Below are 57671 nucleotides of genomic sequence, written 5' to 3' on the forward strand. Positions count from 1 at the left end.
GCATGTATTAGGCACGCCGCCAGCGTTCGTCCTGAGCCAGGATCAAACTCTCCAAAAAGTGTTTGATTTGCTCATTTAAAATACTAGCATGTTTAACGCTTTGTCTTGTTCAGTTTTCAAGGTTCAATTTTTAGCGACTTAATTATAATAACAAATAATTGTTATGAAGTCAACTATTTTTTATAAATTATTTTTTGCTCTGTCGTAATGACAAAATATATATTAACAAAGATTTATAGAAAATGCAAATGGTATTTTTATACAGCATCAATATTTTTTAATTGCAATAAACATACTACTACCCTTTAGTAATTTTGTAAAGTTAATAATTGAAGACAATTGACATCATACGTATTCTTTGTAATTTATTCTATTTACACTAATCACTTTACTTTGTTTTGCTACATTTCTTTAACTAATGCATAGCCCGTAAGTTAAATATTCATTTGAATTAGCACAAAGTGGAAAATAATATTTGTTTTTAGTTTTAGTAGTGTCCATTTACTGTTTCAAACAAACTTAATGCAACATTAACAACACTTGGATTTAATAGTGGAAATAATTAAAGGGATTAGGCAGCAATAAGCAGTCTAATCCCCAAAACTATAATCTATACCAACACCCAAAGTTGAATAGTTGTTAACGCTAATACACCTGGAATTCCTAATATTCCTGAGATGGTAGCTGTGATTAAATTTATTGGTACATGAATGCCAAATTGGTTGCCGAATGCATTGAGGAAAAATAATAATAACGCTCCAATTAATATTTTTACGAAGGTTTGTCCAATAATTTTTATCGGCTTAAACGAGGTTCCAAAAAACAGGACTGTTATAATTAATATACTTAAACCACTTATTATAATTGCAGTTTTCATTTAATCCCCCACTTATTAATTAGTTTTAAAAAGCTTGTACTAATTAATAAATATGCTCGTAAAAGAAAAAAATACCGAATAATAAAGGGCTATCCAAAATGTTCATTTTTTTGACATCTGGTGCCCTCCCTTGTAGATTCTTGCTTATTATACTTTTGGAGTTTTCCGCTTTTGGGACAGTCCGACTACAACAACGATTTAACTTTTATCTTCCTTGTTTTTGCCTCTTTAAAAAGATAGAAGTATTTTATTTCTGCCATTTTCAGTTGTTGTCTTAAATCTTCTGTTACATTAATACTTCGTTCCGTTATATTTTGTTCGTTTTGCCACTGTTTTTTGAATTGCTCCATCTGTAAGAGTAACTTTAAATCATATTCTTTTTTTAACGACTTTCTTTTTCGGAAGAACATCGTTATCCCCCTTTATTATATTTCTCTTCTTCCTTCCAAAGCTTTTGATAAAGTTACTTCATCTGCATATTCTAAATCACCACCAACAGGTAATCCGTGGGCTATTCTAGTTACTTTTATACCTGAAGGCTTTACGAGTCGGGAGATGTACATCGCTGTTGCTTCTCCTTCGATATTAGGATTTGTAGCAAGAATTAATTCATTCACCGTTTCATCTTGTAATCTTTTTAGCAAACTGGGAATATTTATATCCTCTGGTCCGATTCCATCCATCGGGGATATGGAGCCGTGTAATACGTGATATAGACCATTATAATCTTTCATCTTTTCCATAGCTATGACATCTTTAGGGTCTTGAACAACACAAATAATACCACGATTTCGGTGTTCGTCTTCACAAATGAAACACGGATCTCTATCTGTTATATGGCCACATACGGAACAATATGTTAAATCCCTTTTTGCATTTACAAGGGCTTTTGCGAAATCTAACACCGTATCTTCTTGCATTGTAAGAACAAAAAAAGCCAGACGTGCAGCTGTTTTTGGGCCGATACCTGGCAATTTCATAAAGCTATCAATTAATTTAGTTATTGGCTCTGGGTAATACATGAGCAAATGCCTCCTAATTAGAACAATCCAGGGATATTCATTCCTTTTGTAAATTGTCCTAATCTTTGTTCTGTTAATTTGTCTACTTTCTCTAAAGCATCATTTATAGCGATAACGAGTAAGTCTTGAAGTGTCTCGACATCTTCAGGATCAACAACATCTTCATCCAACTTAACTTCTAATACTTCCTTATGTCCTGAAACAACTACTGATACCATTCCTCCACCAGCAGTTCCCTCGATTTTTTCCTCACCTAGTTGTTCTTGAGCCTCTTGCATTTTCTTTTGCATTTTTTGCATTTGTTTCATCATTTGTTGCATATTTCCCATTCCACGCATTATAAATTTCCTCCTATTATCACTAATCTTTTATTTCTAACAACTCTTCCCCAACAAGTCTTTTTGCTTCCTCAATTAGTGGGTCATTAGGTTGTTTGTCTTCTTCTTTTATTTGTTGGCGATGTTGACTTATAAATGAACTTCTTATCTCCATCCATTGCTCTTCTGGAACACCAATAACCTCTAGCTGTTTTCCAGTAATAGTTGCCAATACATTTTTCATTATACTAATAAACTCTTGATTTTGCATTGCCATCTGACAATGAATTTCATATTTAAATTTGATTATTAATCCGCTATCCGAAGCTGCGACAGGTTCCGCATCATTTAATAAAGCGGAATGTGAACGTTTTAGTTGAGTTAATACATTCGCCCAGTTCGTTTTGATAATTTGAAGATTTTGTTTCGTCGCATCTGATAATGTTCGTTCTATCTTTCCAGTAGGAACTTTAAAGGAATTTCCTTGTCTTGCAGGAGAACGCTGACTTTTTGGCGCCTGTTCTTGAGTTGAGGTATTAACAGGTCCTGCTTCCTTAAGTTGCTGCAGTTCTGTTTCCAACTGCGACAGTTTTTCTAATAAATGATTTATTTTATTTGAGTCCTCTTGATTATTAACCTTTTCTGTTTCACATAATTGAATAAGACTAACCTCTAAAAAGATTCGTGGATGATTTGTCCATTTCATTTCTTGCTGTGTTTTATTTAATTGGTCAATAATTTGATATACCCTATCGTCTGTATATCCTTCAACATTTTCGATGAAATCATCATCAACAATGACTTTTTCTAAATATTCCACTAAATCTGGTGAACTTTTGTATAATAACAAATCCCGATAATATAGTAATAAATCCTCTACTAGTCGCGCTACATCTTTTCCTTCCGCAATTAGTTTATGTAACCATTTTAACGCTTCTTGAGAGTTGTGATGCAATATTGCTTTCACAATAGTAGACAAAACTTGTTGGGAGACAGAACCGGTAATCATTAAGGCATCTTCCAAAGTAATCTTTTCAGAACTATAGGAAAGGGTCTGGTCTAATAAACTTAGTGCATCCCGCATACCGCCTTCTGCTGTGCGTGCAATAACTTGGATTGCTTCTTCGTCATAAGCTTGACCCGATTGATGCAAGATTAGACGTAGTCGCTCCACGATTGTACTAGATGTTATCCTTTTAAAATCAAATCGTTGACATCTTGAAATAATAGTTAATGGAATTTTATGCGGTTCTGTTGTCGCTAGTACAAAAATCACATGTTTTGGAGGTTCTTCTAATGTTTTTAAAAGAGCATTAAACGCACTAATTGAAAGCATATGTACTTCGTCTATTATATATACTTTATATTTAGTTGCACTTGGTGCGAATTTCACTTTATCAAGAACATCACGCATTTCCTCTACTCTACTATTAGATGCAGCATCAAATTCAATCACATCTGGAATGGATCCGTCCGTAATGCCTTTACAAGAAGGACATTCATTACATGGCTCCCCATCTACTGAATTTGGGCAATTAACTGCTTTCGCTAAAATTTTTGCCGCACTTGTTTTCCCTGTACCTCTTGGGCCGCTAAATAAATATGCATGTGAGATTTTTTCTTGAATGAGGGCATTTTGCAATGTTTTCGTTACATGTGATTGACCAACAACATCTGCAAAAATTTGTGGCCGCCATACACGATATAATGCTTGATAACTCATTTATCTCGCCCTCCCGAAAACGAATAAAACTTAATCCTTTATATTATAGCTTATTCAAATAGATAATTCCTAGAAAAACAATTAAAAAACATTTAAAGTATATGAAAAAACACCCTAACTAAATTATAAGGGTGTTAAAGTGCAACAATTATTATGTATGCCGTGCACCTTTTGTCGACTGCTCACCATAGGCGTTGCTTCCGCAGTTAGCTCGGTCCAGGCGACCCTACGGCACATGAGAGATTCCACTTAATGCTGCTTCCTTCCGGACCTGACATAGTTCATGGATTCTCATTGCGTAGGACCCAGACGTCAACACCACTTACGAAAGACAGACCCTACAGTGAGTCAGCCTCGAAAAGGGATTCAGTCTCGCTAGAGCGGATTGCGAGTACAGGGCTCCGCTAACTCCCCACCTAGCACGGCATAACTAAGTATACTAGTATTTCGTATAAAATGCAATTATTATTAGCTGTTAAATATTACCTTATTGACAACTTCATCGAAAAAAATAATTTTCTTACTCCTCTCTTTGTTGCTTGGCTGCTTTTTTCCTTTTACGAATATCTTGAAAAAAACTTGTTAACAACTGTCCACATTCCTCTTCTAAAACGCCGGATTTCACTTCGCATTGGTGGTTAAACCTATTATCTTGTAAAAGATTATGTAAGGACCCCACACAACCTGCTTTTGGATCATTTGCACCAAAAACTACTCTTTTTACTCTAGACATAATAATCGCACCCGCGCACATTGGGCATGGTTCTAATGTAACATATAGTGTTGCCTCTTCTAAACGCCAGCTCTTTAATTGCTTACAAGCATTATTAATAGCCATCATTTCTGCATGAACTAAGGAATTTTGTAGCTGCTCCCGCAAATTATAGCCTCTTCCAATTATTTCATCATTTAATACTATAATACAGCCAATTGGTACTTCATTTAATTGCTGGGCCTTTTTTGCTTCTTCAATGGCTAATTTCATATACATCTCGTCTCTATTCATATTTTCCCCCTTTTTTTCAGTTGAACCCATTCTTTTTACATATATTTTTATTCAGATGAATCCGTTCTTTTTTCTTTATTATAAACATAAATTATTTATAGCGCTAAAAATAGTATGCCAATAGTATTTAAGGGGGAATGGATTTGCAAATTCATGTTGTAGGACCGAATCAATCACTATTCGGGATTGCACAGGCGTATAACACAACGGTAAATGACTTAGTGGAAGCAAATGACATACCAAATCCGAACCAATTAGTCGTAGGACAAACGATTGTTATCCCGATTGTTGGTTCTTTTTATTGGGTACAGGCAGGCGATAGCCTTTGGTCAATTGCACAAAGATTTAACATTTCCTATGATCAATTAGCTTCTATCAATCGAATTCCACTTAATCGCCCATTACAAGTAGGAACAAGACTTTATATACCTCCACGACCAAAAACTACCGCAGAATTCAATGCTTATATCGAACCTCGAGGAACAGTAACACAAGCCCTTGAAAGTAGTGCAAGAGAAGCCGCACCATATTTAACCTATTTAGCTCCATTTAGTTTTAACGCAAACCGTGACGGGACACTGACGGAACCACCACTAAATCAGTTTCCAGCTATTGCTACTGCAAATCGAAATATTTTAATGATGGTTATTACGAATAAAGAAAATGACCAATTTAGTGATGAGTTAGGAAGGATATTATTAAATGACCAAGCAATTCAAGGTAGGTTTTTAAATAATATTGTAAATACAGCTAAAAGATATGGGTTTAGAGATATTCATTTTGACTTTGAATATTTACGACCAGAAGACAGAGAAGCATATAACACATTTTTAAGAAGAGCAAAGGCTAGGTTTAATCAAGAAGGATGGTTATTGTCTACCGCTCTAGCTCCAAAGACAAGTGCGACGCAAAAAGGACGTTGGTATGAAGCACATGATTATCGGGCTCATGGGGAGATTGTGGACTTCGTTGTAATAATGACGTACGAATGGGGTTATAGTGGTGGACCACCTATGGCTGTATCTCCTATTAATCCGGTCAGAAGAGTGCTTGAATACGCTATAACAGAAATGCCTTCACAAAAAATTATGATGGGGCAAAACTTATACGGATATGATTGGACACTTCCTTATCAGCAAGGAACTATTGCCCGAGCTGTTAGTCCGCAACAAGCAATTCAATTAGCGGCAACTCATAACGTACCAATACAGTATGATATGACTGCACAAGCACCGTTTTTCAACTACACAGATAATCAAGGAAGAAACCATATTGTGTGGTTTGAAGATGCCAGAAGCATTCAAGCAAAATTCAATTTAATAAAGGAATTAAATTTACGAGGAATGAGCTACTGGAAATTAGGTCTTTCCTTCCCGCAAAATTGGTTATTAATAACAGAAAACTTTAATATTACAAAAAGGTAATAGTTACTTCTCTTGGGGCTGTCTAGAAAGTCATATATTGACTTTTGGACAGTCCTTATTTATGTTGGAATATTGCTATTCTTGCTTATTAAATCTCGGAAGTTTTCCACTTTTAGGATATCCCTTTTTTATTGCAAGTAGTTTCTTCTAATATTTATATATATATAAAATCACCATGCTATGCTAAAATTAATTTTGAATCTGAAAGAATGAGGATATATCTTTGAATAGAAGCTGTTTTCTCCATGAAAACTTTTTATTCCTCAAGGAAATATGGAGGGAAACTATGAATACGACTTTTATTGCTGTTGAAGGACCAATAGGAGTTGGAAAATCATCATTAGCAAAAGTTTTATCTGATCACTTTCAATTTCATTTACTTAATGAAATTGTTAACGAAAACCCTTTTTTAAGTAATTTTTATAAAAATATCGAGGAATGGAGTTTTCAAACGGAAATGTTTTTCCTTTGTAATAGATTTAAACAATTAGAAGATATTAGAAATCATTACTTAAAGAGGAATTTACCAGTTGTATCAGATTACCATATGTTTAAAAATTTAATTTTTGCTAAACGTACTTTAAGTGAGTCACACTTTCAAAAGTATGAACAAATATTTCATATATTAAATAAAGATCTTCCAACACCTAATCTAATTATTTACATTCACGCCGATTTGCAAACATTATTTACTAGAATTGCTAAGAGGGATCGCGATTTTGAAAGAAATATTTCTCCAATCTATTTGGAAAACTTATGTATTGATTACGACCAATATATTACACACTATCAAAAACAACATCCAGAAATACCTATTTTAAAAATCGACGGAAACAAGATAGATTTTATTGAGAATAAGCAACATCTTAAGGATATTATTAACGATATAGAGTCTTTATTGATAAGGAGTTAAGTTCAATGAATTTGCGAGAGAAGTATCACATACCGAGTAGTACAGTCATTACAATAGCGGGAACCGTTGGTGTAGGTAAATCGACCTTAACTACAGCTTTAGCGAAAGCACTAAATTTTCGTACGTCGTTTGAAAAGGTGGATCAAAATCCATATTTAGAAAAATTTTATGATGACTTTCAGAAATGGAGTTTTCATTTACAAATTTACTTTCTAGCAGAACGCTTTAAAGAGCATAAAAGAATCTTCGAATATGGTGGAGGTTTTGTTCAAGATCGTTCAATCTATGAAGATACGGGCATTTTTGCTCGGATGCATTACGAAAATGGGACAATGTCAGAAATTGATTATCAAACCTATTCGAATTTATTTGATTCTATGGTAATGACCCCGTTTTTCCACCACCCCGATATACTAATTTATTTAGAAGGATCTTTTGATCATATACTAGAGCGAATAAAAAAACGTGGAAGGCCAATGGAGCAAGAAACCCCAATTACATATTGGGAGGAAATGTATAATCGTTATACAAATTGGATTGATTCTTTTTCAGCATGTCCAATATTGCGATTAAATATAGAAGATTACGACTTACACGATAAAGACGAAGCGTGTTTAGAAGATATTATTAGGAAAATTAGCCTCATTATTAACGAAGCACATACGTATAAGAAATAGATGTTTTAGTCGATTATAGTGACGGAAATGCAATTTGAACAAACTTATTAAATAATAAAAGCTACCATAATTACGGCTGTCTTGAAGTAATTTCCTCTTAAGGACTTTCATCTTCAAGATAGCCCATTTTTTACGGCATTTTTATAAAAAAAAAGCTGACCATTGTATTCATGGCAGCTTTTTAATTATCTCCAATATTATGCGCTGTAGTTGTGATATGGTGGAGGAAGAGGGATTCGAACCCCCGCGCGGTTTAACCCGCCTGTCGGTTTTCAAGACCGATCCCTTCAGCCGGACTTGGGTATTCCTCCCCGAGACACAAAAATTATAATATCATGTTAAAAAACAAAAGTCAACAAAATTACTGCATTTAATCACTTCACTTTAATATTTACATATAGAATAGGATGGGACAAGTTAGTGTAGCAGAAGGAACTCCGGCGTCACTTGCCCCCCTTTATAATAAATTACTTAATAAATTCTTTTCCACCTAAATATGGACGAAGTGCTTCTGGAATGCGCACGGAACCATCTTCTTGTTGATAATTTTCCAATATCGCAGCAACCGTTCTCCCAATTGCCAGTCCTGAACCATTTAAAGTATGGACATGTTCTGGTTTAGCCTTAACATCTCTTCTAAATTTAATATTTGCCCTTCTTGCCTGGAAATCTTCAAAATTACTGCAAGATGAAATTTCTCGATACGTATTATAACTTGGCAACCAAACTTCTAAATCGTATTTTTTCGCTGCTGTAAAGCCTAAATCGCCAGTACACATACTCATGACACGGTATGGTAGTTCTAACAATTGCAACACTTTTTCTGCATTATTTGTTAATTTCTCTAATTCTTCATAAGAATCCTCTGGCTTTACGAACTTAACTAACTCCACTTTATTAAATTGATGTTGCCTAATTAATCCTCTTGTATCACGACCCGCTGAACCTGCCTCTGACCGAAAACAAGCACTGTATGCAACATATTTCTTCGGTAGCTCATTCACAGATAAAATTTCGTCACGGTGATAATTTGTCACAGGTACTTCGGCAGTCGGGATTAAAAAATAATCCTCTTTTTCCACTAAAAATGCATCTTCCTCAAATTTAGGTAATTGACCTGTTCCAGTCAAGCTAGTTCGATTTACTAAATAAGGTGGTAATATTTCTTCATATCCATGTTCTTCTGTATGGAGATCTAACATAAAATTGATTAACGCACGCTCTAATTTTGCCCCTAATCCTTTATAAAATGCAAAGCGGCTTCCAGCAACTTTTGCTGCTCTTTCAAAATCAATAATTCCTAAATTCGTTGCAATATCCCAATGTGGTTTCGGTTCAAAATTAAAATTAGGAATATCTCCCCATTTTCGAATTTCCACATTATCATCCTCTGTTTCGCCAACAGGAACTGACTCGTGGGGAAGGTTAGGTATCGTTAATAATAAGTGATTTAATTCTGCTTCAATAACTGTTAATTGTTCATCATATTTTTTAATTTCCTCGCCAACTTTACGCATTTCAGTAATTAATTCACTCGCATCTTGTTTCTCCCGCTTCAAGATAGCAATTTGCGCAGAAACATCATTGCGGCGGTTTTTTAAAGCTTCACTTTCGATAATTAATTTTCTACGAGTTTGGTCTAACTCTTCGAATTTTCCTAAGTCTGTTAAGTCTTCTCCTCTAAATTTTAACTTTTCCTTTACTTCTTCCAAATTATTTCTCAACAGTTTAATGTCAAACATTATAAAAAACCTCCTAATTATTTTTTATTTTTTGTAATACAAAAAGCTCCCGTCCCCATAAATAAGGGACGAGAGCTTCTCCCGCGTTGCCACCCTAGTTGAAAGTATAAAATACTCTCCACTCAAAAGATAACGGATTATCCGGTCAAACTTACATCTTTCATGATTTTCGTATGACACTCAAGGATGGATTCACCATATGCCTATACTAGTTTCCACCTACCACTAGCTCTCTAAAATAGCCATATTGGTTACTATTTCCTATCAACGTTTTAATATATAGTTTATTTTATATATTATATAAAAATTAATGTAAATATTCAACAGTTAATAAATAATTACAAACATACTCTACTAGGTCATAAATAATTTAATTAAAACCAGCCACCTACTGTAGTCGTAATACCATTCCAAAGACTTGCAAAGAAGTTGCCGATTCCTCTCATCATTAAAACGAACCAGTTTGCTTTTTCAACAGATTCTGTAGCAACAACATCTACTTTTACTGTACTTTCTTTATCAGTAATAAAGCCGAGATCATCACCATCATACTCATAAGTTAAATACCCAACAACATCTCCTTCTTTAACTGGAGCAGTAAGTTGGCCATCTTCATTTAGCTTTTTCTTATTCAACACTAACTTCGCTTTATATTTATCCTTTTCTCCATTTTTTATAATTAAACTTAATGGATCTTTCGTTGCAATTTTAACAGAATCATCTTTACCTTTAGTTACAGGTAAAGTTTTTTTACTTTCAGGAACAAACCCTTTTTCAAATAATGTGTCTTCGCCAAAATTTGCAAATGCATAGTCTAATAATTTTGCAGTTTCATTAAACCGTTCGATTTGTGATTTCGTATTCATAATTACAGTTATAAAGCGTTGGTTGCTTTTCACTGCTGTAGCCGTAAAACAATACCCTGCAAAATTAGTAGAACCTGTTTTTAACCCATCGACACCTTCATATTCAAAAGTTAATTCTGGAAGCATCCAGTTAAAATTATTATAAGTTCTTCCATCCCGAAATTTTAATCGAGATATTTTTGCTGTATCTAATACTTCTGGAAAATCATTTAACAAATGATATGCTAATTTAGCTGTTGCACGGGCAGACATTTTATTTTCATCGTTTATATCTGTACCTTCAGGATGATTATCTAACATATCAGAGTTGTTTAGACCCGTTGAGTTAACAAAGTGAAAATCACCTAATTCAAGTTCTGCTGCTTTTTCATTCATGAGTTTTACAAAATTACCTTCTGTTCCTGCAATTACTTCTGCAAGAGCAACTGTTGCAGCATTTGCAGAATGAATAGCCATCGCTTGATATAATTCTTTTACAGTATATGCTTCCCCTTGAGTTAGTCCGACATTAGAAAGACCTAAATAAGGGCTAGATAACTTATGAACAAATTCATTGATTGTCACCTTTTGGTCCCATGAAATTCTCCCTTCATGGATTGCCTCTAACACAAGGTATTCAGTAAGCATTTTTGACATACTAGCAACACCTAGTAATTCGTCCGCATTATCTTCATAAAGAACTTTTCCTGTCTTAGCATCGATAATTATTGCAGCTTTTGCTTTAATATCTAACTTCGTTGCAGCTTCAATATTTGGTACATTATATATAAAGTTTGATAGAACAAAAAACGCTATTATAACAAGTAATAATGGTTGCTTTCTTTTCACTAATTAATCCCTCCATCAAAACAATTCTCGCTTCATACTTACATTAGTTTAACATATCTTTTTTTAAAAAAATAGACACTTTTACACCGGAAAAAAATAACATAATAGTTTTATATATTTATAAAAACTATGTTTCATTCACATGAAAGAAGGCTGTCTAGAAGGATAATACCTTTCCTTTGACAGCCTCCTCAATAATTATTAACTAAGGGAATAGTTAGGTGCCTCTTTCGTTATTTGTACATCATGCGGATGGCTTTCTCGAAGTCCTGCACCAGTCATTCGAATAAATTGAGCCTTTTCTCTTAAAATTTGTAAGTCTTTTGCACCACAATAACCCATACCTGATTTAATACCACCAACTAATTGGTAAATAGTTTCTGATAGTGGGCCCTTATATGGAATTCTCCCTTCAATTCCTTCTGGCACAAACTTTTTATTATCTTCTTGGAAATAACGGTCTTTTGAACCTTTTTCCATTGCAGCAACAGACCCCATACCACGATACACTTTAAAACGTCGTCCTTGATAAATTTCCGTTTCTCCTGGACTTTCTGTCGTACCTGCTAACAAACTACCTAACATTACAGCATGTCCACCAGCGGCTAACGCTTTAACTATATCTCCAGAATACTTAATACCACCGTCAGCAATGATTGCTTTGCCATGCTTCCTTGCTTCTGTAGCACAATCATAAATTGCTGTAATTTGCGGGACACCAACACCTGCTACAACCCTTGTCGTACATATAGATCCAGGACCAATTCCAACTTTAACAATATCAGCACCAGCCTCAAATAACATCTTCGTAGCTTCAGCAGTTGCTACATTACCTGCAATAATATTTAAAGTTGGATATAGCTCGCGAATGGTTTTTACAATATCTATTACCCCTTGGGAATGTCCATGTGCTGTATCAACTACAATTACATCCACTTTCGCTTCATACAATTTTTCTACACGTTTCAATGTATCTTTAGCAATACCGACTGCTGCTCCTACTAACAGGCGTCCTTGATCATCTTTGGCAGCATTAGGGAATTCAATAACCTTCTCTAAATCTTTAATAGTGATTAGCCCTTTTAAAACGCCTGAGCTATCAACTAATGGAAGTTTTTCTATTTTATATTTTTGTAATATTTTTCCGGCTTCTTCAACCGTTGTACCGACAGGAGCAGTAATTAAATTTTCCTTCGTCATTACATCATCAATTAAAATAGAATAATCTTCAATGAAGCGCAAATCACGATTTGTTATAATGCCAACTAGTTTTTGCTCCACTTCATTGTTCACAATAGGAACACCAGAAATTCGATATTTACCCATTAAATGTTCTGCATCAAAAACTTGATGTTGTGGAGTCAAATAAAATGGATCCGTAATCACACCATTTTCCGAACGTTTTACTTTGTCCACTTGTTCTGCTTGCTCTTCTATCGACATATTTTTGTGGATTATTCCAAGTCCACCTTGTCTTGCCATTGCAATCGCCATTTCTGCTTCAGTTACAGTGTCCATACCTGCACTAATAATAGGAATATTTAACTTTAACGTTTTCGTTAATGCTGTTTCTAAATTTACATCTTTCGGTAATACATCTGATTTTGCTGGTATTAATAACACATCATCAAAAGTTAAACCTTCTTTAGCAAACTTATTTTCCCACATGTAAAATATGCGCCTCCTGAAAAAATATTATTAGTAGGTTATCAATTGGAAACAATACTGTCAAGAGATAAATTGTTAATTCCTACTTTTGACATTTGGGGGTGGAATATTGAATTACATCAACAGCGATAAATTTAGTAACGATTTACTAGTAATTTCCTCGGCTGAAACGGCACGTAATTTTTTAACAGAGCGATACATCAATTACCGTTTTGAAAATACAACAGAAAAAAGCTTTAACAATTGTTATCCATTTATATACTATATTGAACATGGAAAGGACTTTTTTGAACAAGCAAAACGGTCTCCACTTACTATGAAACCAATTTTACTATTTTATGGATTTGTATTTTTTATTAAAGCATGCTTGTTAACGGTAGACCCTTACTATCCCGAAACAACTTCTGTTTTAGCACATGGAGTAACAACAAGGAAAAAGAAAAAGCAGCAATATGATTTTTTAAAGGATGAGGTAAAAATACAAAAATCTGGACTATTTCCTCATTTTTCTAAAAAAATGTTTCATATGGAACAGTTAGAAGGAAAAAAAATTACTGTAGGGGACTTACTTCAACAAGTTCCAGAACTAATGGATTTCTTTAAACATTATGAAAGAATTGCATCCTTTTCTATCGTAGAACAAAAAGGGAATACCATCATATTGCCAGATAAAATTTTAGATATTTTCAAAATGACGAAAAATCGCTTTGCACAATTTTTAGCAAATAAGTCAAATATAAAAATTGATATACAATTGGATAATAATATAACGGAGATTAATTTAAAGCTAAATAAAAGTAATACAAATTATCCTATAGAAATACTCCCGTTACGATATTATTTAGAAAAGGATACTTATTTATTTGCTAATTTCCATAAAGAATTTTGTTTTTTTCATGAACTTATGATTCATTATTTAATACTTTATCATTTGAGCATGATTGCCCGATACGAAATAGAGTGGTGGGCAGAGTTAATTCATCATAAATCGACATTTGACTATTCAATCATTAGTTTATATTTGAACATCGCAATGGATAAATGCCTATTTTTAATTAACCAGTTTTTATTTAATGAACAAGATTTAAGTATAATTTTGAATTAATGTAAAAGGCAAATAAAAAGGGTCAGTTCTTACACATTTATTCGTGCAAAAACTGACCCTTTTCTCATATGGAGCCTAGCGGGATCGAACCGCTGACCTCCTGCGTGCAAAGCAGGCGCTCTCCCAGCTGAGCTAAGGCCCCAAAGTTTGTAATCTCCCTAAAGATAAATGGGCCTGAATGGACTTGAACCATCGACCTCACGCTTATCAGGCGTGCGCTCTAACCAGCTGAGCTACAGGCCCTATCTCATAGACTTTCATAATATATCATTAATTATTATGAAAGTCAACTTCTAATGGTAACAACCCTTTTAATCTAACTCGTAAAGAAGTTGCTTTATATATATACCGTCGGTTGGTATGGACAGTATCTTTTCTGTATTTACCACTTTTATAAATGGATTTGTTAAGTTCATTGGGTTTAAGTAAATGATTTCACCAATTTGTTCATTTGATAGCAATACGTTTAAATTTACGGTGAAACTTAAAAATATTTCAGTGAATTTGTTTAATAATGAAATATCTAAGCTGCCAAATTTTTCGTGTCGTAATTGATCTATTACGTGGAAGATGTTATTTTTACTTTCAGATTTAAAGTTATAGCTAAACTGAATATATTCATCGACAATAGCAATGATTTTTGCATAGGGATGGATTTTATTTTCTTTTTCTCCTGTAGGATAGCCGCTCCCATCCAATCGTTCATGGTGCTGAAATATTGCTACCTTGACTCCGTGATTTAAAGACGGTATATTTTGGAGCATTTTATAACTATTAATCGGATGCATTTTCAGCTCTAGTTCCTGTTCCTTAGACATATTAAATATACTTACTCTTTTTAAATCACTCTTTGCTAAACCACAATTGCACAAAATTCCAGCTAATGCAATTTGAAAACAGTCCGCTTTTGGCATATTTAATTTATAAGCAAAATAAGCAGAAATCAATCCTAATGATACAGAATGATGATATAAATAATCTTCTTCCGAAAAAAATTGTTGGATAAAAAGTAACCGAGTTGGTGTTTTTTTTGTTAGTTCTAATAAAGGGATAATAATATTTCTTATTGTATTTACATTAACGGTTGAACCAGCTTGCCAATGATGAAATTCTTTTTTAAATTGCTGAACAGCATGTAAATATTTCTTTTCAAATACACTATGTTTTATTTTACTATTTTTTTGTTTTTTTTCTGTTGATTTTAATAATTTTTTTCCTTTAACCAGTGGCTCTTCCACATTTACTGTTTCTACTAAAAAGGCCCTTAAGACGCTTACTATTTCCTTCGTTACAATTGTACCTTTTGGAACGATTGGGTTCTTCGTAAGGCTATATATATCCTCTTTGATACGGACACCTTCTTGTAATTGATTTACATTTACTAACACTTTATTCTCACCTTTTTGTTAGTTAATTAGAAAAAAGTTTATAAAACAGGCTTCCCTATAAAAGGGGAAGATTCCCTTAGGAAAGCCTGTTAATATTAATTTTCTTCCGTAATTTCAGCAGTCACATCACTATTTTGATTTTCCTCGTCCGTTACATCAATTTCTTCCTCTTTCGGTACTTTTGCAATCGCACTTACATTGGAGTTTTCATCTAAACGAATTAACTTAACTCCTATCGTATTTCTTCCCGTTTTAGATATATCCGTAACACTCATACGAATAATAACGCCGCTATCAGAAATAATCATAATATCTTCATCTTCCGTTACTGATTTCATCCCAACAAGCGAACCATTTTTATCTTCCACGATATTGCATGTGCGAATACCTTTCCCGCCACGATTTTGAAGACGGTATTTATCTGCAGCAGTTCTTTTGCCATAACCGTATTGCGTAACAATTAATACATCTTCATGTTCTTCCAAAATTTCCATTCCGATTACTTCATCTTCTTTACCTAGTGTAATCCCTTTTACACCAGCCGCAGTACGGCCCATTGAGCGTACATCGGTTTCATGGAATCGGATGAGCATTCCATTTTTCGTTCCGATAATAATATGTTTATTACCATCCGTTAAACGAACGGACATTAACTCATCACCATCTCTTAAAGACAATGCTATTAACCCGTTATTTCTTATGTTCGCAAAGGAAGATAGCGGACTTCGTTTGGAGATACCGTGTTTCGTAGTGAAAAATAAATAGTTTTTCTCCAAGTCTATATTACGGACTGGAATAATGGCATTAATCCATTCGTCTTTATCGATTTCAACGACATTAATAACTGGTATTCCTTTAGCTGTTCGGGAAAACTCTGGAATTTTAAACCCTTTTGTCCGATAAACTTTCCCCTTATTCGTAAAGAATAAAAGATAGTCATGGGTGGATGTCGTAATCAAGTGTTCCACAAAGTCATCTTCATTCGTGTTCATTCCTTGAATACCTCGTCCACCACGTTTTTGTGTACGATACGTTGATAATGGAAGTCGTTTAATATACCCTTTTCTAGTTAAGGTAATAATAATTTGTTCTTCAGGAATTAGATCCTCGTCTTCTAAATCTTCAATTGACTCTTGTGTAATTTCTGTTAATCGTTCATCATTAAATCGTTCTTTGATTTCCGTTAACTCTTCCCGAATGATTGTTAAGATTTTTTCCTCATCTGCCAAAATTGCTTTTAACTCACTAATTAATTTTTGAAGTTCTGCATATTCTTCTTCAATTTTTTCTCTCTCTAAGCCTGTTAATCTTTGCAGACGCATGTCTAAAATAGCCTGGGCTTGCTTATCAGATAGGCTAAAACGAGTCATTAATCCAGTTTTTGCGATTTCTGTTGTTTTTGAACTGCGAATTAGAGATATAACTTCATCAATGTGATCTAGTGCAATCCGCAACCCTTCTAAAATATGTGCTCTCGCTTCTGCCTTCCGTAATTCAAACTCAGTTCTTCTTGTAATGATAACCTTTTGATGTTCTAAATAATAATATAACATCTGTTTGAGATTTAACACTTTTGGTTGTCCATCCACCAGAGCCAGAATGTTTATCCCAAAAGTAGTTTGCATTGCAGTATGTTTAAATAAATTATTTAAGACAACATTTGCATTGGCATCTTTGCGTAATTCCATAATAATTCGCAAACCATTTCTATCTGATTCATCCCGTAGTGCTGAGATGCCTTCAATTCGCTTTTCCCTTGCTAGTTCTGCAATTCTTTCCACTAGTCTAGCTTTATTCACTTGATATGGAATCTCTGTTACTACAATTACTTGTTTTCCGTTAGCATGTTCCTCAATTTCTGTTTTAGCCCGTAATGTAATGGAACCTTTTCCAGTTTCATATGCTCTACGAATACCACTTCTACCCATAATTAACCCAGCAGTTGGAAAATCCGGCCCTGGAATATATTGCATTAATTCTGTTATGGTAATTTCTGGGTTGTAACTTAATGCTAAAATTCCATCAATGACCTCTCCAAGTTGATGTGGGGGAATATTAGTTGCCATACCTACTGCAATACCAGTTGTCCCATTTACTAATAAATTTGGAAATCGAGCTGGTAATACAACAGGTTCTTTTTCTTGCCCATCATAGTTATCTTGGTAGTCAATTGTATCTTTATTTATATCTCTTAAAAGTTCCATAGAGATTTTTGACATTCTTGCTTCCGTATAACGCATCGCTGCAGCAGAATCTCCATCAATGGAGCCGAAATTCCCATGTCCATCTACTAATGGATAGCGATAACTGAAGTTTTGCGCCATTCTTACCATTGTTTCATACACTGCAGAATCACCGTGGGGATGATATTTACCAATAACATCTCCGACAATACGAGCAGACTTTTTATGCGGTTTTTCTGCAACAATTCCTAAGTCATTCATTGCATATAATATTCTTCTTTGTACTGGTTTCAAGCCGTCACGCACATCTGGCAAAGCCCGGGATACAATAACACTCATAGCATAGTCTAAAAACGATGTACGCATTTCATTACTTATATTAATTTCTTTTATATTTGATCTTGATGATTCATTCATCAACGGTACCTCCCTTTCCTCGTCTCTCATGCAGTTTTTCACCCTTTACGGTTTGCTCCTTAAGCAAATAAAAATAAAAAATTTTAAAAGGAGAGCATTTGAAGATATGTAACAACTAGTTAAATATCTAGATTTTTTACATAAACTGCATTTTCCTCAATAAATTGACGACGAGGTTCCACTCGATCACCCATTAACATTTCAAATGTTTCATCCGCATCAATAGCGTCATTTAAGTTAACTTGTAATAATGTCCGATTTTCAGGATTCATTGTCGTTTCCCATAATTGCTCTGGATTCATTTCCCCTAAGCCTTTATAACGCTGAATAGAAGGTTTAGGTTGTGATGGAATTGATTTTAATGTTTCCTCTAATTGCTTATCATTGTATGCATATAAAACCCTTTTTCCTTGTTGAACTTTATACAATGGAGGCTGAGCAATATAGACGTAACCAGCATCAATAATTGGACGCATATATCGATAAAAGAATGTCAATAATAATGTTCTAATATGTGCTCCATCAACATCAGCATCCGTCATAATAACAATTTTATGATAACGCGCTTTAGAAATATCAAATTCTTCGCTTATTCCTGTACCAATTGCTGTAATCATCGCTCTTACTTCATTATTGGATAAAATTCTATCTAACCGTGCCTTTTCAACGTTTAGGATTTTTCCGCGTAATGGTAGGATTGCTTGGAAATTCCGATCCCGTCCTTGTTTAGCTGAACCACCAGCAGAGTCACCTTCAACAATGTATAATTCACAAATAGATGGGTCATTGGAGGAACAGTCTGCTAATTTACCAGGTAAGCTAGAAACTTCCAAAACATTTTTCTTTCTAGTTAATTCACGTGCTTTTCTCGCAGCTACACGTGCTCTTGCTGCCATTAACGCTTTTTCAATAATTTTTCTTGCAACTGTAGGATTCTCCAGTAGGAACTTTTCGAAATGGTCAGAGAAAATAGAATCAGTAATCGTCCTTGCCTCTGAATTTCCTAGTTTCGTTTTTGTTTGTCCTTCAAATTGTGGATCAGGATGTTTGATGGAAATAATGGCAACAATACCTTCCCGAACATCTTCACCCGTTAAATTTTCATCCTTTTCTTTAAAAATATTACTTTTTCGTGCATAATCATTAATTACTCGTGTTAAGGCAGATTTAAAACCGGATTCATGTGTTCCACCTTCATAAGTGTGGATATTATTCGCAAAAGAGTAAATAATACTTGTGTAGCTATCATTATATTGAATGGCCACCTCTACAGATATGCCATCACGTTCTCCCTCAATGTAAATTGGTTCTTCATGAATTAAACCTTTTGATTTATTTAAATGAGTGACATATGACTTAATACCGCCTTCATAGTGGTACTCATCTTTCCTCTCTTGATTTTCACGTTTATCTTCAATGGTTATTTTTAAATTTTTGTTCAAAAAGGCTAATTCACGAATACGATTCGCTAATGTTTCATATTCATATTCTAATGTTTCTGTAAAAATCTCTGGATCCGGAGTAAAATGGGTGATTGTACCTGTCATATCGGTCTCACCAATTATTTTTAAATCGAAACAAGGTACCCCACGTTCATATTTTTGATAGTGAATTTTTCCATCACGATGAACAAATACTTCAAATTCTTTTGAAAGTGCATTAACAACAGATGCACCGACACCGTGAAGTCCACCTGAAACTTTGTAACCGCCTCCGCCAAATTTACCCCCAGCATGTAATACTGTATGAATAACTTCTACAGCAGGACGACCTGTTTTCTCATGTGTGTCTACTGGTATTCCCCGACCATTATCTTTGACAGTAATACTATTATCAGCCTCAATAATTACATTTATTTCAGAACAATACCCTGCTAAAGCTTCATCTATACTATTGTCAACAATTTCCCATACTAAATGAATTAATCCTTTTACACTAGTAGAACCAATATACATACCTGGTCTTTTTCTAACCGCTTCTAATCCTTCTAAAACTTGAATTTGGTTAGCATCATATGACGTTTGTAACAAATCTTTTTCTTCCATTGCCATGAAACTCACCTACACTTTCTAATAACTAGGCTGTGTTAAAGTATCGTGTTAACCTTTAGAAAAATGCTTATTTGCCTACCGCTTCATGCGAGTTGTGTCGTGGTGCAATTTTTCAGTCATGTAAAATTAACAACAATATTTAACAGAGCTAATAACAAAAAGGTCTAAAAATTAATTACTCTTCAAAATCAATTGCTTTCAGAAGTAATTAATTTACCATTTACCACATGAAAAGTTTCCGCTTCTCTTAATGTTTGATGGTCAATTCCTTCTACACTTGTTGTAGTAACGAATGTTTGTACTTTTCCTTGAATAGTACTTAATAAATGTGATTGGCGATAATCATCCAATTCTGATAATACATCATCTAATAACAACACAGGATATTCATTGACTTCTTTATGAATTAATTCAATTTCTGCTAATTTAACTGATAACGCTGTAGTGCGTTGCTGTCCTTGTGAACCATATGTTTGAACATCTCGATTATTTACAAAAAAATGCAAATCATCTCTTTGTGGGCCAAATAACGTAACCCCTCTAATCATTTCTTTTTCTTTAACTTTTTGATACGTATCTAAATATACATTAACCATTTTCGACAAATCATCGTCTTCTGATACGTTAACGGAAGGTTTATAATAAATCGCCAGTTTTTCTAACCCGCGAGAAATGTTTTCATGAATTTCCATTGCCCAATTTTCAAGCTGATGAATAAATTCATATCTTTTTTGTATTATTTTTACCGCTAATTGAACTAGTTGCTCTGTATATACATCTAAAATCGTTTCATCTTTCGACTGTTTTGATTGCATAAGTTTTAAATAGCGGTTACGCTGTTGTAATATTTTATTGTATTGGCTAATTTCGTGCAGGTAAATTGGGGAAACTTGGCCAATTTCCATATCTATAAAGCGTCTTCTAATGGACGGGCTGCCTTTTACGATATTTAGATCTTCTGGTGCAAACATTACTATATTAAAATTTCCAACGTATTGGCTAAGGCGAGGCTGTTCTAGGTGATTGTATTTTGCTTTTTTCCCTTTTTTGGAAATAGTTAATTCAAGCGGTATTGAGTTGTTTCGTTTTTCAATCCGTCCTTCTATTTTAGCATATTCTTTGTCCCATTGGATAAGCTCTTTATCATTTGTTGTTCGATGTGATTTTGCCATTGATAAACAATAGATGGCTTCCATCATATTCGTTTTACCTTGTGCGTTTTCTCCTAAAATAACGTTAACCTTGTTTTGGAAAGAAGCTGATAAACGATCATAATTCCTATAATTAGTTAATTCTAACTCCTTTATATACATAATATGGACATCCTTATTTATAACTCAACTTTAATTATAAAAGTACCATGTTCCTGAATCTCAATCTTATCTCCGTCTCTTAATTTCTTTCCTCGACGGTCCTCTAATTCACCGTTTACTTTTATTGGATATTCTGATAAAAACCACTTTGCCATTCCACCCGTTTGAATGACATCCGCAACTTTTAAAAATTGGCCCAAAGTTATATATTCCGTATCAATAGCTATCTCTCTCATTATACACGAATCCTTTCTACTTCTCCTTCTTTCTATTTTACTAAATTTTTATAAAAAGAACAAAGTCCATAACAAAATTTAGCTGCCAGTACTTACTGACAGCTTTTACTTTTTTCCCGAATTGTATCACCTGAGATACTAAAATGTTCTAACAGGTAATAATAATTGTAAGATTGTTTCGTCCCCATTGGATTTAATGATGAACGGACGCATTGGTCCAGTGAAATAAATACTAATTTCTGTACCATCAATAGCTTTTAATGCATCTATCATATATTTTGCACTAAAAGAAATTTTTATTTCTTCCCCTTCAATATTTAAGCTTTTTACTTTTTCTACTACTTTCCCAATTTCTGGAGTATAAGAGGACACTTCAATAAACTGTTCGTCAATGGTAGTAAATTTAATGACATTGTTTTTTCCGTCTCTTGCAAGTAATGAAGCACGGTCTACCGCTTCTAAATATTCTTTTGAATTTAACTTAATAATCGTTTTACTATCAGTAGGAATTAACCTTGAAGTATCAGGATATTTTCCTTCTAATAGTCTGGAGAAAAATAAAACATGTTTCGCTTTAAATAATATTTGATTGTCAGTAATGATTATTTGCACATCATCATTTGTATCATCTAAAATTTTCATCAATTCACTTAAACTTTTACCTGGAATAACAATATTGTGAATTTCATTATTAGTTAAAGCAGAATGGATAGATAATTTTTTTAACGCTAATCGATGACTATCTGTTGCAACGGATAGGAGTTCGTTATTTTCTATCGTCCAGTTTACTCCAGTTAAAATTGGACGTGCTTCCGATGTAGAAACAGCAAATACGGTTTGTTTAATTAATGTTTTTAATAAGTCATTGGAAATAGTAAACGTTGGTTCTTCCGTAATTTTAGGTAAACGAGGATATTCCTCTGCATCTAATCCATGTAAATCAAATTCTGCATTTCCAGAGCGAATAATTGTTTTTAAATGATCCTCTACTGTAATTTCCACAATATTTTCCGGCAGCTTTCTAACAATTTCACTAAAGAAACGTGCTGGTAATACGATAGCTCCATGTTCTATTATTTCTACAATTTCCATATCCTCTTCTTCATTAGGAATAAAAGATTCAATAGAAATATCTGAATCGCTACCTGTTAAAGTAACACCATTTTCTTTTGTTTCAATTTTTATTCCAGTAAGTATAGGAATTGTTGTACGAGATGCTACTGCTTTTAAAACATCTTGGACACTTTTAATTAATCGCTCCTTTTGGATAAAAAACTTCATTTTCGGTCCTCCAATATATTATTTATATATATATAAAAATAATAATAATAGTAATAGGTCGTGTGAATATGTGGATAACCCTGTGAAATAGAGTAAAAGACAGTCTATCCACATGTGGACAGACTGTGTATAATCCTGGTTGATTTATTAACAGTAAAAAAAATAGTTGTTAATAACATTTCAGACGAATTACTGGATATGGGATTTAAGTTTTGACTCAATATCTTTTAATTCCTTTTGAAATTGAGTATCTGATTGAATTAAATTAGAAATTTTTTCATGGGCATGAATAACAGTTGTATGGTCTCTGCCGCCAAATTCTTCGCCAATTTTCGGAAGTGAAAAGTCTGTTAATTCTCGTGACAAATACATAGCTATTTGTCTTGGGAAGGCAATGGATTTTGTCCGTTTTTTTGCTTTAAAGTCTTCTAATTTCACTCCGTAATATTCACCGACCGTTTTTTGAATATCTAGTATGGTAATAACTTTAGGTTTAGAACTTGGAATAATATCTTTTAGTGCATCAGCAGCAAGGTCAGCTGTAATATCGCGGTTCTCTAAAGAAGAAAAGGCAACAACACGAATTAATGCACCTTCAAGTTCTCGAATATTGGAATCAATTTGATTAGCAATATACAACATCACTTCGTTTGGAATATCGAGTCCTTCTGCCTTTGCTTTTTTTCGCAAAATAGCAATTCTAGTTTCTAAATCAGGTGGTGTGATATCTGTAATTAATCCCCATTCAAATCGGGAACGGAGTCGGTCTTCTAAAGTTGGAATTTCTTTTGGTGGCCGATCACTTGAAATAACGATTTGTTTTCGCTCATCATGTAATGCATTAAATGTATGGAAGAACTCTTCTTGAGTTGATTCTTTACCTGCAAGAAACTGAATATCATCAATAAGTAAAACATCTACTTTACGATATTTATTACGAAACTCAGTAGCTTTATTATCCCTAATCGCATTAATGAACTCATTTGTAAATTTTTCAGAAGATAAATATACTACTTTTGCCATTGGATTTTGATCTTGTACAAAGTGACCAATTGCTTGCATTAAATGAGTTTTTCCAAGACCAACTCCACCGTAAATAAACAGAGGGTTATATGCTTTTGCTGGAGCCTCTGCCACAGCTAAAGAAGCAGCATGGGCAAACCGGTTACCAGAGCCAATTACAAATGTATCAAATGTATATTTAGGGTTTAGCATACTATTATTATGTTCATTTTGTTGGGTGTTTTGATTATTTAGTTCTTTCGGCGGCTGCATGTCTTTAATATTTACTTCATTTGTGTCTGGGATGGTAAATTTAATCTCTATTTCTTCTCCAATTAAGTCTAATAAAACGGAGGAAATTAGAGATGTATAGTTTCCTTGTAACCATTCTTTAGCGAATTCATTAGGAGCTTCAATATATAATGTATTTCCTTGAAGAGAAGATGCTTTAGTAGCTTTTAACCAAGTTTCAAAGCTTGGTTTACTAACCTTTTTCTCAACTAAAGCTAATGTCTTCTGCCAAAGGTCATCTATGTTTTCCAATGATTTCCCTCCTTGACCATGCTCCCTTATTAAAGGAAAAAATAGCTAGCAATATACGTGTTCTATATAAAGAAAAAACAAACACGAAGAAATATTCTTTATTCAGAACAAAAAAATAGGAAAGTAGTAATAATATTATATTATAAATGCATATAATTTAGTGGGAAAGTAAAAAGAAAGTTTAAATAGCATTTTTCGACAAAATCCACATATTGTGGACAAAAAACTACACAAAGTATGAATAACTTATTAACATGTTATTAACAATTTGTGGATAACTTTTCTGCAAGAAGTAATTATTCACTACTAAAACACATATCATCATAACAAAAAAAAGCATATGAGGCAATGCTTTTAATAAAATATCCACAGGGGAGTAAGCTTGTTAATAAAAAATATCCACAACTGGATTAATTGTGCAAAAAATGTCGATATGTTGTTAATAAATGTAGAACGGTGTCGAAATACTATCCACAAGTTAGTAACGAATACCGTATTTTACATGTGGAAAATGGACAAGCTTCTAACTGGAGAAAAATTTTGTAAGGAATATTTTTCAAGGTTGACATTCGCTACGTTAACTTTATATAATTATAAGGACTTTCTTGAACTGTTTTCCTCGAATAGGGAGGTGTCATAAATGAAAAGAACGTATCAACCAAAAAAACGTCAAAGAAGTAAAGTACATGGTTTTCGTGAAAGAATGAGTACAAAAAACGGACGCAAAGTAATTGCAAGACGTCGACGTAAAGGTAGAAAAGTATTATCTGCATAAGTCACTGGCTAATCAGTGGCTTTTTTTATAGCTTATGTTTGTTACATTAAACATAAATAGTAGGTGTAAAGATGAGAAAGAAATTCCGATTAAAAAAGGATCAAGACTTTCAGTTAGTATTTAAAAAAGGGAAATCTTTTGCTAATAGACAGTTTATTATTTATAAAAATGAAAAAGAGAAGCAAGCATTTTTTCGAATTGGTTTATCAGTAAGTAAGAAAATAGGCAATGCCGTTACTAGAAACAGAATTAAAAGATACATACGCCAAACATTTCATGAACTAAATGACCAAATTGCAAAAAACTATGATTATGTCGTGATTGCTCGAAAGCCAGCAGCAGAAATGAGTTTTAAAGAAGTGAAAAACAGTCTCATCCATGTTTTAAAAATTGCTAGAGTACTGAACCAAAATAAAGAAGGAAGTAAGTAAGTGAATAATGGTTAAAAAATAGTTGAAAATTTGTTTATTCTCTATGAAAATAGGTAAGAAAGATGATAATATATTATTAAAAAGGCAGGGGGAGCTTTTTTAGTGAAGAAATCGTTAACAATCATTAGTTTAATTTTTCTCGTATTATTATTATCCGGTTGTACAGAGGTAAACGAACCTATTAGTCCGGATAGTACTGGAATATGGAATCAATTTTTTGTTTATCCGCTTTCATGGTTAATTATAAAAATTGCCCATTTATTCGGAGGTACATGGGGTTATGGACTTTCTATTATTATCGTAACAATCATTATACGCACAGCGATATTGCCATTAATGATTCACCAAATGAAAAGTATGAAAATGATGCAACAAATGCAGCCGGAAATTGAAAAGTTAAAGCAAAAATATACTTCAAAAGATGCTGTAACCCAAAGAAAATTGCAAGAAGAACAAATGTTATTAATGCAAAAACTTGGTGTGAATCCTTTAGCTGGATGCTTACCAATATTAATTCAAATGCCAATATTAATTGCTTTCTACCATGCGATTGTACGGACAAAGGAAATACAGGCTCACTCTTTTTTATGGTTTGAGTTAGCAAGTCCAGATCCATTTTTTATTTTACCAATTATTGCAGCTTCGACAACATTTTTACAACAAAGGATAACAATGGCAGGTAATCCAAATCAAAATCCGCAAACAGCGATGCTTATGTGGATGATGCCATTTATGATTCTAGCATTTTCTTTATTTGTACCTGCTGCGCTGCCATTGTATTGGATTGTTGGAAACATTTTTTCTATCGTACAAGCTAAGTTTATTAAAACACCAGAAATTAATGTCCAAACTGCTTCTGGTCGTCCGGGAGGAAAGAAAAAGTGAAACAAGTAACGGCTACTGGCCCATCTATTGAAGAAGCGGTGCAAAATGCTTTACTAGAATTAAATACAACGGAAGATCGTGTGGAAGTAAAAATTATTGACGAAGGGAAAAAAGGGATTTTTGGAGTTTTCGGTTCACGTCCTGCAGTAGTGAAAGTAACAGTTGTCATTAATCCAATTGCGGAAGCAGAAAAATTTTTGAAAGCTGTTTGTTCAGAGATGGATATTGATGTGCAGATTAATATTGAACAAGAAGATAGAAATGTACGGTTTGAATTAACAGCTGATAAGGCCGCTTTATTAATTGGTAAAAGAGGACAAACATTAAATGCTTTACAAAGCTTGACACAGCTATTGTTAAATCGGTACTCAGAACAATTTATGATTGTACAGTTGGATGCGGAAAATTACCGTAAAAAGCGCGAAGAGAGTTTAACTATTTTAGCAAATAGGCTTGCAAGTAAAGTAGTCCGAGAAAAAAAGGAAGTAAAATTAGAGCCAATGCCTTCGTATGAAAGGAAAATTATTCATGCGGCATTATCTGGTAATAAGGAAGTTACTACATATTCAGTAGGTTCTGATCCGAATCGTCATTTAGTAATAGCACCAAATAGTAGTGTTAATAAGTAATTATTAATTTATGAACCTGTCAAAACTTAACTGATTTTCATACGAATAATCAGTATAGGGGATAGGTTCTTTTTTTGTCTACTTGTCGCTTTTAGAATTTCTACAGTAAATTTCTTATACAAGATTAATTAACATGGGGATAATTATTGAATAAAAAAGAAAGATTAATTTATTCACATGTGAATAAGTTTATTTTCCATAACTTTCGTTTTAAAATATAGTATGATATTCTATTTCAAGATATCCACAAAGAAAAAAATAGCGTATTTTATTAATAGATTTTTTTGACAACACATTGGAGGTGACTAATGAATGGATTATGATACAATTGCTGCTATTTCTACCCCGTTAGGTGAAGGTGCAATCGGAATAGTAAGGATAACAGGAAATAATGCTATTGCAATAGCAGACAAAATATATGTAAGCCCAACTGGGAAAAACTTAAAAAACGCAAAATCACATACCATTCATTATGGATATATAGTAGATCCAAAAACAGCAGAAAAGATGGAAGAAGTAATGGTATCGGTAATGAGAGGACCGAAAACATTCACAAGAGAAGATGTAATAGAAATAAACTGTCATGGTGGCATATTGTCAGTTAATCGTATTCTTGAATTGGTGCTTACTAACGGTGCAAGGTTGGCAGACCCAGGGGAATTTACGAAACGGGCATTTTTAAATGGACGGATTGACTTATCCCAGGCGGAAGCAATTATGGATCTAATTCGTGCAAAAACAGATCGAGCGATGAATGTTGCACTAGGGCAAATGGAAGGTCGGCTTTCCAAACTAATTCAAAAGTTACGACAAGAAATATTAGAAGTATTAGCACATATTGAAGTAAATATTGATTACCCGGAATATGATGATGTAGAAGAAATGACTAACAAAATGCTATTGGAAAAAGCAACATATATTAAATCTGAACTTGCACTATTATTAGAAACGGCAAAACAGGGAAAAATATTAAGAGAAGGACTAAAGACAGTTATTATTGGCAGACCAAATGTCGGAAAATCCTCTTTGTTAAATAGTTTTGTTCATGAAAATAAAGCAATAGTAACGGATATACCCGGTACAACGAGAGATGTTATCGAAGAGTATGTAAATATTCGTGGGATTCCACTAAAATTAGTTGACACTGCTGGTATTAGGGAAACAGAAGACTTAGTTGAAAAAATTGGTGTAGAACGTTCTAGACAAGTAATAAAACAAGCGGATTTAGTACTATTAGTTTTAAATAATAATGAAGAACTAACACCTGAAGATGAACAATTATTTTCTTTAATAGAAAATTTAGATGCTGTAATCATTATTAATAAAATAGATTTACCAAAAAGAATGGATGAAGAAAAAGTTAAACAATTAGCAGCAGGGCGTAAAATTATAACTACATCCATAAAAGAAAGTAAAGGAATCGATGAATTAGAGAAAACGATCGCAAATATGTTTTTTGCTGGTGAAATAGGTAGTGATGACTTAACGTATGTAACAAATGCAAGACATATTGCATTAATAAACGAAGCATTACAATCTATTAATGATGTGCTATTTGGTATAGAATCGGATGTCCCAATTGATATTCTACAAATTGATATGACGAAAACATGGGAATTACTTGGAGAAATTATTGGCGAAAATGTTCATGATGAACTAATTAATCAATTATTTTCTCAGTTTTGCCTTGGAAAATAGTTTTTATGTTAGGGGGTTTGTCCATGTTCACATATGAAGCTGGACAATTTGATGTTATAGTAGTAGGTGCTGGTCATGCGGGCTGTGAAGCAGGTCTAGCCGCAGCTAGAATTGGCTGTAAAACATTAATGTTAACCATTAACTTAGATATGGTTGCTTTTATGCCATGCAATCCATCAATAGGTGGTCCCGCAAAAGGAGTTGTAGTACGGGAAATAGACGCTTTAGGTGGGCAAATGGCAAAAGTTATTGATAAAACACATATTCAAATGCGGATGCTTAATACTGGAAAAGGACCGGCAGTTCGTGCATTACGTGCACAAGCGGATAAAGTGTTATATCAACAAGTAATGAAACAAACGATAGAAAATGAACCGAATTTACAACTTGTACAAGGAATGGTGGATCGTCTATTAGTTGAAAATGGAATTTGTAAAGGTGTAATTACGAAGACGGGAGCAATCTTCCGTTCTAAAACGGTTGTATTAACGACTGGAACGTTTCTTCGTGGAGAAATAATTATCGGTGAATTAAAATATTCAAGTGGTCCAAACAACCAACAACCATCCATAAAACTATCAGAACACCTAGAAGAATTAGGTTTTGACATTGTTCGTTTTAAAACTGGTACACCACCAAGAGTAAATAGTAAAACAATTGACTACTCAAAAACGGAAATTCAACCTGGAGATAAAGAACCGAGAGCATTCTCTTATGAAACAACAGAATATATTACAGATCAGCTACCTTGTTGGTTAACTTACACAACAGAGAAAACTCATCAGATTATTGATGCAAACTTACATCGATCTCCAATGTTTTCTGGTATGATTAAAGGGTCTGGACCAAAATATTGTCCGTCGATAGAGGATAAAGTTGTTCGTTTTCATGACAAACCTAGACATCAAGTATTCCTTGAGCCTGAGGGTCGTCATACAGAAGAAGTATATGTGCAAGGGTTATCGACAAGTTTGCCTGAAGATGTACAACATCAATTAATCGCAAGTGTACCTGGGCTTGAAAATGCACAAATGATGCGTCCTGGATATGCAATCGAATATGACTCGATTATTCCTACCCAACTTTGGCCAACACTAGAAACGAAAAAGATAGAAAATTTATATACAGCTGGACAAATAAATGGGACAAGTGGCTATGAAGAAGCTGCGGCCCAAGGGATTATGGCAGGAATTAATGCTGCACATAAAGCTTTAGGAAAAAATAAAGAAGTAATCTTAAAACGTTCAGATGGCTATATTGGTGTGTTAATTGATGACCTTGTAACAAAAGGTGCCGCGGAACCGTACCGATTGTTAACGTCAAGAGCGGAGTATCGATTATTATTAAGACATGATAATGCTGATTTACGATTAACCGAAATTGGCTATGAGGTCGGCCTCATTTCAGAAGATCGTTACCAAAAATTTTTACAGAAAAAATCTGCAATAGAAGCGGAAATTAACCGTCTGCGCTCGATTATTATTAAACCAAATGAAAAAACACAATCGCTAATTAGAAGTGTCGGTGGTAGTGAATTAAAAGATGGAATCAAAGCATCAGACTTATTGAAACGTCCAGAAATGACATATGAACATATTAAAGAACTCGTACCTTCTAATGAACCGCTGAATCATGAAATAGAAGAACAAGTAGAAATTCAAATAAAATATGAAGGCTATATTGAAAAATCCACACAACAAGTGGAACGGCTAAAGAAAATGGAAAATAAAAAAATTCCTTTAAATATTGATTACGATGCAATTAATGGATTAGCTAATGAGGCTCGTGAAAATTTGAAAAAAATACATCCGTTAACGTTGGCACAAGCTTCCCGCATATCTGGGGTAAATCCTGCTGATATTTCCATCCTTCTTGTTTATTTAGAACAAGGGAGAATTGCCCGCGTAAATAATGAAAATGATTAAAGAGGAAATTAATTTTTATTTCCTCTTCCGTCTATAATATTTCAAATGGAAATATTATAATGAAATGTAACTAGTTAGATTGTATTAATCATAAACAAAAGATGCATTTCTTTGGTTGTAAATGCAAATGTTAGAAAAGAAAATTGCCATAGGCAGATTTAGGTGTTGCAAATGAATATAACTCAATTTCAAACGGAATTAAAAAAATACGCTATTACTTTATCTAATCAACAACTAATGCAATTTGAGAAGTATTTTTCCCTCTTAGTGGAATGGAATAAAAAAATAAATTTAACAGCAATTACAGAGAAAGAAGAAGTTTATATCAAACATTTTTTTGATTCCTTAACAGCAGCCTTTTATTATTCATTCAATGATCAAACAATTTGTGATGTAGGTTCAGGAGCCGGTTTCCCTAGTATTCCATTAAAAATTGTATATCCCAACTTGAAAGTTTCCATTGTCGATTCGTTAAAAAAACGAATTTTATTTTTACAAGAATTAGCTGATGAATTACAACTAGATTCTGTTCAGTTTTACCATGATCGAGCAGAAACATTTGGACAAAATAATAACTTTCGTGAACAATTTGATATAGTAACAGCTCGTGCAGTAGCTAAAATGTCGGTATTAAGTGAGTATTGTTTGCCATTAGTGAAAGTTGGCGGCACTTTCATTGCGATGAAAGGTGCGGCTGGAGAAGAAGAATTAGCTGAAGGAAAAAAGGCAATTACATTGTTGGGCGGGGAAGTCGAATCAGTAAAAACATTATCTTTACCGAAAGATGAAAGTACTCGCAGATTACTTTTTATTAACAAGGTGAAAAAAACACCGAAAAAATATCCGCGCAAACCTGGAGTTCCTGCTAAAACACCAGTAATTTAGTTCGAAAACATTTCAATTCCTCGTTTTTATAAGCGAGGATGTATCCTATTTAGTATCTTATTGTGTTATATAACAGTTTTATATTAGATGATTAATAGAGTGTGATGATTTCAGAATTCATTTTAAATTTTATAAAAAAGCAGGAACTTTAAAGATTACATAGAAAATAATATGTAAGGGATTTTACCAAAAAGGTTAAAAGGTGGTGGTAGTTGGTGAAACATCCATTTTCCCGGATCTTTGGAATAGGTGAAAAAGAGGAAAGAGAAATTTCGGATAAGCCATTAGAGGAAGTTAATGAAACCGTAAAGGAAGAAAAAGAGGAAGTAAAACAAATACCTGTAACAAGAATTCAACCGAACCGTTTCCAGCCACGAACTATTTTTGATGAAGAAAAGATAGAAGAGTTAGCTAAAACCATTCATACACACGGTATCATTCAACCAATTGTAGTAAGAGAAATAGAAGTAGAAACATATGAAATTATTGCTGGGGAGAGAAGATTCCGAGCAGTGAAACAATTAGGTTGGGATACTGTACCTGCAATCGTCAAAAATATGAACGACAAGGAAACTGCATCCGTTGCCTTAATAGAAAACCTCCAGAGGGAAGAACTCAGTCCGATTGAAGAAGCAATGGCTTATGGTAAATTAATAGAGATTCATGGATTAACTCAAGAAGCTTTAGCACAGCGGTTAGGAAAAGGTCAATCTACAGTTGCTAATAAATTACGGTTACTGAAACTTCCACAATCGGTCCAAGATGCATTGTTAAATAAGTTAATCACTGAACGCCATGCAAGAGCAATGATCCCGTTAAAAGATGAAGAAAAACAACTAAAATTGCTAAATGAAATTATCGAAAAAAATTTAAATGTAAAGCAAACGGAAGAACGGGTAATTAAATTAAATGCAACGGAAAAACCGAATAAACCAAAAAGGATTTCATTTAGCAAAGACATCCGAATAGCAGTTAATACTATTAGACAATCTTTATCAATGGTAAATAAAAGTGGAATAAAGATAGATTCCAATGAAGAAGATCATGATGATTTCTATCAAATAACAATAAAAATTCCTAAAAAGAAATAGTTTTTCAACTAGCAAAAGACTGACAAGATTGGACAGTCTTTTTTCTTTTGGCTACAGATTGTTATTTTTTATTATATTATTGGATTAGCTACTTCACTTGACATAGAAAAATAGGAAAATATACATATAAATGCTCAGCTTATTTAAAATTATCTATTTTAATTATATTTCATTCATTAATCTTTTATGAAAAATAGTCTTTTTTTATTTTTTCATGTTAAAATATAATAAGTTTCATTTGTTTTGAAAGTAGGTGACTTCATGAGTAAAGTTATTGCAATCGCTAACCAAAAAGGCGGGGTTGGCAAAACAACAACTTCAGTCAATTTATCCGCATGTTTAGCATATATAGGTAAAAAAGTATTGTTAGTAGACATTGACCCTCAAGGAAATGCAACAAGTGGAGTAGGGGTTGAAAAAGCAGATGTTTCACAATGTATTTATGATATTTTAATAGATGATGTAGACACAAAAAATGTTATCGTACCAACCCAAGTCGAGAATTTGTATGTTATTCCAGCAACAATACAATTAGCAGGAGCTGAAATTGAGTTAGTTCCAACAATTTCACGTGAAGTTCGATTGAAACGTTCCTTAGAACAAGTAAAAGATCAATTTGATTATATTATTATTGATTGTCCGCCATCGTTAGGTTTATTAACAATAAATGCTTTAACTGCATCTGATGCGGTAATCATTCCAGTTCAATGTGAGTACTATGCTTTAGAAGGCCTAAGTCAATTGTTAAACACTGTCCGTTTAGTGCAAAAGCATTTAAACAAAGAACTAATGATAGATGGGGTTTTATTAACAATGTTAGATGCTCGTACTAACTTAGGTCTCCAGGTTATTGAAGAAGTGAAAAAGTATTTCCAAGATAAAGTGTATAAAACGATTATACCTAGAAATATTCGCTTAAGTGAAGCACCGAGTCATGGTCAGCCAATTATTACATATGACCCTAGATCACGGGGGGCTGAGGTGTATATTGAATTAGCAAAGGAAGTGGTGGTAAATGGCTAAAGGTCTTGGCAAAGGGTTAAACTCTTTATTTCCAGCAGCGATGGAAGCAGATGATAGTGAAACAGTACAAGAGATAAACATTTCGGAAATTCGGCCTAATCCGTATCAGCCACGGAAAATATTTAAAGAAGAAAGTATTGATGAGTTAAAACAATCCATTATAGAACATGGAATTCTTCAACCAATTATCGTTCGGAAAAGTATTAAAGGTTATGAAATCGTCGTAGGAGAGCGGCGATACCGTGCAGCTAAAGCAGGAAGTCTTGAGAAAATTCCTGTAGTCATTCGGAAAATGAATGATCGGGAAATGATGGAATTAGCTGTTTTGGAAAACTTACAGAGAGAAGACTTAACTCCTATTGAAGAAGCGGCTGCATATCAAATGTTAATGGAAAAATTAAACGTAACTCAAGAAGAATTAGCAAAACGATTAGGGAAAAGCCGCCCACATATTGCTAACCATATTAGACTCCTTGCTTTACCAAAAGAAATTCAACAACTTATTAATGACGGAAAAATTTCAATGGGGCATGGACGCGCATTATTAGGATTAAAGAGAAAAGAAAAAACAACGGCAATCGTAGAAAAAATAATAAAAGAACAATTAAATGTACGCCAATTAGAAATGTTAATTCAACAACTGAACGAAAATGTTTCACGTGAAACATCGAAGAAAAAAGAAAAAAAAGATGTATTTATTATGGAACAAGAAACAAATTTAAGAAATCGATTTGGTACAACAGTAAAAATTAAACAAACAAAAAATAAAGGAAAAATCGAAATAGAATTCTTTTCAAAAGATGACTTAAATCGGATTTTAGAAATGTTAAATCCAGATGATTTAAATCCAGGAGATTTTTAATAAATCCGGATCAAAAGAGAATGGAATAAGCCGAATATGGCTTATTTTTTTTGTACCGTTTTCTATTAAAATTTATAAACATTGTCTAGATGATACAAATAGTACATAATAATGGTATATTATAATGGAAAAATGGCGTATATAAGAAGTCTGTTATAATACAAAGCTGTCAAAAAAATAATAATTTGTCATTTTGAAAGAAGGAAGGATTGGAAAAATTGACATGTGATTTTTTAACTAGAAAAAATGTTTGTATGAAGGTGAAACTATGGTATTGTTAGGGACTATTGTAAATACCATTTTAATAATTGTCGGTTCGGTAATAGGAATGTTTTTAACAAAAATACCAGAATCGATGAGAGATACTGTCACAAAAGGGATTGGATTAACAGTAATGGTGTTAGGATTACAAATGGGCATCCAAAGTAATAATTTTTTAATAATCATTATTAGTATCGTCTTTGGTGCAGTAATAGGAGAAATACTGGATCTGGATGGAAAATTAAATAAGGTTGGACAAAAATTAGAAAAACGAATTAATAGATTCTATCAAGGGAATATTGCTCAAGGTTTTATTACTGCTACTTTAATATTTGTTATCGGTGCGATGGCAGTCGTTGGAGCATTGGATAGTGGTATTCGCGGTGATCATCAAGTACTTTATACAAAAGGAATGATTGATGGATTTACTGCACTTATTTTAACTACAACTTTAGGAATAGGAGTTATTTTTTCAAGTATATCTGTTTTTCTCTATCAAGGAACCATTACATTATTAGCAACACAAATTGAAAGAATTGTCCCTGACTTACTAATGGACTCCATTATTGTTGAACTAACAGCTGCAGGAGGAATAATGATATTTGCTATCGGATTAACATTGGCTGGAATAATGAAAATTAAAGTGGCCAATTTGCTTCCTGGTTTATTTGTCGTATGTTTGTTAGTACCTTTATTCAGTTATTTAAATCTTTAAAGGATTAGCTAATCGTTTCTTCTTTTGATACTTGTAATTGGTATTTATATAGTAAGCCAGCCTTATAAATTCCGTCTGTTATTGCTTTAGCTAACTGCATAACTAAGAAGAGTCTTGTGTTTTGTAAGACGAAAAATTCCATATATCCGCTAACATTTACAATTCCGGTAATATGGATGTCACCGATAAGAGGCAATACTTTATTCACCCCAGCACCTGGTTTTAAAGGGCCAGATTTTATTTCAATTGTCCCAACGTTTTTAACTTGACCTAGGCATGCATCAATTGCAACAATAAACGAACGCTGATGATTCTGATTTATTGTATCAATCGTTTCCTGCAAATTTACCGCATGAACAGGTGATTCAATAGTACCGTAAATATAAAAATTGCTTGGAAAATATTTTTCCTGTAAAAATGTACCTACAAGTGGTCCTAAAGAATCGCCAGTTGAACGGTCCGTTCCGATACATATAAAAACAATATCTATACTAGGGTCTAATGGTAAGTATGTAAATAATTGATTTGCTATTTTTGTAGGAGCTAATACATCCTTCCAAAGGATTTTGTCGTTTTTTTGTTTCGTAAATGATTGTTTAAACATTGTCTTCCTCCGCAACTGTTTTCTGTATTAACAGTTTAGTAAGTTGCTTGCTTTTTTATACATGGAAAACAAAAATTGTCCAATCAGTAAAGAAACTCTCTCAATATATAAGGTCATCTTTATTAATGTTGCAACATTAACATATAGTAGCTTTTTGCTTGAAAGTTATTTACGGTGAAATCCACGCCAGAAACATGTAAAAGAGCGGAATTTTTCTTAATTATAGAATTTAAGTTTTTAAATGGCATTATTATGGAATAATGATTATGATAAGTCTAGGTATATATTTTTTCATAGGATTGGAGGGGAGTTTTGTGGAAGAAAAGACATTTCAATTAAATGATATTGTTGAAATGAAAAAACCTCATCCTTGTGGGAATAATCGTTGGAAAATTATTCGAATGGGAATGGATATTCGAATTAAGTGTTTAGGCTGTGCACATAGTGTATTATTACCGCGAAAAGAGTTTGTAAAGAAAATAAAAAAGGTTTTTCCTGCTGGGGAAAACAGTTAAAAGGCTAGGATACAGTGTTTGTATCCTTGTTTTTTTTACAAACAATCTCTATAATGAGAAAGAATTGAATAAAAAATACCTATTATAAATGAGTCTAATTAGGAGTGAAATAAATAATGGCCTTAACAGCAGGAATTGTTGGTTTGCCCAATGTTGGGAAATCAACACTTTTTAATGCGATTACACAGGCTGGTGCCGAATCAGCAAACTATCCGTTTTGTACGATTGATCCTAACGTCGGCGTTGTTGAAGTGCCTGATGTACGTTTAAATAAATTAACAGAATTAGTTCAACCGAAAAAAACGGTGCCAACAACTTTTGAATTTACCGATATTGCTGGTATTGTAAAAGGTGCAAGTAAAGGTGAAGGATTAGGAAATAAATTTCTATCCCATATTCGTCAAGTAGACGCAATTTGTCATGTAGTACGCTGCTTTGCGGATGAAAATATTACGCACGTATCTGGAAAAGTTGACCCGATTTTTGATATTGAAACAATTAATTTAGAGTTAATTCTCGCTGATCTAGAAACGGTGGATAAAAGAATTGCAAAGGTAGAAAAACTAGCTAAACAAAAGGATAAAGATGCAGTTAGTGAATTTGATATTTTATCTGCATTAAAAGAAACATTTGAAAAAGAATTACCTGCTAGATCTATTGAATTTACAGATGAGCAGTTAAAAATTGTTAAAGGGTATCAACTTTTAACAATGAAACCTGTTCTATATGTTGCTAATGTAAGTGAGGATGAAATAACGAACTATAATGATAACGAATATGTAAAACAAGTTCAGGAGTTTGCTGCAAAGGAAAATTCCGAAGTTATCGTTATTTGTGCAAAAATCGAAGAAGAAATAGCTGAACTGGATGCAGAAGAAAAAGAAGCTTTCTTACAAGAGTTAGGCATAGAAGAATCAGGTTTAGATCAATTAATTAGAAAAGCATACCATTTACTTGGACTTGCTACGTATTTCACTGCTGGTGTACAAGAAGTAAGGGCATGGACCTTTAAAAAAGGAATGAAGGCGCCTCAATGTGCTGGTATCATTCACACGGACTTTGAAAGAGGATTTATTCGAGCAGAAACGGTATTGTATGATGATTTAGTTAAATTTGGTTCGATGAATGCAGCGCGAGAAGCTGGCAAAGTTCGTTTAGAAGGTAAAGATTATGTAGTCCAAGATGGAGATATAATGCATTTTAGATTTAATGTTTGATGAAAGCAACTAATTTCATCTTGCGTTACATTATTGATTGTGATATACTTATGTATCGTGAGTAATGATTTTATTGCTCCTTGCTCAATTTTTGAGCCGCTAAGTCCAAAAGGAGGTGAAAGTGATGAAAAAGTACGAAATTATGTACATCATCCGACCAAATATTGATGACGAATCGAAAAAAGAAGTAGTAGAACGATTCAATAAAATCTTAACTGATAATGGTGCAGAGATTGTAGAAACAAAAGATTGGGGTAAACGTCGTCTAGCTTATGAAATCAATGATTTCCGCGATGGTTATTATCAAATCATTAATGTTCAATCTCAACCAGAAGCTGTTCAAGAATTTGATCGTTTAGCGAAAATTAGTGAAGATATTATCCGTCATCTAATTGTTAAAGAAGACGAATAAGCTTATTAAAATAGAAAGAAACAATAAAAATGTTTCACGTGAAACATTTTTATAAAGGGGAGTTGATTCTGATGCTAAATCGAGTAGTTTTAGTAGGAAGACTAACGAAAGATCCTGATCTTCGTTATACTCCAAATGGAGTACCTGTAGCAACATTTACTCTAGCTGTAAATCGTACATTTTCGAATCAGCAAGGGGAAAGAGAAGCAGACTTCATCAACTGTGTTGTTTGGAGAAAAGCCGCTGAAAATGTCGCAAACTATTTAAAAAAGGGCAGTCTTGCAGGTGTTGATGGTCGTATTCAAACTCGAAATTATGAGGGACAAGATGGAAAGCGGGTTTATGTAACAGAAGTTGTTGCAGATAGCGTTCAGTTCCTTGAACCGAGAAGTAATAGAGAATCACAACCATCTTCATATGGGTATCAAAATGATAATCCATTTGGCGGATCTAATCAGAATCAACAAAGAACCCCTTATCCAACACGCGAGGAAGATCCATTTGCCAATAGTGGGCAAACTATAGATATTTCTGATGATGATTTACCATTTTAAATATAATGGTTGAACGGATTAGCTTTTAAAGGAAAGGAGTGTATGAAATGGCAGTTGGTGGACGTAGAGGTCGTGCAAAACGCCGCAAAGTATGTTATTTCACGGCAAACGGAATAACACATATCGACTATAAAGATGTGGATTTATTGAAAAAATTTATTTCTGAACGCGGAAAAATTTTACCACGTCGTGTAACGGGAACTAGTGCAAAATATCAACGGATGTTAACAAGAGCAATTAAACGTGCTCGTCAAGTAGCATTACTTCCATTCGTTGCAGAAGAAAGATAATATAGATAATTAAGGGCTGCGAAGATTTTTCTTTGCAGCTTTTTATTTTATTAGCAATGTTAACTTATTAACTGATAATATATAGTGGACACTAATAATAAGTAATGAAACTAATATGACCGACCAAAATAATTAAACTTAATTAGTGGGAAGAGGTGTATGGATGAGAACGAGAACATTAACAGAAGGTGCACTTTTTTTAGCAATCTACGCGTTTATGCTCCTTATTTTTATATACATACCATTATTAGGCGCTATTATAACTTTTGTATTGCCGTTGCCTTTTATTATTTTTACAGTAAAAAACGGGTGGAAAAATGGGTTGCTGTTTTTTATTGCCTCATTAGGAATTTCTTTAGTGGTCGGTTCTATAATTGCCATTCCTTCAACAATTTTATACGGATTGACTGGATATATTTTTGGCGGACTGATTAATAAAAAGCAAACTAGAACAACGATATTTTTAGTAACGACTTTTCAAATGATGATAAATCTAATTATTCAATATGTGGTATCCATTCTTTTCTTTGATATAAATATCATTGATGAACTCGTTACTTTTATAAATGAGGTAGTAAACAAATCAATAGCGATGGTAAATATTCTTGGACAAGAACCAGATCCACTCATTATAGAACAGCTCCATAGCTTAGGGACAATGATAAAGGTACTGTTTCCCTCTTTATTAGCACTTGTGGCTGCATTTAATGTACTTTTTGTCCAACTAATAGCCTATCCAGTATTAAAGCGATTATCGATTTCCATTCCTAAACGAAAATCATTTGGAGAATTAAGCCTGCCAAGAGATGTCATATGGTATTTTTTAATGGTGCTTTTACTCTCCTTTTTTATTCCATTAAAGGAAGGAACTTTTCTGTATAATGTACTAGCAAATTTAGTATATATAATGCAAGTGTTAATGGTTTTTCAAGGCGTTACCCTTATCTTTTTCTTTTCTAATCGAAAGAAATTGCATAAAGCTGTCCCAATAGTAATTACAATTTTTTCCTTATTGAATCCAATTTTTGTTCAAATACTATTAATATTAGGTATAATTGACTTAGGTTTTCATTTGCGAAGAAGAGTAACAAAATAGTTTCTCTTACAATGCTAATTTTAGGAGTTGGAAATTATGCCGATATTTTTGCAAAAGAAGACAATACGTAATTTAATTTATGTATTGATATTTGTTATGTTGCTGTTTTTTATTATATTTTCTTTTTATAATTGGTGGATTAGTATTCCTGGCTTTTTTATTTTTTTAGCAATAGTATATTTAATCATTCAACAAGAAAAATCATTTCGTCAAGAAACAATAGGTTATGTTTCCACTCTTTCGTATCGAGTAAGAAAAGTGGGCGAGGAAGCTTTATTAGATATGCCGATAGGGATTATGTTAATTAATGATGATTACTATATCGAGTGGTCAAATCCATATATGGCATCTTGTCTAAACGAATCGTCTCTTATAGGCAGATCTTTATACGATGTAGCCGATACACTAATTCCGCTTATTAAGCAGGAGATTGAAACAGATACAGTTTCCTTACATGAGCATAAATATGAAGTAATTTATAAAAAAGAGGAAAAACTATTATATTTCTTTGATATTACGGAACGCTCTATCATAGAGAAACAATACGAAGAAGAAAAACCAGTTATCGCTTCCATTTATTTAGATAATTATGATGAAGTAACACAAGGAATGGACGACCAAGCAAGAGGAAGTTTAAACAGTCGAGTAACTTCCGTTTTAAATGAGTGGGCGATAGAATATGGAATTTACTTAAAAAGGATTTCTTCTGACCGGTATGTTGCATTTTTAAATGAAAAAATCTTAGATGTGCTAGAAAAAGGAAAATTCAATATTTTAGATGATATACGTGAATTAACAGCTCGGCCTAATTTACCACTTACTTTAAGTATTGGGGTAGGTGTTGGTGTCACCTCTCTTCCTGAATTAGGGGGATTAGCCCAATCAAGTCTTGATCTTGCATTAAGTCGGGGGGGAGATCAAGTAGCCATTAAATTACCTAATGGAAAAGTTAAATTTTACGGTGGAAAAACGAACCCAATGGAAAAGCGTACAAGAGTAAGAGCGAGAGTAATTTCTCATGCACTAAGAGAATTAATTCAGGAAAGTGAAAAAGTATTTATTATGGGACACAAATATCCAGATATGGATGCGATTGGCGCAGCTATGGGTATTTTAAAAATTGCACTAATGAATCAAAAGGAAGCTTATGTTATACTAAATAAACAAGAGATTGATGCAAGTGTGAAAAAGCTAATGTATGAAATTGAACAGCGGACGGAGCTTTATCAGTACTTTATAGAGCCAGAAGATGCATTAGAAATGAATTTAACTAATTCACTGCTAATCATCGTAGACACCCATAAACCTTCGTTAGTTATAGAAGAAAAATTGGTCCAACGAATTGAGCGGATAGTTGTTATTGACCATCATCGTCGTAGTGAAGAATTTGTACGAAATCCGCTGCTCGTTTATATGGAGCCATACGCTTCATCCACATCTGAGCTAGTAACGGAGCTATTAGAGTATCAGCCTTATGGTAAAATTGATATTTTGGAGGCGACTGCATTATTAGCAGGAATAATGGTAGACACGAAAAGTTTCACCTTGAGAACTGGATCGAGAACGTTTGATGCTGCCTCCTTTTTACGTTCTAAAGGGGCAGACACGGTACTAATTCAACAGTTTTTAAAAGAAGATGTTGATACGTATATTAAACGTGCAAAGTTAGTTGAGAAAGTCCAGTTTTATCGCGAAGGCATTGTTATTACGAAAGGCGATTATGATCAAGTTTATAGTCAAATAATTATTGCTCAAACGGCAGATACATTACTATCGATGGAAAATGTGGAAGCTTCCTTCGTTATTTCCAAAAAACCAGACGATACAATCGGAATAAGTGCAAGATCATTAGGAAAAGTGAATGTTCAAATAGTGATGGAACAATTGGAAGGTGGGGGGCATTTAACAAATGCAGCAACCCAGTTAACGAACACTTCTATTGATGAAGCAGAAAAGCGTTTAAAAGCAGCAATTGATGAGTATATAGAAGGAGGAAAAATCGGATGAAAGTAATTTTTCTAAGTGATGTAAAAGGAAAAGGAAAAAGGGGCGAAATTAAAAATGTAGCTGATGGCTACGCCCATAATTTTCTAATTAAAAATGGATTGGCTATTGAGGCAACCCCTGCTAATATAAAAACATTGGAAGCAAAAAAACGGAAAGATGCTGAACTAGCTTCCAGAGAATTAGAAGATGCAAAAAAAATGAAAGAAGTGATGGAAAAAATAACGGTGGAATTAACTGCCAAAGCTGGTGAAGGTGGCAGACTATTCGGCTCTGTTACATCTAAGCAAATTGCTGATGAATTACTCAAACGTCATCGGATTAAAATTGATAAAAGAAAAATTGAATTAGATGATGCTATTCGTTCTTTAGGATATACGAAAGTGCCTGTTAAACTTCATACGGATGTAACCGCAACATTAACGGTCCACGTAAAAGAGGCAAACTAAATTTACCAATAAAAAAAATACAAATTAATGATATGATTGTTAAATAAGGCTAATCAAATCAGTGAAAATTTCTTAACATCAATATTTCGGAAATTACACCGGTTTGACAAGCCTTTTTTAAAATAAAAATAATGGTACAAGACTCAATTTGTTAGATAAATAATGAAGCTTTGGAGGTTCGGAAAAATGAATGATCTCTTAATAGATCGAACTCCTCCGCAAAATATAGAAGCAGAACAAGCGGTATTAGGTGCGATATTTTTAGAGCCACAAGTGTTGATCGTTGTCTCAGAAATTTTACTCCCTGAAGATTTTTATCAAAGTGCACATCAACGAATATTTAATAGTATGGTTAAGCTCAGTGATGAAGGAAAGGCCATTGATGTTGTTACAGTAACAGATGAATTGGCTGCTTCTAAACAGTTGGAGAATGTTGGGGGAGTAAGTTATTTACTTGAATTGGCAAATTCTGTTCCAACAGCTGCCAATGTAGAATATTATGCAAAAATTGTCGAAGAAAAATCCTTGTTACGCAGGCTTATTCGAACAGCTACTAATATAGCAACAGAAGGTTTTTCCCGTGAAGATGATATTGAAAATTTACTTGCTGATGCGGAAAAGCGAATTCTAGACGTTGCTAATCGGAAACAAGTTGGGGCATTTCAAAATATAAAAGATGTATTAGTAAAAACATATGATAATATTGAATTGCTTCATAGTAGAAAAGGAGAAATAACTGGAATACCAACTGGATTTCATGAGTTAGACAGAATGACAGCAGGATTCCAACGCAATGATTTAATTATCGTTGCTGCCCGCCCATCGGTAGGTAAAACAGCTTTTGCCTTAAACATTGCTCAAAATGTGGCAACAAGGACAAGTGAAAATGTGGCGATCTTTTCATTAGAAATGGGTGCTGAACAGTTAGTAATGAGGATGCTCTGCTCAGAAGGAAATATTAACGCTCAAAACTTACGGACAGGCGCATTATCCGATGAAGATTGGAAAAAACTAACGATGGCGATGGGGAGTCTTTCTAATGCAGGAATATATATCGACGATACACCAGGAATTCGCATATCAGATATTCGTGCTAAAAGTCGTCGTTTAAAACAGGACCAAGGATTAGGAATGATTCTAATTGATTATTTGCAATTAATTCAAGGTAGTGGACATCGTTCCGAAAATCGCCAACAAGAAGTATCGGAAATTTCCCGTCAACTTAAAGCATTAGCAAGGGAGTTAGAGGTACCAGTGATTGCCTTATCACAGCTTTCTCGGAGTGTTGAACAGCGGCAAGATAAACGGCCAATGATGTCCGATATTCGTGAATCTGGAAGTATTGAGCAAGATGCGGATATCGTTGCCTTCCTATATCGAGATGATTATTATGATAAAGAATCAGAGAATAAAAACATCATAGAAATTATTATTGCAAAGCAAAGGAATGGCCCGGTTGGCACTGTACAACTAGCGTTTGCGAAGGAATACAATAAGTTCGTTAATTTAGAAACGAGATATGATGATACAAATATGCCACCAGGAGCATAAATATACCCTATAAAAAACCTTAGGATCTCCAAAAATAGAATCCTAAGGTTTTTTTTGCTGGAGTGATAGTTCAAGGTAATAATCATAAAAAAAAGTGAAAACTGTTAAAATTACTCTATTGAAAAGTGGGAAATTAATAAATACAAGCAAAAATTTTCTGAGTCTAACATAGCTGCACTAAATGTACGCGACTAAATAAAAAGTTTGTGTAATAATCTGTTATATTTTGTAATATAAATGTAATATTACTGACTATATTGATATTTTAAACTGTAAGAAAATGGTTATAATACCGTTGTCTTGTGGAATTGATAATAATATTTCCGAGAAGTTCTTCGTTTTAACAACAATTTTGGTAAAAAATGTAACTTTTTATACATTTACATTACAAAATAGAAACGTTTACACCAAAGGCCGCTTTTTTATGGTAAAGTATAAAAAGCAAGAATTATTAACATATGCTTTTTAAGAAAAGAATACTAATCTATTTGCTATCAAATAGCTTAGGAGGAAAACGAATGAACTTGCATTTAAAAGAAAATTTCACAAAGATGTCTGAAAAAGCAGGTAAGTTTCGGATTCATTCAACAAATGCTGTAAAGAAGACGGTTATTGCAACACTTGTTGTTTCAACGATATCGATAAACACAGCTTTTGCTAATCCAGACAATACACCAAAATTACAAACAATTTATCATGTATATATAAACAATGATTATTTAGGAACTGTATCGAATAAAGATATGGTTGAAAACCTTATTACGACTAAATTATCGGAAGCAGAAGAGGAGTACAAAGACTTTGATTTGCAATATAAGACAAAGGAAGTTGTTTTTGTACCAGAACAAATTTTTCCAAACAATAATTTAACTTTAGAAACAGATCAAGATGTTTTAGATGAAGTAAATAATAGTTATGAAGTGGCTGTAGAAGCCGTCGCTTTGAAAATTGATGGAGAAATTGTTACCTATTTAGAAAATGAAGAAAAGATTGCAGAAGTTATTGAAAAATTAAAACTGAAATATGTTTCGAAAAAAGATTTAGCTAAATTAGAAGAATTAAAAGAAAAGAAGACAAATCTTCCTAAATTAAAAAAAGGTGAGTCACGGTTATTAGATGTTCATTTATCGAAAAATGTTACTATTTCTCTAGAAGAAATTTCACCAGAACTTGTAAAACCAACAAAAGATGTAATTAAATTATTACAAAAAGGGACATTAGAAGAGAAGAAATATAAAGTAAAAGAAGGCGATGTTTTAGGTGCTATCGCACAAAAACATGGGCTGAAATTAAAACAACTTTTGGAGCTTAATCCGAATATTGATGAAAATACGTTACTGCAAATAGGTGACGAATTAAATGTGACGGCATATGAACCTTACATAGACATCATAACGAAAAAAGAAGTATATCAAGAAGAAAAAGTAGCTTATAAAGTGAAAATTGTAGAAGATGCTTCTATGTGGAAAGGTGAAACGAAAGTCGTTCAAAATGGTAAAGAAGGCAAAAAGGCTATAACTTACCAAATTAGTGAACAAAATGGTAAAGTGATTAAAAAGAAAAAAATAAATGAAAAGGTGCTCTCAAAACCAGTAACGAAAATAGTTCATAAAGGAACGAAAGTTGTTCCATCTAGAGGAACTGGGTCTATGCTCTGGCCAACATATGGAGGTTACGTTTCTAGTTATCAAGGTTATCGGTGGGGCAGATTCCATAAAGGAATAGATATTGCCAGACCATCTAATTATAATATAAGAGCTTCTGACAATGGTGTCGTTGTTTTTGCTGGCTGGGACGGTACTTATGGCAATAAAATTATAATCGATCATCGCAATGGTTTAAGAACGGTTTACGCGCATCTATCCTCTATAAATGTAAATGTAGGGCAAACCGTTGCAAGAGGATCAACTATTGGTGTAATGGGAAGTACCGGTAATTCCACAGGAATACATTTACATTTTGAAGTATATAAGAATGGTAGACTACAAAACCCATCAGACTATGTACGCCGTTAATAGATTACTATAGTATATGGACATACTCCTCGGTTTATACCGAGGATTTTTTATATTTTCACTAAGTTGAATGGTTTTCCTATTTGGTTGATGGACTTCAAATGAATAAGAGCTTATCTGCTAAACAAGGAAATATGTTATTTAAAAATGCTATAATGAATCCAAGATAAGAAAAGATTAAAAGGCTTTCTATTTTTTTCATAAAAACCCAGTGAAAAAAGATAACGATTTCTAATCAGTTAATGAAATTACCTGTCTTTTCATGATAAATTAGTAGTATCATTGCCATACGTTTATTTAAAAAAATCTGTGGAAAAGTCATGTTCCCTATAAAATTTTAATAATAAAAAACAGTTATTTTTTTATAGAAGAATACTCAATAGATAGATGAAAAGTGATTTCAGGAGGGAAGAGAAATGGCAAAAAAAATATTAGTTGTTGATGATGAAAAGCCGATTGCAGATATACTGCAATTTAATTTAAAAAAGGAAGGTTACGAAGTCCATTGTGCCTATGATGGCGACGAAGCATTAGAAATGGTAGAAGAAATTAAGCCTGACATTATTTTATTGGACATTATGCTCCCTAATCGAGATGGAATGGAAGTGTGTCGAGAAGTTAGAAAAAAATATGAAATGCCAATCATTATGCTTACCGCAAAAGATTCAGAGATTGATAAAGTATTAGGTTTGGAACTTGGAGCAGATGATTACGTAACAAAACCATTTAGCACGAGAGAACTTTTAGCTAGAGTAAAAGCGAACTTACGAAGACATCAACAAGTAACAGCTGTTGTTGAAGAACAAGGAACGAATGAAATAGCTATAGGGTCGCTAGTCATCCACCCAGAAGCATATATCGTCTCAAAACGAGGAGAAATGATAGAGTTAACCCATCGGGAATTCGAATTACTTTTCTATTTGGCAAAGCATATTGGCCAAGTAATGACAAGGGAGCATTTATTACAGACTGTATGGGGATATGACTATTTTGGTGATGTACGTACCGTCGATGTAACCGTCCGCCGATTAAGAGAGAAGATTGAAGATAATCCTAGTAATCCTTCTTGGCTAGTGACACGCCGAGGTGTCGGTTATTATTTAAGAAACCCTGAACAGGAGTAAAAACAAAATGAAAAAACTACGAGTGTTTCCCTCGATACGTTTTAAATTCATTTTATTTTTCGTTCTACTTATTTTAATTGCAATGGAATTGATTGGGGTCTATTTTGTTAGAGAATTAGAAAACAAACTTACCGTAAATTTTAAAGACTCTATTTTAAGTAGAATTAATTTTTTATCTTATAATATTGAACAAGAGTTAGTGAAAGATCGGGAAGATGAATTAGATTCGCTAAAAGTAGATATTAGAAAAATTCTTAACGAAAACACCTCTTCAGACATAAATGAAATTCGTGTAGTAGACAAAAATTTACGCGTTATTGGTACTTCTGATAACAATAATCAAGAAATCGTCGGACAACGGACAACCGATGTACTCGTTACTCGTACATTGGTGACAGAAGAACGCATTGATCAGCTAGTACTTGATCCGAATAACGGGCGTACATGGCAGCTATACGTTCCAGTAAAAGTAGGTAATCAAACAGAAGCAATCATCTATTTAGAAGGAAAAATCGAAAATGTTTTTGACCAAATTAAAGTAATTAATGGGATCTTAGTTTCCGGTACTGCGATTGCTCTAGCAATTACAGCAATATTAGCGGTGTTTGTCGCTCAAACAATTACTAGACCAATAGCTGAAATGCGAAAACAAGCCCAAGCGATGTCAAAAGGGAATTTTTCCCGAAAAGTTAAAGTATATAGTAATGATGAAATTGGTCAGCTAGCCTTATCCTTTAACCATTTAACGAGGAAGCTTCAAGATGAACAGGCAAAAACAGAGAGTGAAAAACGTAAACTATCATCCATTTTAGCTTATATGACGGATGGGGTTATTTCTACAGATCGGAAAGGAAAAATAATTCTTATTAATGAAGCTGCAGAAAAAATGCTTAATGTTACACGTGAAACAGTTATCTCGATGCCAATCGTTACGTTACTTGGATTAGAGGAAAAATATACGTTTGATAACTTGTTAGAACAAAAGGATTCCATCATTCTTGATTATAGTACAAGGAATAAACCATTCATTTTACGAGCGAACTTTTCCATTATCCAAAAAGAAACTGGTTTTATGAACGGTTTAATTGTTGTACTCCATGATATAACGGAACAAGAAAAAATTGAAATGGAGCGGCGTGAGTTTGTAGCGAATGTCTCTCATGAATTAAGAACACCGTTAACAACGATGCGCAGTTATATTGAAGCTTTATCGGAAGGGGCTTGGAAGGATACAGAAATAGCTCCTAAATTTTTAATGGTTACGCAAAACGAAACAGAACGGATGATACGTCTCGTAAATGACCTATTACAGTTATCTAGAATGGACAGTCAAGATTATCGAATGGATAAAGATTGGGTTAATTTTCAATCGTTCTTTAATCGAATTATAGATCGTTTTGAAATGACGAAAGCAGAAACGATAAAATTTGTGCGAAGATTCCCGAAAAAAGAAATATATGTAGAAGTAGACAAAGATAAAATAACACAAGTGCTCGATAATATTATTCACAATGCGTTAAAATATTCACCTCCCAATGGTCAAGTGACTTTTAAAATAATGATGTATCATGAATATATTGAAGTATTGATCTCAGACCAAGGGGTAGGAATTCCGAAAGATCAATTAGGAAAAATATTTGAACGATTTTATCGTATTGATAAAGCTCGGTCTCGGCAGTTTGGTGGCACTGGACTAGGACTTGCAATTGCGAAAGAAATGATACGTGCCCATGGAGGAGATATTTGGGCAACAAGCATTGAAGGAAAAGGAACAACGATTCACTTTACCCTTCCATATGAACGGATACAAGAGGATGATTTCTCATGAAAGTAGAACAAATTAAATCATTGTTGCTAACCGGATTAGTCATATTGAGCATTATTTTATTTTGGAATTTAGTTACGTATCAACAAAACTATGATTTTATTAATAACCAAGAGTATGTGAAGGAAATGAACATAGGGGAAAAGAGAGAGTTGAAACAACTTTTCATACCTAATAAAATGGTTGCACATATCCAAAATAATCAGTATGTAGGAACAGAAAATCTGGAAATCATCCACCCAGTTTTCTCGGAGCTCCGAAAGTGGTTAATGTATGATTTACAAATTTCCAATGACAACTTTTCTGAGCTATACGGAACAAAGCAATCGTTAATCTTTCAGTTTCCAGATATATTGCCGTATGAGTTATTAAAAACTATTTTTAATGTGGATATTAAAAATTTGCCAGTAGGAAGTTTTAAAAATATCGTTGTATTTCCTCATGAAATTGAAAACAATGAAGGAATTATGTACTTTACTACCGGTAATTCCCAAGTAGTAGCAAAGGGAAGAATTAGACATATGGAATTAGATACATTTGCTCAGACGTTTAATGAGTTGATTCAACTAGGCAATCCTTATTTTGTATATAAAAAAAATAATGGCGAAGAAATATATTTAATGAAAGATGAAATACTGTTGAGTGACTATCAATATTACCCGAAATATTATGACGTAGACTTATTTCGGCGAGCGTTATTTTCCAATCCAAACTTTGTCTCAAAAAATGGGAATCAATATACAGATGGTTCAAGTGTATTACATGTCAATACGGACTTAAAAAAATTTTCTTATGTCGATCCAACAAATTCACGAGACTTCACTGGTAATTTAAATGAGTTAATTCAGACGAGTGTGAAGTATATCAATGAGCATAAAGGCTGGACCGATCGCTACTATTACTCTAATAGTATTCAAAATTACACAAGTGAACTAGCAACTCATCAAGTAACCTATCGCCTACATTTAAACGACTATCCAGTAATAGATAAAAACGGATTAAGTGAAATTAAAATAAACCTTGCGAATACGGGTATTTATTCATATGAAAGGCCATATTTTAACCTGGATGTTTCATATAACCCTAGCAGTATTCAATACCGATTATCCAACGGAGAAGTAGTACTAGAGTATTTAAAAAAATCACCAAGTGTGGATTTGGAGAAAATCGACGATATTTTTATTGGTTACTACTTAACAAAAGAATTTAATGATTTAATCAAGTTAGAACCTTCTTGGTTTTATAAAACGAATAATCACTGGATTCGCATTTCTGAAAAGGAACTAGGAGGTGTGGATCGTGGATTGGAGTAGAGCGAAAACAATTTTCATCATTACTTTTTTCATTCTCGATATCTTCCTTATTTATCAACTTACGAATCAAAAAAATGACAACACATTTGATTTAATCAAAGAAACATCGATAGAGGAACAGTTAAAGGCAGATGAAATAAAAGTCCCAAAATTACCAGAAAAACCGACGAAAGAAACTTACATTGAAGCGGATGCTAAAAGGTTTATGAAAGATGATTTATTTTTTGAAGGGCAGGAAATATCCATCGTCAATGAAACATTTGTACAAAGCCTTCTAAAAAAACCGTACAAACTTAAAGATGAATGGGAAGTAAAAAATGTAGATAGCTTTGTTACAGAGAATGTTTTTAGTGGCAGTCAGTATCGTTTTTCCTATTTTGATCAAGATAATTTATCCATTATTTATTATCAAACACATAAAAATAATCCATTTTTCCAAAATAGTAGTGGACAATTAACATTGCACTTAAATGAAAACAAGGAAATCATCTCATACACACAAACGATGCTAGAAAATATTAAAGAAATAAAGGAACAACAAATATTAACGGCCCACGAAGCAATGGTAACGTTATATAAAAAGCGGCTGTTAAAAAGTGGCAGTGAAATTACAAGAGTAGACATCGGTTATTATACGCTAGTGCCAATTAGTACATCCCAATTATTAGTGCCAACATGGCGCTTTTCGATTAAAGGACAAGAGGATTTATATGTTAATGCAGTGGAAGGACATGCATTCCAATTGTCAGATCAAGATTTTTAATCATTAAGTGCTGATAAGGAAAAAATAGGAGACTGTGCTAACTGCTCGCATTAAATAAGAGAATGATTGTTTCCAGATACAACATGTATATACTAACTAATCTATGGATTAACAAAAGAGGAAATAACAAATAGTATTAAAGAATAGTAATATTTTTTAATAATGATATATTAGTAAAGTGAATAATAAGTGAAAGGCTGGTTTGTAGTTTTACCAGCCTTATTATAAATAAGTAAGTGAAAAAATTATTTCCCGGGAAAATTTTGTAAAATAATTTTTTCAGAAAGAAATATTGGAGTGAAAAAAATGGCTTTAAAATTTAGTGTGTTAGCAAGTGGCAGTACAGGAAATGCTATTTATGTGGAAGCGGAAGAACAATCTTTTTTAATAGATGCAGGACTTAGCGGCAAACAAATAGAAGGCTTATTTCAACAAATTAATCGAGATATAAAAACAGTAAATGGAATATTTGTGACCCATGAACATGCCGATCATATAAAAGGTGTTGGAATATTAGCTAGAAAACATAAAATTCCCGTATATGCTAATACAAAGACTTGGAAAGCAATGGAACCGTTAATTGGAGACATTTCTCCAGAACTAAAATTCAACTTTGAAATGGAAAAAGTAATTTCATTTGGTAGTGTTGATGTGGAGTCTTTCGGAGTTTCACACGATGCAGCGGAGCCAATGTTTTATATTTTTCATCATGAAGGTAAAAAATTAGTGACGATTACAGATACTGGCTATGTAAGTAATCGAATGGTTGGGCAAATAAAAAACGCGGACTACTATATTTTTGAAAGTAACCATGATGTAGAAATGCTTCGAATGGGAAAATATCCATGGAATATAAAAAGAAGAATCTTAAGTGATGTCGGTCACGTTTCCAATGAGGATGCAGCATATGCGATGAGCGAATGTATTGGGGATCAGACGAAGGGAATTTATTTAGCACACTTAAGTAAAGATAATAATATGAAGGAATTAGCGAGAATGAGTGTCAGTCAGGTTCTCGAAGAAAAAGGTTTTATTGTTGGCGAGCAAATTGCGTTATATGATACAGATCCAAAAATCCCAACCGCTTTAAGGGCAGTATAGTTCCCATTCTTAAAATTAGAAATAGACTTAGATGAATGATAAAATTAATATGAGTAAACAATAGTGCTGTATAATCCATGAAAAGGGAGGGTTACTATTGGGCTATTATGATCAAGATTATGTGAACCGCTATGAAAAAAATAACCGTGGGAAATTTTCACGGTACTTCCTCGCTAGTTTATTAGGGGCAGTAATCGGTGCGTTAATCGTTATTTTTTCCTTACCGACACTTGCTAAAAATAATTTACTCCCTTATTCAGTACAACAACAATACCTCGCCCAAAACAATAGAGGGGAAAAAGGGAATTCATCAGAAATTATTCAAAATGTATCGGTAAATGTAGAAACAGATATTACGAAAGCAGTAGACAAGGCTAGCGATGCAGTCGTAGGAATTACGAATATCCAAAGCGGTAATTTTTGGACCCAAACACAAGAAGCGGGTACTGGTTCAGGGGTTATTTATAAAAAGGTGGGTGATACCGCCTTTGTCGTAACGAACCATCATGTAGTAGAAAATGCAGATAAGTTAGAAGTAACTTTAGCAGATGGTACAAAATTAGAGGCAAAATTTTTAGGTAGTGATATTTGGACTGATTTAGCTGTACTAGCAGTCGATGGAGATAAAATAACAACTGTCGCAGAGTTTGGTAATTCCGATACTTTAAAACCAGGAGAACCAGTTATTGCAATTGGTAATCCATTAGGCTTAGAATTTGCCGGATCAATTACCCAAGGGATAATTTCTGGTTTAGAGCGAACGGTGCCACTTGATTTTAATAACGATGGCTTAGTGGATTGGAATGCGGAAGTAATTCAAACCGATGCGGCCATCAACCCTGGAAATAGTGGTGGAGCATTAGTAAATATTGCTGGTCAAGTAATCGGGATAAACTCCATGAAAATTGCGCAACAAGAAGTGGAAGGGATTGGCTTTTCCATTCCAATTAATTCAGCTATTCCTGTCATTGAAAGTTTAGAACAGTACGGTGAAATGAAACGCCCATACTTAGGCGTTCAATTACAAGATGTAAGTCAAATCCCTGCATATCACCAACAGCAAACATTGAAGTTACCACGAGATATAACAACAGGATTAATGATAAGTGATGTAGTAAGAAATAGTCCCGCGCAAAAGGCAGGGCTCCAAAGACTAGATGTCATTGTTAAGTTGGATGAGTACGACATTCACAACATTATCGACTTAAGAAAACATTTATACAACCGAAAGCAAATCGGTGACCGGGTAGTTGTCGGTTTTTATCGCGATGGACAGTATCAGGAAACAACTGTAACATTAGGACAAGAGTCGATGTAGTTGAAATAATGATTTTTATATAAACGAAGTGAAAATACTAGCAGAAAGGATAAAACCCTTCTGCTTTTTTCGTTAAATGGACTATTTCCAAAAGAACTAGTATCTTCGTTTTTAGCTATACTAATATTGATAGCAACGGGAGTGTTTTTAGGATAAAAGTTGGTAGTAATAGTAAATGGATGGAGTATTGATGTAGGTAATAGACTACTGACTAATGAAATATTTAGCTTAGGTAGAGATAGGAGGGTGAGAAAATGGATAAGGAAATATATTGTTGTGAAGAACATGTAGAAATAGCGTTAGATGTTGTTGTGAATGAGTGTGAAACATTTCCTAACATAGAATTGTTAAAACAGGAAAAATTATCAACAGCCACCTGTGAATACTGTGGAAAACTACCTGTATATATTGTGTCGAACTAATATTCCCATACAAAATGTGGATAGTGTCTGTGGATATGTGGATAACACCTGTGGATTATTTGTCAGTAACATGTTTATAAACTGTTTATCAATTGGGGACAACGGATTCACTTATTAACAACAACCGATTATAATGAAAGGGTTAAAGTATGAAAATAATAATTGTTTCAGTAGGGAAACTAAAAGAGAAATATTTACAACAAGGGATAGAAGAATACTTAAAGCGATTATCAGCTTATGCAAAAGTGGAAATAGTAGAGCTTGCCGATGAAAAAGCTCCAGAGAATATGAGTATTGCAGAAATGGAAGAGGTAAAACGAAAAGAAGGAGAACGAATCCTCGCCCATTTGCAACAAGATACATACGTAATAACACTTGAAATTGGTGGAAAAATGTTAAGTTCCGAGCAGTTAGCGGAAAAAATAGATCAATTGGGGACATACGGAAAAAGTAAGATCTCCTTCGTAATTGGTGGATCACTCGGCTTAAGCAAAGAGGTTCAAACCCGCAGTAACATGGCCCTTTCCTTTTCCAAAATGACCTTCCCCCACCAACTCATGCGCCTAATCCTGCTAGAACAAATTTATCGTGCTTTTCGGATTAATCGTGGTGAACCGTACCACAAATAGAGGCAAAAACTGTTGTAGATAAGGTGGTAATTCTTTATCGGAAGCGGGTATTGAAAATGTATGTTCATTATCCGTTTCTCGATACAACAAGTGGATTAGTATAAAGGTTTTCGATATATTCAGTTCAGTAAAATCAAATTCAAGTTCTATGTTTTTTATGGTTCTAGATTTATCTATTTGCTTGATTGAGATATTATCGATTAACAACTGAAGTAATTGTTTTTTATTTTCCCTAGATGTCTTCCTATATACTGATAAGAATTTTTTCAGTAAATTTTCAATCAAATCTGGTTGGATTACTTTTGAATCGATAGATCCTAATTGTATTATAATCTCATTTTTCTTTTGTTCTAACCCCCTTTTATCATTCGAGACCTTTTGTAACCGTTCTTGTAGAATATCAACAGGGAGAGTGTTTTTCTCAAAGGCATCCATATACTTTGCCTGTAATTGTTCAATCTCTTTTAATCGTATTTCAATCTTTTCTAATTCTTTGTTAAGCTTACTTATCGAATGAGCAGAACTTGAACTTATGTCAGTGATCGTCTTATATAATCTCTTCTTATTAGAACTAAAATGTTCAATTTTCTTGATAACCGTTTCTTCTGCTTTATATGCCTTAATGGAATTAGCTTTACAAGCAGCAGATCCTTTGTTATGAAAATCGCTACAAACGTAATAACGATGTTTTCGTTTCGTCCCATCTTTTCGTGTATGTGTTGTAATTGACGGAACCATTCCTTGACCACAATCAGGACAGCGTAAAAGGCCACTAAGTAAAAATGGTTCGTTTGATTGACGCTGCTTAAATGATTTACTTTTTCTCCTTGCTCGTACAACGCTCCATAGTTCGTCCGAAATAATAGGTTCATGTTTTCCTTCTACAAGAATAGGATTTGGATTTTTCCCTTTTCTTCGTTTGGAATCCCAATTTTCAAATTTTAGCCAACTGATTTTACCGTTATATATTACATTGTCTAGGATTTGTGCTACTCCATTGATGGAGAAATAACGATTACGCTTGGTTTTATATCCAGCTTTATTTAAGTGGTTAGAAATCGCTCTTAGCCCTTTGCCATTTGCATACATATGATAGATTAACTGTACTACTTCAGCTTCCTTTTCATTGATAACTAGCTCCTTCTTAACAGTGTCATATCCAAATACAACCCCGCCGTTCCATCTCCCTTCCAAAGCTCTCTGTTTCATCCCAAGCTTAACGTTTTCCGCTAATGTATTTCGCTCCATTTCAGCGATTGAGGCCATAATTTGAAGTACTAAACGACCTATAGGACTACTGGTATCAAAGTTTTCTGAGTAGGATATAAATTTCACGTTGTATTTTTCAAACTTATCTAGAATCATGAGTGTTTCTAGCATATTTCTTGAAAGTCGGGAAATTTTCCAAACTATTACAGCATCAAATCTCTCATTCTCTACATCTTTAATTAGTCTTTTCATTTCAGGCCGTCCTTTTACGGATTTACCACTAATTCCTTCATCGACATATTCATCAATCACCTCCCAGTTATAAATTTGAGCATATTGCCGAAGTGTTTGAAGTTGCGCGGCTATACTAAAACCTTCTTTTGCCTGTTCTTCTGTGCTTACACGAGCATAAATTGCAACTCTTGATATATCCATATCTAATCCTCCTTCATACTGATATTACAATGAAATACTAGATAAGAGAAATGGGACCTTATGTGATTGTTTGACTTAAATGGGAAATTGAAGAAGTACTTTTTAGAATTGGAAATACCCATTTCTTTTTTATTTCATTCAAGTATATGCTTGAATGTTGCGCTGGAAAAAGTTATTATATAATCAAGCGAATACTTGAATGAGGTGATGAATTGAATAAGAAAGATACTTGTGAAATTTTTTGTTATGACGAGGAAAAGGTTAATCGAATACAGGGTGATCTACAAACAGTAGATATTTCAGGTGTTTCTCAAATGTTAAAAGCAATTGCCGACGAAAATAGAGCAAAAATCACCTATGCTTTGTGTCAGGAAGATGAACTATGTGTTTGTGATATAGCTAATATCTTAGGCGTTACAGTTGCTAATGCTTCTCATCATTTACGAACACTTTATAAGCAAAGGATTGTCAACTATAGAAAAGAAGGAAAGCTTTCCTTTTACTCATTAAACGACGAACATATCAAACAAATTATGATGATTGCATTAACACATAAGAAAGAGGTGGAGGTAAATGTCTGAACAAGCTGAACGGTCTGAAGTGGAAATGACTTCCTACCGAGTACAAGGCTTTTCATGTGCTAATTGTGCAGGGAAATTTGAAAGAAATGTTAAGAAACTGCCCAATGTGCAAGATGCAAAAGTAAATTTCGGTGCATCTAAAATATCCGTATATGGTGATGCAACGGTTGAAGAATTAGAAAGGGCTGGCGCTTTTGAAAATCTTAAAGTAATGCCTGAAAAACCAAAACGGCAAACACCAATTGTTGTTCATCAGGATAAAAATGTGTATCGGGTTGAAGGCTTTTCGTGTGCCAATTGTGCGGGTAAATTCGAAGAGAATGTAAAAAAATTATCAGGGGTTCATGATGCAAAAGTAAATTTTGGTGCATCTAAAATTGAGGTATATGGGAATACAACTATCGAGGAATTAGAAAAAGCTGGTGCTTTTGAAAACCTTAAAGTCGCTCCAGATAAACCATTAAGGGAAGAGAAACAAGAGG

At 33.6% G+C, this 57671-nt stretch carries 53 protein-coding genes, 3 tRNA genes, 1 rRNA gene, 1 other RNA gene and 1 other annotated feature (1 of these 59 running past the window's edge); of the genes, 35 read left to right on the plus strand and 23 right to left on the minus strand.

Going from position 1 to position 57671, the window contains the following annotated elements; genetic code table 11:
• From BN1242_RS13690 to tadA, 8 genes are all read right to left on the minus strand, one after another.
• A 16S ribosomal RNA gene (locus BN1242_RS13690) occupies positions 1-58 on the minus strand; the annotation flags it as partial.
• A 552-nt stretch (positions 59-610) separates the two neighbouring features.
• Positions 611-877, minus strand: a complete 267-nt coding sequence (locus tag BN1242_RS02630) for a pro-sigmaK processing inhibitor BofA family protein (RefSeq protein WP_062350909.1) — start codon at positions 875-877, stop codon at positions 611-613.
• Positions 878-1062: 185 nt separating this feature from the next.
• A complete protein-coding gene (locus BN1242_RS02635; protein ID WP_062350919.1) occupies positions 1063-1287 on the minus strand; it encodes a YaaL family protein in 225 nt (74 codons plus the stop codon).
• A gap of 15 nt (positions 1288-1302) precedes the next feature.
• Entirely contained in the window at positions 1303-1899 is a 597-nt protein-coding gene (gene recR, locus BN1242_RS02640; protein WP_062350922.1) for a recombination mediator RecR, read from the minus strand.
• 17 nt (positions 1900-1916) lie between these two features.
• Complete coding sequence (locus BN1242_RS02645; protein ID WP_062350925.1) at positions 1917-2237, minus strand: YbaB/EbfC family nucleoid-associated protein; 321 nt, start codon at positions 2235-2237, stop codon at positions 1917-1919.
• Positions 2238-2259: 22 nt separating this feature from the next.
• Positions 2260-3939 carry a DNA polymerase III subunit gamma/tau gene (gene dnaX / locus BN1242_RS02650; protein ID WP_062350928.1) on the minus strand — a complete coding sequence of 560 codons (1680 nt, stop codon included), beginning with the start codon at positions 3937-3939 and terminating at the stop codon, positions 2260-2262.
• 160 nt (positions 3940-4099) lie between these two features.
• Positions 4100-4364: signal recognition particle sRNA large type (ffs, locus tag BN1242_RS02655), an RNA gene on the minus strand.
• 95 nt (positions 4365-4459) lie between these two features.
• A complete protein-coding gene (gene tadA / locus BN1242_RS02660) occupies positions 4460-4945 on the minus strand; it encodes a tRNA adenosine(34) deaminase TadA (protein WP_062350931.1) in 486 nt (161 codons plus the stop codon).
• 143 nt (positions 4946-5088) lie between these two features.
• On the opposite strand from tadA, the gene BN1242_RS02665 reads away from it, so the two are divergent.
• From BN1242_RS02665 to BN1242_RS02675, 3 genes are all read left to right on the plus strand, one after another.
• On the plus strand, positions 5089-6369 hold the full coding sequence (locus BN1242_RS02665) for a glycosyl hydrolase family 18 protein (RefSeq protein WP_062350934.1): 1281 nt from the start codon (positions 5089-5091) through the stop codon (positions 6367-6369).
• A 286-nt stretch (positions 6370-6655) separates the two neighbouring features.
• Positions 6656-7282, plus strand: a complete 627-nt coding sequence (locus BN1242_RS02670; RefSeq protein ID WP_062350937.1) for a deoxynucleoside kinase — start codon at positions 6656-6658, stop codon at positions 7280-7282.
• A 5-nt stretch (positions 7283-7287) separates the two neighbouring features.
• Positions 7288-7959 (plus strand): deoxynucleoside kinase, encoded by a 672-nt coding sequence (locus BN1242_RS02675; protein WP_062350940.1) that lies wholly within the window; start codon positions 7288-7290, stop codon positions 7957-7959.
• A 218-nt stretch (positions 7960-8177) separates the two neighbouring features.
• Here BN1242_RS02675 and BN1242_RS02680 read toward each other — a convergent pair.
• From BN1242_RS02680 to guaB, 4 genes are all read right to left on the minus strand, one after another.
• Positions 8178-8270 (minus strand) — tRNA-Ser (locus tag BN1242_RS02680).
• Positions 8271-8426: 156 nt separating this feature from the next.
• Entirely contained in the window at positions 8427-9701 is a 1275-nt protein-coding gene (serS, locus tag BN1242_RS02685) for a serine--tRNA ligase (RefSeq protein ID WP_062350943.1), read from the minus strand.
• Positions 9702-9762: 61 nt separating this feature from the next.
• Positions 9763-9978 (minus strand) — a binding site (T-box leader).
• A 97-nt stretch (positions 9979-10075) separates the two neighbouring features.
• Positions 10076-11395 carry a serine hydrolase gene (locus BN1242_RS02690; protein ID WP_062350946.1) on the minus strand — a complete coding sequence of 440 codons (1320 nt, stop codon included), beginning with the start codon at positions 11393-11395 and terminating at the stop codon, positions 10076-10078.
• Between the two features lie 201 nt (positions 11396-11596).
• Positions 11597-13063 (minus strand): IMP dehydrogenase, encoded by a 1467-nt coding sequence (guaB, locus tag BN1242_RS02695; protein ID WP_062350949.1) that lies wholly within the window; start codon positions 13061-13063, stop codon positions 11597-11599.
• A 109-nt stretch (positions 13064-13172) separates the two neighbouring features.
• On the opposite strand from guaB, the gene BN1242_RS02700 reads away from it, so the two are divergent.
• The gene (locus BN1242_RS02700) at positions 13173-14168 is read left to right on the plus strand and encodes a YaaC family protein (protein ID WP_062350952.1); all 996 of its coding nucleotides are present in this window, start codon (positions 13173-13175) and stop codon (positions 14166-14168) included.
• Positions 14169-14237: 69 nt separating this feature from the next.
• Here the strand turns inward: BN1242_RS02700 and BN1242_RS02705 are convergent.
• The 9 genes from BN1242_RS02705 to dnaA all read right to left on the minus strand — a co-directional run bounded on the left by BN1242_RS02705 (position 14238) and on the right by dnaA (position 24582).
• Positions 14238-14310: transfer RNA gene (locus BN1242_RS02705), tRNA-Ala, on the minus strand.
• A 27-nt stretch (positions 14311-14337) separates the two neighbouring features.
• Positions 14338-14411 (minus strand) — tRNA-Ile (locus BN1242_RS02710).
• A 68-nt stretch (positions 14412-14479) separates the two neighbouring features.
• Positions 14480-15556, minus strand: coding sequence for an HD-GYP domain-containing protein (locus BN1242_RS02715; protein ID WP_062350954.1), 1077 nt, complete (start codon positions 15554-15556; stop codon positions 14480-14482).
• 95 nt (positions 15557-15651) lie between these two features.
• Positions 15652-18156, minus strand: coding sequence for a DNA gyrase subunit A (gene gyrA, locus BN1242_RS02720; RefSeq protein WP_062350958.1), 2505 nt, complete (start codon positions 18154-18156; stop codon positions 15652-15654).
• Between the two features lie 119 nt (positions 18157-18275).
• Positions 18276-20201: a DNA topoisomerase (ATP-hydrolyzing) subunit B gene (gene gyrB, locus BN1242_RS02725; RefSeq protein ID WP_062351214.1), complete on the minus strand. Its 1926-nt coding sequence runs from the start codon at positions 20199-20201 to the stop codon at positions 18276-18278.
• Positions 20202-20395: 194 nt separating this feature from the next.
• Positions 20396-21520, minus strand: coding sequence for a DNA replication/repair protein RecF (gene recF / locus BN1242_RS02730; RefSeq protein ID WP_062350962.1), 1125 nt, complete (start codon positions 21518-21520; stop codon positions 20396-20398).
• Positions 21521-21537: 17 nt separating this feature from the next.
• Entirely contained in the window at positions 21538-21756 is a 219-nt protein-coding gene (gene yaaA / locus BN1242_RS02735; RefSeq protein WP_062350965.1) for a S4 domain-containing protein YaaA, read from the minus strand.
• Positions 21757-21894: 138 nt separating this feature from the next.
• Positions 21895-23037, minus strand: a complete 1143-nt coding sequence (gene dnaN, locus BN1242_RS02740) for a DNA polymerase III subunit beta (protein ID WP_062350967.1) — start codon at positions 23035-23037, stop codon at positions 21895-21897.
• Positions 23038-23226: 189 nt separating this feature from the next.
• A complete protein-coding gene (gene dnaA / locus BN1242_RS02745) occupies positions 23227-24582 on the minus strand; it encodes a chromosomal replication initiator protein DnaA (RefSeq protein WP_062350983.1) in 1356 nt (451 codons plus the stop codon).
• A 640-nt stretch (positions 24583-25222) separates the two neighbouring features.
• Here dnaA and rpmH point away from each other — a divergent pair.
• The 11 genes from rpmH to BN1242_RS02805 all read left to right on the plus strand — a co-directional run bounded on the left by rpmH (position 25223) and on the right by BN1242_RS02805 (position 35762).
• Complete coding sequence (rpmH, locus tag BN1242_RS02755) at positions 25223-25357, plus strand: 50S ribosomal protein L34 (RefSeq protein WP_062350989.1); 135 nt, start codon at positions 25223-25225, stop codon at positions 25355-25357.
• 71 nt (positions 25358-25428) lie between these two features.
• The gene (gene rnpA / locus BN1242_RS02760; RefSeq protein ID WP_062350992.1) at positions 25429-25788 is read left to right on the plus strand and encodes a ribonuclease P protein component; all 360 of its coding nucleotides are present in this window, start codon (positions 25429-25431) and stop codon (positions 25786-25788) included.
• A gap of 102 nt (positions 25789-25890) precedes the next feature.
• A complete protein-coding gene (gene spoIIIJ / locus BN1242_RS02765; RefSeq protein WP_062350995.1) occupies positions 25891-26673 on the plus strand; it encodes a YidC family membrane integrase SpoIIIJ in 783 nt (260 codons plus the stop codon).
• Positions 26670-27302 (plus strand): RNA-binding cell elongation regulator Jag/EloR, encoded by a 633-nt coding sequence (gene jag, locus BN1242_RS02770; RefSeq protein ID WP_062350997.1) that lies wholly within the window; start codon positions 26670-26672, stop codon positions 27300-27302. Before spoIIIJ ends, jag begins: the two co-directional genes overlap by 4 nt.
• 312 nt (positions 27303-27614) lie before the next feature.
• Entirely contained in the window at positions 27615-29000 is a 1386-nt protein-coding gene (gene mnmE / locus BN1242_RS02775) for a tRNA uridine-5-carboxymethylaminomethyl(34) synthesis GTPase MnmE (protein ID WP_062351000.1), read from the plus strand.
• 23 nt (positions 29001-29023) lie between these two features.
• A complete protein-coding gene (gene mnmG, locus BN1242_RS02780; RefSeq protein WP_062351003.1) occupies positions 29024-30925 on the plus strand; it encodes a tRNA uridine-5-carboxymethylaminomethyl(34) synthesis enzyme MnmG in 1902 nt (633 codons plus the stop codon).
• Between the two features lie 171 nt (positions 30926-31096).
• Positions 31097-31810, plus strand: coding sequence for a 16S rRNA (guanine(527)-N(7))-methyltransferase RsmG (gene rsmG, locus BN1242_RS02785; protein ID WP_062351006.1), 714 nt, complete (start codon positions 31097-31099; stop codon positions 31808-31810).
• A gap of 215 nt (positions 31811-32025) precedes the next feature.
• Positions 32026-32901 (plus strand): nucleoid occlusion protein, encoded by an 876-nt coding sequence (gene noc / locus BN1242_RS02790; RefSeq protein WP_062351215.1) that lies wholly within the window; start codon positions 32026-32028, stop codon positions 32899-32901.
• A 261-nt stretch (positions 32902-33162) separates the two neighbouring features.
• Positions 33163-33924 (plus strand): ParA family protein, encoded by a 762-nt coding sequence (locus BN1242_RS02795; RefSeq protein ID WP_062351009.1) that lies wholly within the window; start codon positions 33163-33165, stop codon positions 33922-33924.
• Positions 33917-34786, plus strand: coding sequence for a ParB/RepB/Spo0J family partition protein (locus BN1242_RS02800; RefSeq protein WP_062351012.1), 870 nt, complete (start codon positions 33917-33919; stop codon positions 34784-34786). Before BN1242_RS02795 ends, BN1242_RS02800 begins: the two co-directional genes overlap by 8 nt.
• A gap of 268 nt (positions 34787-35054) precedes the next feature.
• Positions 35055-35762: a DUF554 domain-containing protein gene (locus BN1242_RS02805; RefSeq protein ID WP_062351015.1), complete on the plus strand. Its 708-nt coding sequence runs from the start codon at positions 35055-35057 to the stop codon at positions 35760-35762.
• Positions 35763-35766: 4 nt separating this feature from the next.
• Here the strand turns inward: BN1242_RS02805 and yyaC are convergent, their stop codons facing one another.
• A complete protein-coding gene (gene yyaC, locus BN1242_RS02810; RefSeq protein WP_062351018.1) occupies positions 35767-36366 on the minus strand; it encodes a spore protease YyaC in 600 nt (199 codons plus the stop codon).
• 314 nt (positions 36367-36680) lie between these two features.
• Between yyaC and BN1242_RS02815 the strand changes: the two genes are divergently transcribed.
• The 18 genes from BN1242_RS02815 to rlmH all read left to right on the plus strand — a co-directional run bounded on the left by BN1242_RS02815 (position 36681) and on the right by rlmH (position 54964).
• The gene (locus BN1242_RS02815) at positions 36681-36881 is read left to right on the plus strand and encodes a DUF951 domain-containing protein (protein ID WP_062351021.1); all 201 of its coding nucleotides are present in this window, start codon (positions 36681-36683) and stop codon (positions 36879-36881) included.
• Positions 36882-36997: 116 nt separating this feature from the next.
• Positions 36998-38098, plus strand: coding sequence for a redox-regulated ATPase YchF (gene ychF / locus BN1242_RS02820; RefSeq protein ID WP_062351024.1), 1101 nt, complete (start codon positions 36998-37000; stop codon positions 38096-38098).
• Positions 38099-38222: 124 nt separating this feature from the next.
• Entirely contained in the window at positions 38223-38510 is a 288-nt protein-coding gene (gene rpsF, locus BN1242_RS02825) for a 30S ribosomal protein S6 (protein WP_062351027.1), read from the plus strand.
• Between the two features lie 71 nt (positions 38511-38581).
• The gene (ssb, locus tag BN1242_RS02830) at positions 38582-39064 is read left to right on the plus strand and encodes a single-stranded DNA-binding protein (protein ID WP_062351030.1); all 483 of its coding nucleotides are present in this window, start codon (positions 38582-38584) and stop codon (positions 39062-39064) included.
• Between the two features lie 47 nt (positions 39065-39111).
• Entirely contained in the window at positions 39112-39354 is a 243-nt protein-coding gene (gene rpsR, locus BN1242_RS02835; protein WP_062351034.1) for a 30S ribosomal protein S18, read from the plus strand.
• A gap of 163 nt (positions 39355-39517) precedes the next feature.
• The gene (locus BN1242_RS02840) at positions 39518-40450 is read left to right on the plus strand and encodes a YybS family protein (RefSeq protein WP_062351037.1); all 933 of its coding nucleotides are present in this window, start codon (positions 39518-39520) and stop codon (positions 40448-40450) included.
• Positions 40451-40486: 36 nt separating this feature from the next.
• On the plus strand, positions 40487-42457 hold the full coding sequence (locus BN1242_RS02845; RefSeq protein WP_062351040.1) for a DHH family phosphoesterase: 1971 nt from the start codon (positions 40487-40489) through the stop codon (positions 42455-42457).
• Positions 42454-42903 carry a 50S ribosomal protein L9 gene (gene rplI, locus BN1242_RS02850; RefSeq protein ID WP_062351043.1) on the plus strand — a complete coding sequence of 150 codons (450 nt, stop codon included), beginning with the start codon at positions 42454-42456 and terminating at the stop codon, positions 42901-42903. Before BN1242_RS02845 ends, rplI begins: the two co-directional genes overlap by 4 nt.
• Before the next feature lie 186 nt (positions 42904-43089).
• Complete coding sequence (gene dnaB, locus BN1242_RS02855) at positions 43090-44454, plus strand: replicative DNA helicase (RefSeq protein ID WP_062351046.1); 1365 nt, start codon at positions 43090-43092, stop codon at positions 44452-44454.
• A gap of 518 nt (positions 44455-44972) precedes the next feature.
• Positions 44973-46469, plus strand: a complete 1497-nt coding sequence (locus BN1242_RS02860; protein ID WP_062351049.1) for a M23 family metallopeptidase — start codon at positions 44973-44975, stop codon at positions 46467-46469.
• A gap of 416 nt (positions 46470-46885) precedes the next feature.
• Positions 46886-47593: a response regulator YycF gene (gene yycF, locus BN1242_RS02865; protein WP_062351052.1), complete on the plus strand. Its 708-nt coding sequence runs from the start codon at positions 46886-46888 to the stop codon at positions 47591-47593.
• A 7-nt stretch (positions 47594-47600) separates the two neighbouring features.
• A complete protein-coding gene (walK, locus tag BN1242_RS02870) occupies positions 47601-49421 on the plus strand; it encodes a cell wall metabolism sensor histidine kinase WalK (protein ID WP_062351055.1) in 1821 nt (606 codons plus the stop codon).
• Positions 49418-50731: a YycH family regulatory protein gene (locus BN1242_RS02875; protein ID WP_062351057.1), complete on the plus strand. Its 1314-nt coding sequence runs from the start codon at positions 49418-49420 to the stop codon at positions 50729-50731. The genes walK and BN1242_RS02875 overlap by 4 nt, the downstream gene beginning before the upstream one ends.
• Positions 50718-51494, plus strand: a complete 777-nt coding sequence (locus BN1242_RS02880; RefSeq protein ID WP_062351060.1) for a two-component system regulatory protein YycI — start codon at positions 50718-50720, stop codon at positions 51492-51494. The genes BN1242_RS02875 and BN1242_RS02880 overlap by 14 nt, the downstream gene beginning before the upstream one ends.
• 306 nt (positions 51495-51800) lie before the next feature.
• A complete protein-coding gene (locus BN1242_RS02885) occupies positions 51801-52595 on the plus strand; it encodes an MBL fold metallo-hydrolase (protein WP_062351063.1) in 795 nt (264 codons plus the stop codon).
• A gap of 97 nt (positions 52596-52692) precedes the next feature.
• Positions 52693-53913 carry a S1C family serine protease gene (locus tag BN1242_RS02890; protein WP_062351066.1) on the plus strand — a complete coding sequence of 407 codons (1221 nt, stop codon included), beginning with the start codon at positions 52693-52695 and terminating at the stop codon, positions 53911-53913.
• Between the two features lie 254 nt (positions 53914-54167).
• On the plus strand, positions 54168-54335 hold the full coding sequence (locus tag BN1242_RS12970) for a CxxH/CxxC protein (protein ID WP_071435417.1): 168 nt from the start codon (positions 54168-54170) through the stop codon (positions 54333-54335).
• A gap of 149 nt (positions 54336-54484) precedes the next feature.
• Positions 54485-54964, plus strand: coding sequence for a 23S rRNA (pseudouridine(1915)-N(3))-methyltransferase RlmH (gene rlmH, locus BN1242_RS02895; protein WP_062351069.1), 480 nt, complete (start codon positions 54485-54487; stop codon positions 54962-54964).
• On the opposite strand, the gene BN1242_RS02900 is transcribed toward rlmH, so the two are convergent.
• Positions 54908-56608, minus strand: coding sequence for a recombinase family protein (locus tag BN1242_RS02900; protein WP_062351071.1), 1701 nt, complete (start codon positions 56606-56608; stop codon positions 54908-54910). The two genes, rlmH and BN1242_RS02900, sit on opposite strands and share 57 nt — an antisense overlap.
• Before the next feature lie 212 nt (positions 56609-56820).
• Here BN1242_RS02900 and BN1242_RS02905 point away from each other — a divergent pair, with 212 nt between their 5' ends.
• A complete protein-coding gene (locus BN1242_RS02905) occupies positions 56821-57189 on the plus strand; it encodes an ArsR/SmtB family transcription factor (protein ID WP_040047916.1) in 369 nt (122 codons plus the stop codon).
• Positions 57182-57671, plus strand: the beginning of a protein-coding gene (locus tag BN1242_RS02910) for a heavy metal translocating P-type ATPase (protein WP_062351075.1). 1907 nt of this gene lie beyond the right edge of the window; only the first 490 of its 2397 coding nucleotides appear in the window; its start codon is at positions 57182-57184; its stop codon lies beyond the right edge, outside the window. Before BN1242_RS02905 ends, BN1242_RS02910 begins: the two co-directional genes overlap by 8 nt.

Source organism: Bacillus kwashiorkori (assembly GCF_001375515.1).
Classification (GTDB): domain Bacteria; phylum Bacillota; class Bacilli; order Bacillales; family Caldibacillaceae; genus Bacillus_BK; species Bacillus_BK kwashiorkori.

Excerpts from the sequence above, each read along its gene's own strand:
- BN1242_RS02630 (WP_062350909.1), bottom strand. The coding sequence starts at position 877 with ATGAAAACTGCAATTATAATAAGTGGTTTAAGTATATTAATTATAACA.
- BN1242_RS02635 (WP_062350919.1), bottom strand. The coding sequence starts at position 1,287 with ATGTTCTTCCGAAAAAGAAAGTCGTTAAAAAAAGAATATGATTTAAAG.
- recR (WP_062350922.1), bottom strand. The coding sequence starts at position 1,899 with ATGTATTACCCAGAGCCAATAACTAAATTAATTGATAGCTTTATGAAA.
- BN1242_RS02645 (WP_062350925.1), bottom strand. The coding sequence starts at position 2,237 with ATGCGTGGAATGGGAAATATGCAACAAATGATGAAACAAATGCAAAAA.
- dnaX (WP_062350928.1), bottom strand. The coding sequence starts at position 3,939 with ATGAGTTATCAAGCATTATATCGTGTATGGCGGCCACAAATTTTTGCA.
- tadA (WP_062350931.1), bottom strand. The coding sequence starts at position 4,945 with ATGAATAGAGACGAGATGTATATGAAATTAGCCATTGAAGAAGCAAAA.
- BN1242_RS02670 (WP_062350937.1), top strand. The coding sequence starts at position 6,656 with ATGAATACGACTTTTATTGCTGTTGAAGGACCAATAGGAGTTGGAAAA.
- BN1242_RS02675 (WP_062350940.1), top strand. The coding sequence starts at position 7,288 with ATGAATTTGCGAGAGAAGTATCACATACCGAGTAGTACAGTCATTACA.
- serS (WP_062350943.1), bottom strand. The coding sequence starts at position 9,701 with ATGTTTGACATTAAACTGTTGAGAAATAATTTGGAAGAAGTAAAGGAA.
- guaB (WP_062350949.1), bottom strand. The coding sequence starts at position 13,063 with ATGTGGGAAAATAAGTTTGCTAAAGAAGGTTTAACTTTTGATGATGTG.
- gyrA (WP_062350958.1), bottom strand. The coding sequence starts at position 18,156 with ATGAATGAATCATCAAGATCAAATATAAAAGAAATTAATATAAGTAAT.
- gyrB (WP_062351214.1), bottom strand. The coding sequence starts at position 20,201 with ATGGAAGAAAAAGATTTGTTACAAACGTCATATGATGCTAACCAAATT.
- recF (WP_062350962.1), bottom strand. The coding sequence starts at position 21,520 with ATGTATATAAAGGAGTTAGAATTAACTAATTATAGGAATTATGATCGT.
- yaaA (WP_062350965.1), bottom strand. The coding sequence starts at position 21,756 with ATGAGAGAGATAGCTATTGATACGGAATATATAACTTTGGGCCAATTT.
- dnaN (WP_062350967.1), bottom strand. The coding sequence starts at position 23,037 with ATGAAGTTTTTTATCCAAAAGGAGCGATTAATTAAAAGTGTCCAAGAT.
- rpmH (WP_062350989.1), top strand. The coding sequence starts at position 25,223 with ATGAAAAGAACGTATCAACCAAAAAAACGTCAAAGAAGTAAAGTACAT.
- rnpA (WP_062350992.1), top strand. The coding sequence starts at position 25,429 with ATGAGAAAGAAATTCCGATTAAAAAAGGATCAAGACTTTCAGTTAGTA.
- mnmE (WP_062351000.1), top strand. The coding sequence starts at position 27,615 with ATGGATTATGATACAATTGCTGCTATTTCTACCCCGTTAGGTGAAGGT.
- mnmG (WP_062351003.1), top strand. The coding sequence starts at position 29,024 with ATGTTCACATATGAAGCTGGACAATTTGATGTTATAGTAGTAGGTGCT.
- rsmG (WP_062351006.1), top strand. The coding sequence starts at position 31,097 with ATGAATATAACTCAATTTCAAACGGAATTAAAAAAATACGCTATTACT.
- BN1242_RS02795 (WP_062351009.1), top strand. The coding sequence starts at position 33,163 with ATGAGTAAAGTTATTGCAATCGCTAACCAAAAAGGCGGGGTTGGCAAA.
- BN1242_RS02800 (WP_062351012.1), top strand. The coding sequence starts at position 33,917 with ATGGCTAAAGGTCTTGGCAAAGGGTTAAACTCTTTATTTCCAGCAGCG.
- BN1242_RS02805 (WP_062351015.1), top strand. The coding sequence starts at position 35,055 with ATGGTATTGTTAGGGACTATTGTAAATACCATTTTAATAATTGTCGGT.
- yyaC (WP_062351018.1), bottom strand. The coding sequence starts at position 36,366 with ATGTTTAAACAATCATTTACGAAACAAAAAAACGACAAAATCCTTTGG.
- ychF (WP_062351024.1), top strand. The coding sequence starts at position 36,998 with ATGGCCTTAACAGCAGGAATTGTTGGTTTGCCCAATGTTGGGAAATCA.
- rpsF (WP_062351027.1), top strand. The coding sequence starts at position 38,223 with ATGAAAAAGTACGAAATTATGTACATCATCCGACCAAATATTGATGAC.
- ssb (WP_062351030.1), top strand. The coding sequence starts at position 38,582 with ATGCTAAATCGAGTAGTTTTAGTAGGAAGACTAACGAAAGATCCTGAT.
- rpsR (WP_062351034.1), top strand. The coding sequence starts at position 39,112 with ATGGCAGTTGGTGGACGTAGAGGTCGTGCAAAACGCCGCAAAGTATGT.
- BN1242_RS02840 (WP_062351037.1), top strand. The coding sequence starts at position 39,518 with ATGAGAACGAGAACATTAACAGAAGGTGCACTTTTTTTAGCAATCTAC.
- BN1242_RS02845 (WP_062351040.1), top strand. The coding sequence starts at position 40,487 with ATGCCGATATTTTTGCAAAAGAAGACAATACGTAATTTAATTTATGTA.
- rplI (WP_062351043.1), top strand. The coding sequence starts at position 42,454 with ATGAAAGTAATTTTTCTAAGTGATGTAAAAGGAAAAGGAAAAAGGGGC.
- dnaB (WP_062351046.1), top strand. The coding sequence starts at position 43,090 with ATGAATGATCTCTTAATAGATCGAACTCCTCCGCAAAATATAGAAGCA.
- BN1242_RS02860 (WP_062351049.1), top strand. The coding sequence starts at position 44,973 with ATGAACTTGCATTTAAAAGAAAATTTCACAAAGATGTCTGAAAAAGCA.
- yycF (WP_062351052.1), top strand. The coding sequence starts at position 46,886 with ATGGCAAAAAAAATATTAGTTGTTGATGATGAAAAGCCGATTGCAGAT.
- walK (WP_062351055.1), top strand. The coding sequence starts at position 47,601 with ATGAAAAAACTACGAGTGTTTCCCTCGATACGTTTTAAATTCATTTTA.
- BN1242_RS02875 (WP_062351057.1), top strand. The coding sequence starts at position 49,418 with ATGAAAGTAGAACAAATTAAATCATTGTTGCTAACCGGATTAGTCATA.
- BN1242_RS02885 (WP_062351063.1), top strand. The coding sequence starts at position 51,801 with ATGGCTTTAAAATTTAGTGTGTTAGCAAGTGGCAGTACAGGAAATGCT.
- BN1242_RS12970 (WP_071435417.1), top strand. The coding sequence starts at position 54,168 with ATGGATAAGGAAATATATTGTTGTGAAGAACATGTAGAAATAGCGTTA.
- rlmH (WP_062351069.1), top strand. The coding sequence starts at position 54,485 with ATGAAAATAATAATTGTTTCAGTAGGGAAACTAAAAGAGAAATATTTA.
- BN1242_RS02900 (WP_062351071.1), bottom strand. The coding sequence starts at position 56,608 with ATGGATATATCAAGAGTTGCAATTTATGCTCGTGTAAGCACAGAAGAA.